The organism is Bacillus siamensis KCTC 13613 (assembly GCF_000262045.1).
Lineage (GTDB): Bacteria > Bacillota > Bacilli > Bacillales > Bacillaceae > Bacillus > Bacillus siamensis.
Genome location: NZ_AJVF01000041.1, coordinates 113,330 through 171,000 on the forward strand (window position 1 = coordinate 113,330; position 57,671 = coordinate 171,000).

Annotated in this window: 55 protein-coding genes (2 of these 55 running past the window's edge); 44 read left to right on the forward strand and 11 right to left on the reverse strand. The window is 46.9% G+C overall.

Features of this window, described 5'->3' with window-relative positions:
- Positions 1-174, reverse strand: the beginning of a protein-coding gene (locus tag Y79_RS0115895; RefSeq protein WP_016938571.1) for a GAF domain-containing protein. The gene continues 309 nt to the left of window position 1, outside the view; only the first 174 of its 483 coding nucleotides appear in the window; its start codon is at positions 172-174; the stop codon falls past the left edge of the window.
- A gap of 126 nt (positions 175-300) precedes the next feature.
- Between Y79_RS0115895 and refZ the strand changes: the two genes are divergently transcribed.
- Positions 301-924, forward strand: a complete 624-nt coding sequence (gene refZ, locus Y79_RS0115900; RefSeq protein WP_016938572.1) for a forespore capture DNA-binding protein RefZ — start codon at positions 301-303, stop codon at positions 922-924.
- Here refZ and hisJ read toward each other — a convergent pair.
- A complete protein-coding gene (gene hisJ / locus Y79_RS0115905; protein WP_016938573.1) occupies positions 914-1,726 on the reverse strand; it encodes a histidinol-phosphatase HisJ in 813 nt (270 codons plus the stop codon). The genes refZ and hisJ overlap by 11 nt on opposite strands.
- 195 nt (positions 1,727-1,921) lie before the next feature.
- Here hisJ and ezrA point away from each other — a divergent pair, with 195 nt between their 5' ends.
- Positions 1,922-3,613 (forward strand): septation ring formation regulator EzrA, encoded by a 1,692-nt coding sequence (gene ezrA / locus Y79_RS0115910; protein ID WP_016938574.1) that lies wholly within the window; start codon positions 1,922-1,924, stop codon positions 3,611-3,613.
- 113 nt (positions 3,614-3,726) lie between these two features.
- Here the strand turns inward: ezrA and brnQ are convergent, their stop codons facing one another.
- On the reverse strand, positions 3,727-5,067 hold the full coding sequence (gene brnQ, locus Y79_RS0115915) for a branched-chain amino acid transport system II carrier protein (RefSeq protein WP_016938575.1): 1,341 nt from the start codon (positions 5,065-5,067) through the stop codon (positions 3,727-3,729).
- Between the two features lie 193 nt (positions 5,068-5,260).
- On the opposite strand from brnQ, the gene Y79_RS0115920 reads away from it, so the two are divergent.
- The 5 genes from Y79_RS0115920 (at position 5,261) to Y79_RS0115940 (ending at position 11,270) form a co-directional block, all read left to right on the forward strand.
- Complete coding sequence (locus tag Y79_RS0115920) at positions 5,261-6,406, forward strand: cysteine desulfurase family protein (protein WP_016938576.1); 1,146 nt, start codon at positions 5,261-5,263, stop codon at positions 6,404-6,406.
- 3 nt (positions 6,407-6,409) lie between these two features.
- Positions 6,410-7,615, forward strand: coding sequence for a tRNA uracil 4-sulfurtransferase ThiI (gene thiI / locus Y79_RS0115925; protein ID WP_016938577.1), 1,206 nt, complete (start codon positions 6,410-6,412; stop codon positions 7,613-7,615).
- A gap of 80 nt (positions 7,616-7,695) precedes the next feature.
- On the forward strand, positions 7,696-7,917 hold the full coding sequence (locus tag Y79_RS0115930) for an alpha/beta-type small acid-soluble spore protein (protein ID WP_007408043.1): 222 nt from the start codon (positions 7,696-7,698) through the stop codon (positions 7,915-7,917).
- A gap of 148 nt (positions 7,918-8,065) precedes the next feature.
- A complete protein-coding gene (gene mbcS, locus Y79_RS0115935) occupies positions 8,066-9,652 on the forward strand; it encodes an acyl-CoA synthetase MbcS (protein ID WP_016938578.1) in 1,587 nt (528 codons plus the stop codon).
- Positions 9,653-9,674: 22 nt separating this feature from the next.
- On the forward strand, positions 9,675-11,270 hold the full coding sequence (locus Y79_RS0115940; protein WP_016938579.1) for an amidohydrolase: 1,596 nt from the start codon (positions 9,675-9,677) through the stop codon (positions 11,268-11,270).
- A 16-nt stretch (positions 11,271-11,286) separates the two neighbouring features.
- Here the strand turns inward: Y79_RS0115940 and Y79_RS0115945 are convergent, their stop codons facing one another.
- Complete coding sequence (locus tag Y79_RS0115945) at positions 11,287-12,093, reverse strand: NAD kinase (RefSeq protein WP_016938580.1); 807 nt, start codon at positions 12,091-12,093, stop codon at positions 11,287-11,289.
- 182 nt (positions 12,094-12,275) lie between these two features.
- On the opposite strand from Y79_RS0115945, the gene sppA reads away from it, so the two are divergent.
- The 14 genes from sppA (at position 12,276) to Y79_RS0116020 (ending at position 24,830) form a co-directional block, all read left to right on the forward strand.
- Complete coding sequence (gene sppA / locus Y79_RS0115950) at positions 12,276-13,283, forward strand: signal peptide peptidase SppA (RefSeq protein ID WP_016938581.1); 1,008 nt, start codon at positions 12,276-12,278, stop codon at positions 13,281-13,283.
- A gap of 13 nt (positions 13,284-13,296) precedes the next feature.
- Complete coding sequence (locus tag Y79_RS0115955) at positions 13,297-13,788, forward strand: RDD family protein (protein WP_016938582.1); 492 nt, start codon at positions 13,297-13,299, stop codon at positions 13,786-13,788.
- A gap of 76 nt (positions 13,789-13,864) precedes the next feature.
- Complete coding sequence (locus Y79_RS0115960) at positions 13,865-14,554, forward strand: DUF2953 domain-containing protein (protein WP_016938583.1); 690 nt, start codon at positions 13,865-13,867, stop codon at positions 14,552-14,554.
- A 12-nt stretch (positions 14,555-14,566) separates the two neighbouring features.
- Entirely contained in the window at positions 14,567-15,007 is a 441-nt protein-coding gene (gene ytfJ, locus Y79_RS0115965; RefSeq protein WP_016938584.1) for a GerW family sporulation protein, read from the forward strand.
- Positions 15,008-15,121: 114 nt separating this feature from the next.
- Positions 15,122-15,625 carry a thiol peroxidase gene (gene tpx, locus Y79_RS0115970; protein WP_007408050.1) on the forward strand — a complete coding sequence of 168 codons (504 nt, stop codon included), beginning with the start codon at positions 15,122-15,124 and terminating at the stop codon, positions 15,623-15,625.
- A gap of 61 nt (positions 15,626-15,686) precedes the next feature.
- Positions 15,687-16,673, forward strand: a complete 987-nt coding sequence (locus Y79_RS0115975) for a class I SAM-dependent methyltransferase (RefSeq protein ID WP_016938585.1) — start codon at positions 15,687-15,689, stop codon at positions 16,671-16,673.
- 312 nt (positions 16,674-16,985) lie between these two features.
- Positions 16,986-18,173, forward strand: coding sequence for an acetate kinase (locus tag Y79_RS0115985; protein WP_016938587.1), 1,188 nt, complete (start codon positions 16,986-16,988; stop codon positions 18,171-18,173).
- Between the two features lie 101 nt (positions 18,174-18,274).
- A complete protein-coding gene (locus Y79_RS0115990) occupies positions 18,275-18,787 on the forward strand; it encodes a MogA/MoaB family molybdenum cofactor biosynthesis protein (protein ID WP_016938588.1) in 513 nt (170 codons plus the stop codon).
- 151 nt (positions 18,788-18,938) lie between these two features.
- Positions 18,939-20,150 carry an argininosuccinate synthase gene (locus Y79_RS0115995; RefSeq protein ID WP_016938589.1) on the forward strand — a complete coding sequence of 404 codons (1,212 nt, stop codon included), beginning with the start codon at positions 18,939-18,941 and terminating at the stop codon, positions 20,148-20,150.
- Entirely contained in the window at positions 20,147-21,523 is a 1,377-nt protein-coding gene (argH, locus tag Y79_RS0116000; protein WP_016938590.1) for an argininosuccinate lyase, read from the forward strand. The genes Y79_RS0115995 and argH overlap by 4 nt, the downstream gene beginning before the upstream one ends.
- Positions 21,524-21,596: 73 nt before the next feature.
- On the forward strand, positions 21,597-21,725 hold the full coding sequence (locus Y79_RS1000000121850) for a hypothetical protein (RefSeq protein WP_014470818.1): 129 nt from the start codon (positions 21,597-21,599) through the stop codon (positions 21,723-21,725).
- A 135-nt stretch (positions 21,726-21,860) separates the two neighbouring features.
- A complete protein-coding gene (locus Y79_RS0116010) occupies positions 21,861-22,628 on the forward strand; it encodes an SDR family oxidoreductase (protein WP_016938591.1) in 768 nt (255 codons plus the stop codon).
- 60 nt (positions 22,629-22,688) lie between these two features.
- Positions 22,689-23,375 carry a metal-dependent hydrolase gene (locus Y79_RS0116015; RefSeq protein WP_016938592.1) on the forward strand — a complete coding sequence of 229 codons (687 nt, stop codon included), beginning with the start codon at positions 22,689-22,691 and terminating at the stop codon, positions 23,373-23,375.
- A gap of 138 nt (positions 23,376-23,513) precedes the next feature.
- Positions 23,514-24,830: a CBS domain-containing protein gene (locus tag Y79_RS0116020; protein WP_016938593.1), complete on the forward strand. Its 1,317-nt coding sequence runs from the start codon at positions 23,514-23,516 to the stop codon at positions 24,828-24,830.
- 28 nt (positions 24,831-24,858) lie between these two features.
- On the opposite strand, the gene Y79_RS0116025 is transcribed toward Y79_RS0116020, so the two are convergent.
- The gene (locus Y79_RS0116025) at positions 24,859-25,161 is read right to left on the reverse strand and encodes a YtpI family protein (protein WP_003152434.1); all 303 of its coding nucleotides are present in this window, start codon (positions 25,159-25,161) and stop codon (positions 24,859-24,861) included.
- Between the two features lie 115 nt (positions 25,162-25,276).
- On the opposite strand from Y79_RS0116025, the gene Y79_RS0116030 reads away from it, so the two are divergent.
- The gene (locus tag Y79_RS0116030; RefSeq protein WP_016938594.1) at positions 25,277-26,218 is read left to right on the forward strand and encodes a DHH family phosphoesterase; all 942 of its coding nucleotides are present in this window, start codon (positions 25,277-25,279) and stop codon (positions 26,216-26,218) included.
- Positions 26,219-26,235: 17 nt separating this feature from the next.
- Here Y79_RS0116030 and Y79_RS0116035 read toward each other — a convergent pair whose 3' ends face one another.
- The 3 genes from Y79_RS0116035 to ytrH form a co-directional block, all read right to left on the reverse strand.
- A complete protein-coding gene (locus tag Y79_RS0116035; RefSeq protein ID WP_013353167.1) occupies positions 26,236-26,427 on the reverse strand; it encodes a YtzJ family protein in 192 nt (63 codons plus the stop codon).
- 105 nt (positions 26,428-26,532) lie between these two features.
- Positions 26,533-27,036 (reverse strand): sporulation membrane protein YtrI, encoded by a 504-nt coding sequence (ytrI, locus tag Y79_RS0116040; RefSeq protein ID WP_016938595.1) that lies wholly within the window; start codon positions 27,034-27,036, stop codon positions 26,533-26,535.
- Positions 27,033-27,374 (reverse strand): sporulation membrane protein YtrH, encoded by a 342-nt coding sequence (ytrH, locus tag Y79_RS0116045; RefSeq protein WP_016938596.1) that lies wholly within the window; start codon positions 27,372-27,374, stop codon positions 27,033-27,035. Before ytrH ends, ytrI begins: the two co-directional genes overlap by 4 nt.
- A 143-nt stretch (positions 27,375-27,517) precedes the next feature.
- Here ytrH and dnaE point away from each other — a divergent pair, with 143 nt between their 5' ends.
- From dnaE to Y79_RS0116080, 7 genes are all read left to right on the forward strand, one after another.
- Positions 27,518-30,856 carry a DNA polymerase III subunit alpha gene (dnaE, locus tag Y79_RS0116050; protein ID WP_016938597.1) on the forward strand — a complete coding sequence of 1,113 codons (3,339 nt, stop codon included), beginning with the start codon at positions 27,518-27,520 and terminating at the stop codon, positions 30,854-30,856.
- 139 nt (positions 30,857-30,995) lie between these two features.
- Positions 30,996-32,228, forward strand: a complete 1,233-nt coding sequence (gene ystJ / locus Y79_RS0116055) for an NADP-dependent malic enzyme (RefSeq protein ID WP_016938598.1) — start codon at positions 30,996-30,998, stop codon at positions 32,226-32,228.
- Between the two features lie 326 nt (positions 32,229-32,554).
- On the forward strand, positions 32,555-33,427 hold the full coding sequence (gene accD / locus Y79_RS0116060) for an acetyl-CoA carboxylase, carboxyltransferase subunit beta (RefSeq protein WP_016938599.1): 873 nt from the start codon (positions 32,555-32,557) through the stop codon (positions 33,425-33,427).
- Entirely contained in the window at positions 33,412-34,389 is a 978-nt protein-coding gene (accA, locus tag Y79_RS0116065; RefSeq protein WP_016938600.1) for an acetyl-CoA carboxylase carboxyl transferase subunit alpha, read from the forward strand. Before accD ends, accA begins: the two co-directional genes overlap by 16 nt.
- A gap of 191 nt (positions 34,390-34,580) precedes the next feature.
- On the forward strand, positions 34,581-35,540 hold the full coding sequence (gene pfkA, locus Y79_RS0116070) for a 6-phosphofructokinase (RefSeq protein ID WP_016938601.1): 960 nt from the start codon (positions 34,581-34,583) through the stop codon (positions 35,538-35,540).
- A gap of 39 nt (positions 35,541-35,579) precedes the next feature.
- Positions 35,580-37,337, forward strand: coding sequence for a pyruvate kinase (gene pyk, locus Y79_RS0116075; RefSeq protein ID WP_016938602.1), 1,758 nt, complete (start codon positions 35,580-35,582; stop codon positions 37,335-37,337).
- A 111-nt stretch (positions 37,338-37,448) separates the two neighbouring features.
- Entirely contained in the window at positions 37,449-37,832 is a 384-nt protein-coding gene (locus Y79_RS0116080; protein ID WP_016938603.1) for an FxsA family protein, read from the forward strand.
- 31 nt (positions 37,833-37,863) lie between these two features.
- Here the strand turns inward: Y79_RS0116080 and ytvI are convergent, their stop codons facing one another.
- Positions 37,864-38,979: a sporulation integral membrane protein YtvI gene (ytvI, locus tag Y79_RS0116085; RefSeq protein ID WP_016938604.1), complete on the reverse strand. Its 1,116-nt coding sequence runs from the start codon at positions 38,977-38,979 to the stop codon at positions 37,864-37,866.
- Positions 38,980-39,076: 97 nt separating this feature from the next.
- Here ytvI and Y79_RS0116090 point away from each other — a divergent pair, with 97 nt between their 5' ends.
- From Y79_RS0116090 to coaE, 10 genes are all read left to right on the forward strand, one after another.
- Entirely contained in the window at positions 39,077-39,541 is a 465-nt protein-coding gene (locus Y79_RS0116090) for a DUF441 domain-containing protein (RefSeq protein ID WP_007408072.1), read from the forward strand.
- A gap of 335 nt (positions 39,542-39,876) precedes the next feature.
- A complete protein-coding gene (citZ, locus tag Y79_RS0116100) occupies positions 39,877-40,995 on the forward strand; it encodes a citrate synthase (protein ID WP_016938606.1) in 1,119 nt (372 codons plus the stop codon).
- Between the two features lie 160 nt (positions 40,996-41,155).
- Positions 41,156-42,427 (forward strand): NADP-dependent isocitrate dehydrogenase, encoded by a 1,272-nt coding sequence (gene icd, locus Y79_RS0116105; protein WP_016938607.1) that lies wholly within the window; start codon positions 41,156-41,158, stop codon positions 42,425-42,427.
- A 45-nt stretch (positions 42,428-42,472) separates the two neighbouring features.
- Positions 42,473-43,411, forward strand: a complete 939-nt coding sequence (gene mdh / locus Y79_RS0116110; RefSeq protein ID WP_003152455.1) for a malate dehydrogenase — start codon at positions 42,473-42,475, stop codon at positions 43,409-43,411.
- A gap of 215 nt (positions 43,412-43,626) precedes the next feature.
- Positions 43,627-44,346, forward strand: a complete 720-nt coding sequence (locus Y79_RS0116120) for a response regulator transcription factor (protein ID WP_016938608.1) — start codon at positions 43,627-43,629, stop codon at positions 44,344-44,346.
- Complete coding sequence (gene pnpS / locus Y79_RS0116125; RefSeq protein WP_016938609.1) at positions 44,339-46,078, forward strand: two-component system histidine kinase PnpS; 1,740 nt, start codon at positions 44,339-44,341, stop codon at positions 46,076-46,078. Before Y79_RS0116120 ends, pnpS begins: the two co-directional genes overlap by 8 nt.
- Before the next feature lie 246 nt (positions 46,079-46,324).
- Positions 46,325-48,964, forward strand: coding sequence for a DNA polymerase I (polA, locus tag Y79_RS0116130; protein ID WP_016938610.1), 2,640 nt, complete (start codon positions 46,325-46,327; stop codon positions 48,962-48,964).
- 28 nt (positions 48,965-48,992) lie between these two features.
- Positions 48,993-49,823 carry a DNA-formamidopyrimidine glycosylase gene (gene mutM, locus Y79_RS0116135; protein ID WP_016938611.1) on the forward strand — a complete coding sequence of 277 codons (831 nt, stop codon included), beginning with the start codon at positions 48,993-48,995 and terminating at the stop codon, positions 49,821-49,823.
- 136 nt (positions 49,824-49,959) lie between these two features.
- The gene (gene ytaF, locus Y79_RS0116140) at positions 49,960-50,592 is read left to right on the forward strand and encodes a sporulation membrane protein YtaF (protein WP_016938612.1); all 633 of its coding nucleotides are present in this window, start codon (positions 49,960-49,962) and stop codon (positions 50,590-50,592) included.
- A gap of 15 nt (positions 50,593-50,607) precedes the next feature.
- The gene (coaE, locus tag Y79_RS0116145) at positions 50,608-51,201 is read left to right on the forward strand and encodes a dephospho-CoA kinase (protein WP_016938613.1); all 594 of its coding nucleotides are present in this window, start codon (positions 50,608-50,610) and stop codon (positions 51,199-51,201) included.
- Positions 51,202-51,239: 38 nt separating this feature from the next.
- Here the strand turns inward: coaE and Y79_RS0116150 are convergent, their stop codons facing one another.
- Both Y79_RS0116150 and Y79_RS0116155 read right to left on the reverse strand, forming a co-directional pair.
- A complete protein-coding gene (locus Y79_RS0116150) occupies positions 51,240-52,082 on the reverse strand; it encodes an aldo/keto reductase (RefSeq protein WP_016938614.1) in 843 nt (280 codons plus the stop codon).
- Between the two features lie 58 nt (positions 52,083-52,140).
- Positions 52,141-53,340 (reverse strand): MFS transporter, encoded by a 1,200-nt coding sequence (locus tag Y79_RS0116155; RefSeq protein WP_016938615.1) that lies wholly within the window; start codon positions 53,338-53,340, stop codon positions 52,141-52,143.
- A gap of 183 nt (positions 53,341-53,523) precedes the next feature.
- Here Y79_RS0116155 and Y79_RS0116160 point away from each other — a divergent pair, with 183 nt between their 5' ends.
- The 5 genes from Y79_RS0116160 to dnaB form a co-directional block, all read left to right on the forward strand.
- On the forward strand, positions 53,524-53,910 hold the full coding sequence (locus Y79_RS0116160; RefSeq protein WP_016938616.1) for a winged helix-turn-helix transcriptional regulator: 387 nt from the start codon (positions 53,524-53,526) through the stop codon (positions 53,908-53,910).
- A gap of 207 nt (positions 53,911-54,117) precedes the next feature.
- Positions 54,118-55,140 carry a glyceraldehyde-3-phosphate dehydrogenase gene (locus Y79_RS0116165; RefSeq protein WP_016938617.1) on the forward strand — a complete coding sequence of 341 codons (1,023 nt, stop codon included), beginning with the start codon at positions 54,118-54,120 and terminating at the stop codon, positions 55,138-55,140.
- Positions 55,141-55,378: 238 nt separating this feature from the next.
- Complete coding sequence (speD, locus tag Y79_RS0116170; RefSeq protein WP_003152471.1) at positions 55,379-55,759, forward strand: adenosylmethionine decarboxylase; 381 nt, start codon at positions 55,379-55,381, stop codon at positions 55,757-55,759.
- Between the two features lie 249 nt (positions 55,760-56,008).
- Entirely contained in the window at positions 56,009-56,467 is a 459-nt protein-coding gene (nrdR, locus tag Y79_RS0116175) for a transcriptional regulator NrdR (RefSeq protein WP_003152473.1), read from the forward strand.
- Between the two features lie 110 nt (positions 56,468-56,577).
- On the forward strand, positions 56,578-57,671 hold the 5' portion of the coding sequence (gene dnaB / locus Y79_RS0116180; RefSeq protein WP_016938618.1) for a replicative helicase loading/DNA remodeling protein DnaB. The gene runs 319 nt beyond the window's last position; the window shows 1,094 of its 1,413 coding nt (coding positions 1-1,094); it begins with the start codon at positions 56,578-56,580; its stop codon lies beyond the right edge, outside the window.

Below are 57,671 nucleotides of genomic sequence, written 5' to 3' on the forward strand. Positions count from 1 at the left end.
AGCGAAGTAAAACCCCGCCCAATTGACCTCATGTAATGAATGGTATAAAAGCGCTGACGCATTCGCGTAATTTGCGATCGCATCCGTTTCATCTTCTGTCATGGCTTCGAGCTGTTTAAGCAGAAGCTGATAACTTTTTTCTTTATCTCCGGACTGTTTTTCGACATGAAACATGGAAAACCCTCACTTTTTCTATAATATCAAACAAAGTTCCGGCCGTTCTGCCGGCATTTGTCGAGAAGTTCTTACAGGAACGGCGCCTTTCTGCTTGAATTGTAAACACATAAAGGGGTGAGCCGTATGAAAGTAAGCACCAAAGACAAAATTATTAACGCCGCTGTCCTGCTGTTTAACCAAAAAGGCTATTCCGGCACGTCCGTCCGTGAAATCGCAAAGTCAGCTGATGTAAATGTTGCGCACATCTCCTACTATTTTAAAGGGAAAGGCGGATTAATGGAACATTTAGTTTCCGAGTTTTACGAAGGCTATACTGAAGCGCTGGAAAAAGCCGCCGGCAGTGTGAACGGTGAAGACGCGCAGGAACGCATCCTGCGGGTGATTTTCGATATTTTATCCTATCAGCACGATCATCGTCAATTAACACGTTTTGTGTATCGGGAAGTGACGATTGATTCCGTGCTTATCAGGGAAATTATGTCTACTTACTTAATGAAAGAAAAATATATTTTCCAGCTGGTGATTGAAGAAGGGCAGTCACGCCACAAACGGCTGACGCTGCCCGTGCCGCATTTTATTCTGCAATTGAAATCCCTCTTGATGATGCCGTATCTCCAGCCTCAATATATTACGGAGGTGCTCTATATGCAGCCTCATGAGCCGTACTTTTATAAAAGGTATTTTGAAGAGGTGAAGATTTGGATCGAAAGCGTGTTCCGCCGTCCCGATGCGGCGCTTATGAAGTGACGATGCTTTTGTACGTTTCATAGGAACTGCCGACATCTTCCGCTTGATGGGCATCCGACCCGAATATGAGCGGGATTTTTTTTTGCTTCGCCGTCTCAGCCATCCAATCCTCTATATATACTTCCCCGGCAAACTTCTTTCTGAGTCCGGATGTATTCACATCCAGCTCCATTCCGTGCTCTTTCACGGCGTCAAGACAGCGGGCCGCAAGCTCTCTTATTTGAGGTGACATGCTGTAAGGGAAAAGGCGCGCGAATTTTTTGACGAGCGTGATATGGCCGACCCGTTTTGGCTTAAATGGTCCGAGCGGTGTTACAATGGAAGAATACACGGTTTTATAGTATTGCTCATATACGGCTTCAACGCTGCCGAAGTGCGCGGCCAGCTGCTGAAACGCATGCTCATCAAAATCAAGGCATATATAAGACGGACCGGCCTTCAAAAAATGAACGGATAAAATGCCGTCATCCAGTGAGGGGCCGTATGTGTTAAGAAACGCCGCGGTTTCTTCTTCATACCCTGTGATAAAATCGGTTTCAAGCCCCGTCAGAATGCTGATCTGCCCCTTGTATTCCTTTTTCAGCTGTGACAGCCGCTCCAAATAAGCCTCCATCTGTCTGAGATCCATTGCGCTGTCTTGAAGCGGTACAGGATCTTGAAAAGACGGGGGAAGGGGGGCATGCTCTGTAAATGTGATCGAGTCAAAGCCTTTTTCCAGGGCTTTTTCGACATATTGTTTCAGCGTGTCTTCCGAGCCGTGAGGGCAAAAAGGCGTGTGGATATGAGCGTCTCGTTTTTCCATTTGTGTCACTCCATTAAAAAATTGCAGAATCCTGCCGAAATTATGCAAAAAGTTTTTGATTTCTGGTCAAAAAATGTTGGTTACATGGTATCATAATAACAATGAAAACGACAGATTTTCTCAATACATATATTGAAATCTTTCTGAATACATAAAACACCCTGACAGATTAAGAGAACAACAAGGGGGCTCATTATGGAGTTAGTCATCGGATTATTGGTTATACTGCTCGCGCTCTTTGCGGCGGGCTACTTTTTCAGGAAAAAAATTTATACGGAAATTGACCGGCTGGAGTCATGGAAGATTGAAATTTTAAACCGTTCGATAGTGGAAGAAATGTCCAAGATCAAACATCTGAAAATGACCGGAGAGACGGAAGAGTTCTTTGAAAGATGGCGTGAAGAGTGGGATGAAATTGTCACAGCCCATCTGCCGAAAGTAGAAGAGCTCCTTTATGATGCCGAAGAGAACGCCGACAAATACCGGTTTAAAAAGGCGAATCAGGTGCTTGTCCACATCGACGACCTCCTCACCGCCGCTGAATCAAATATAGAAGGCATACTGCGTGAGATCAGCGACCTTGTGACGAGTGAGGAAAAAAGCCGCGGAGAGATTGAACAGGTGCGTGAGCGGTATTCAAAAGCGCGGAAAAACCTTCTGGCGTACAGCCATCTCTACGGTGAGCTTTATAACAGCCTGGAGACGGATCTCGATGAAATTTGGAGCGGCATAAAAGAGTTTGAAGAAGAGACGGAAGGCGGCAATTACATCAAAGCGAGAAAAGTGCTGCTTGAACAGGACCGCAGGCTGGATCAGCTTCAAACATACATAAATGACGTTCCGAAACTGCTCGCGGACTGTAAACAGACCGTGCCGAACCAAATTGCCAAGCTGAAAGACGGCTACCGGGAAATGACGGAAAAAGGCTACAAACTGGAGCATATTCAAATCGAAAAAGAGCTGGAAACACTCACAAATCAAGTGAAACGGGCCGAAAATGCGCTTTTGGAAGAATTGGATGTCGACGAAGCGTCCGCCATTCTTCAGCTGATTGATGAAACCATTCAATCGATGTATGAACAGCTGGAAGGCGAAGTGGAAGCCGGTCAGTCCGTCTTAAGCAAAATGCCTGAACTGATCATCGCGTATGAGAAGCTTGAGGACGAAAAAGAGCGCACAAAAGCCGAAACAGAGCTCGTCAAGGAAAGCTATCAGCTGACGGCGGGAGAAATCGGCAGACAGAACGCGTTCGAAAAACAGATGGAAACAATCGGCAGGCTTCTTGAGCAGGCGAGAGAAAAACTCGACGGTGAGCATGTCGCTTACTCACTGCTGATTGAGGAAGTCGAAGCCATCGAAAAACAGATGGAAGAGGCTCAGAAAGAACATGCCGAATACCGTGAAAATCTGCAGGCGCTCAGAAAAGAAGAACTGCAGGCGCGGGAAACGCTGACGTATCTTCGGAAAACCATTTCTGATACGGCCAGAATGCTGCAAAAAAGCAATGTGCCGGGGATTCCCGAGCAGGTCAAGGACAAGCTGGAGACGGCAAATCATCATATAGAAGAAACCGTCAGCCAATTGGAAGAGCTGCCGCTGAACATGGAGGAAGCCGCCAAACACCTTACCGAAGCTGAAAAGATGGTTGAAGAAGTCAGCGAAGAGGCGAAGGAACTTGTCATTCAGGTGAAGCTTATTGAGCGGATCATTCAGTACGGCAATCGCTTCCGAAGCCAGAACCACATTTTATCTGAACAGCTGAAAGAAGCTGAACGGCTGTTTTACGCTTACAGCTATAATGAGGCTTATGAGATGGCAGCAGAAGCTGTTGAAAAAGCAGCTCCCGGCGCCGTAAAAAAAATTAAAGCTGATCAATCCGCTTCATAGCCGTACAGGCAAAAACTGCTCCTCTGATGTACATCAGAGGGGCAGTTTTTTTGTTTCTCACGGAATATAAAAAGCGCCTGCGGCTGATATCGTCAAGCCGCAGACGCTGAATGTTACGATTTCACTTTATTTAATTCGATAGGAGGGCTGGTAAAAAGCGTGATAATGCAGCCGATGAGCGCTCCGGCGATCCCGGGAAGCACCCAGCCGATTCCCATGTTGTAAAGCGGAAGATTTGCGTTTAAGAATGAATCTAATGATCCGAGCGGAATGCCGGCTGCCTTCAAGCCGTCCAGAATGCTGAAGAGCCCGGTTCCGATCAGGCAGGCGATATAAACTTCCCGTCTTTCCTTAAAGATTTTATCAATAAAGGAAAGGACGATAATGACAATCGCCAGCGGATAAATGGCTGATAAAATAGGAACTGAAAATGCAATGATCTCAGCAAGCCCGAAATTTGAAATCGCCAGGCTGAAGAGCGTGACAATCGTAACCACCATTTTGTATGATAAAGCGGGAATCAATTTTGAAAAATATTCGCCGCAAGATGTAACAAGCCCGATGCTTGTCGTTAAACACGCAACGGTGATGGCAGAGCCGAGAACGATGTTGCCCAGTGAACCGAACAGGTAATCAGATGAAGCTGATAAAATCTTTGCGCCTTCGCCGAGCGGCCCTACAGCGTCCGTGCTTGTCGCTCCCAAATAGGCCAAAGATAAATAAATGAATGTCAAACCTGCCGCTGCTATAAGACCCGCTTTAATACAAGCGGCCGCGAGCGCTTTACGCTGGGTGACGCCCCTGCTTTTAACAGCGTTGACGACAACAACACCGAAGACGATCGAAGCGAGCGCATCCATTGTTTTATAGCCTTCCAAAAATCCTTTGAATACCGGTGTTCCGGAATATGCCTGATGTACGGCGCCCAGTCCGCCCATCGGAGTGACAATGGCTTTTACGACAATGATTAAAATAATACCGAATTTAATAGGAGTCAAAATCTTTCCGACTCTGTCCACGATTTTGGAAGGATTAAGAGCTAAATAATACGTAATGGAAAAAAAGATTAGCGTGAAAACAAATAACGACAGTCTTTCGGGAACACCATGCAAAAACGGAACTGCACCGATTTCATATGAAACGGTTCCGGTTCTCGGAATCGCAAAAAGCGGTCCGATTGATAAATAAAGCACAACGGTGAAAATAGTGCCGAATACCGGATGAGCTTTATCGGCAAGCCCTTTTGCATCTTTACCCGTTAATGCGATGGCGATGATACCCAAAAGCGGCAGACCAACGCCGGTCAGTAAGAAACCGCCCATCGCTTTCCAGACATTATGCCCAGCCGCTTGTCCAAGCTCCGGCGGATATATCATATTTCCTGCCCCGAAAAAAAGTGCGAAAAGCATGAAACCGATAATAACGGTATCTTTGACAGGTAGTGAGTGTTTCATAAAAGTCCTCCTAAATACTATGTTGAAATATTCTGTCAATTAATTGTCAGACAATATAACAAAACGAACATTACTTATTATATGGCAATGTACAGAGAAGTCAATACTCGATTTATTGCGAATTTATATTTACTTTTGTTATGGTAGCATAAATATCATACGATGTACCGTTTTCATAAAAGGAGTAAAAAAAATGATATATTTAGACAACAGCTCAACGACCGAGCCGTATGAAGAGGTATTGGATGTGTACAAACAGACGAGCAGCCGGTATTTCGGCAATCCTTCGTCCCTGCACCGATTAGGAACTGAGACGGAACAGCTCCTTGAAGCTGCCGCTCAGCAAATAAAAAAAACCTTGCGTTTGAAAAATTATGATATTGTATTTACATCAGGCGCGACTGAAGCGAACAACGCTGCGTTAAAGGGAGCTGCCTGGGCAAACATGAGTAAAGGAAAACATATCATTGCTTCAGCGATTGAGCATCCTTCCGTGACGGAAACGCTTGATCAGCTGACAGATCTGTTTGGCTTTGAGGTCACATATCTTCCGGCCGACCAAGACGGCATCGTTTCTTTAGAAGATGTAAAAGCGGCCATCAGGCCGGACACAATACTCGTCAGTGTTATGCATGTTAATAATGAAGTCGGCTCCATTCAGCCCGTAAAAGAAATCGGAGGGCTGTTAAAACAGCACCGGAATATTCTGTTTCATGTTGATCATGTACAGGGCATTCATAAAGTCCCGCTGTCTATAGAAGAAGCGGGTATCGACCTTTGCACCATTTCAGGGCATAAATTTCACGGCTTAAAAGGAACCGGGGCGCTTATCGTCAAAAAGGGAACGCGGCTCATTCCGCTTATGACGGGCGGCTCCCAGCAAAAAGGCATCCGTGCCGGGACAGAACATACATCAGGCGCCGTTTCCCTTGCGAAAGCGGTCAATCTTTCTGCACGTGACATGAATGAGCGGCTTTCTTCTATGGAGGCGGCTAAGAATGCGCTGATGGAAAGGCTGAACGGGACGGAGGGGATCGTCATCAACACTCCCGTAAAAAACAGCGCCCCGCATATCATTAATTTTTCCGTTCCGGGCGTCAAGGCGGAAGTGCTGCTGCACATGCTGGAGGAAAAAGGAATATATGTCTCAACGACCGCGGCATGTTCGGCAAGAGAGCACAAGCCGAGCCGTGTTCTTCTGCAAATGAATAAAGGCGAACAGATTGCATCAAGCAGCATCAGAGTCAGCCTGAACTTCAGCCATACGGCTGATATTACAGAACCGTTTATGGCCGCGCTGGCGCCGGCTGTTCAAAAACTAAAAAAAATGATGAGGTAGCAAATGAATTACGATCATATTTTAATCCGTTTTGGTGAAATATCCACAAAAGGAAAAAACAGACGCAGTTTTATTGAGAGATTAAAACAGAATATCCGCCTGGTATTAAAGGATTATAAAAAGGTAAAATACTTTTCAAACCGGGATCGGATGTCAATTACACTTAATGGAGAAAACCCGGAGGAAATTTGTTCCTTATTAAAGAATATATTCGGCATTCAAAGCTTCAGTCTCGCCATTAAATGCGAAAGCAAGCTTGAAGAGATTAAAAAAACGGCATTAGCCGCGATGGAAGGCCAATATAAACCGGGGAATACGTTTAAGGTCGAGACCAAACGGGCTTACAAGCAGTTTGAATTAGATACGAACGCAATGAACGCTGAGATCGGCGGCCATATTTTGAAAAACACGGATGGATTAACCGTCGATGTGAAAAATCCTGATATTCCGCTTCGGATTGAAATCAGGGAGGAAGCCACATTCCTGACCATTCGTAATGAAAAAGGCGCAGGAGGCCTTCCCGTCGGTTCTGCGGGTAAAGCGATGCTGATGCTTTCCGGCGGTTTTGACAGTCCGGTCGCCGGATTTTACGCGATGAAACGGGGATTATCAGTGGAGGCCGTGCACTTCTTCAGTCCGCCGTATACGAGCGAACGGGCAAAGCAAAAGGTTATGGACCTCGCGGGATGCCTCGCAAAGTTCGGAGGCAGTATGACGCTTCATATCGTACCGTTTACAAAGACGCAGGAGCTCATCCAAAAACAAATTCCGGAAAACTATACGATGACGGCGACGCGGCGTCTCATGCTGCAAATCGCGGACAGAATCAGAGAAGAACGAAAAGCTCTCGCGATCATTACGGGGGAAAGCCTCGGCCAAGTGGCAAGCCAGACGCTTGAGAGCATGTATGCGATCAATGCCGTTACGGCAACGCCGATTTTGCGTCCTTTGATCGGAATGGACAAAACAGAAATCATCGAGAAATCAAAAGAAATCGGCACTTATGAAACAAGCATTCAGCCGTTTGAGGACTGCTGCACCATCTTTACGCCGCCAAGTCCGAAAACACGCCCGAAAAAAGAAAAAATCGAGCATTTCGAAAGCTTTGTTGATTTTGAACCGCTGATTGCAGAGGCGGCAGCCGGTATTGAAACTATTACTGTTTACTCGGAACAAGAAGCTCACGATAAATTTGCCGGCCTGTTTTAGAACTGTATACAATTACCAAAGTTTTTTTGAATGAGGACATGTGTTTTATCACATTCTATACTCACAAGGAGGTGATACACATGTCACAACAATCAAACAGCGGAAACAGCAACCAGCTTTTAGTGCCAGGAGCTGCACAAGCTATCGACCAAATGAAGTATGAAATCGCTTCTGAATTCGGTGTAAACCTTGGACCGGAAACAACTTCTCGCGCCAACGGTTCTGTCGGTGGAGAAATCACAAAACGTCTTGTTTCTTTTGCTCAGCAAAGCATGGGCGGAAGCAGCCAGCAGCAGTTTTAATCACAACTTCACATAATGGCTAAGAGAGCGGGGAATTCCCCGCTCTTTTTTCATGAATAAAGCTAGAAGGCATGAAGCAATTTATGCATATCTTTATTGTTACGTCCTATGTTTATGTATAATAGGGAAAGAAAGTGAGGAGTTGTTCGTGTTAAAACGAGAAGATTTAATCGCCCCAAAGAACTATAACCTAGTAAATGAAATCGAAAAGTTCAGCCGTTCCAAAGAGAAGAACGCGCTTATTTGGGAAGATCAAACAGGCAGCAAGAAAGTCTGGACATATGAAAAACTGATGGAAGAAACGAATAAAATCGGAGCCCGCCTGAAAGGTCTCGGATTTGAAAAAGGCGATAAGCTGATTGTCATGGTTCCGAGAGTGCTTGAAGCGTATGCTGTGTATTTAGCGATCTTAAAAGCGGGGATGGTCGTCATTCCTTGCTCGGAGATGCTTCGCGCCAAAGATTTGGACTACCGCATTAAACACGCCGAAGTGAAAGGCGTTATCGTTTATCCTTCATTTATAAACGCGTTTGATGAGGTGAAAACCGATCAGCTCGTGACATTGGCCATTGGTGAAAATGATGCCGGCTGGAAAAACCTCTTAACGATTGAAGCGGACGGAGACAGTTTTCAAACCGCTGATACAACTAGAGAGGACATGGCGTTTTTATCCTATACTTCAGGAACGACCGGCCAGCCTAAAGGCGTTGTACATACACATGGCTGGGCTTTTGCCCATTTAAAAACATCCGCCGGTGCATGGCTGGATATTTCTGAAGACGATACAGTCTGGGCCACCGCGGCGCCCGGCTGGCAGAAATGGGTATGGAGCCCGCTGCTTGCCGTTCTGGGAAGCGGCGCAACAGGATTTATTTATCACGGCAGATTCGACGCCAAGACGTATCTGGAGATGCTTGAGCGCCATCAGATCAATGTCTTCTGCTGTACGCCGACTGAATACCGCCTGATGGCCAAGGTGGAGGAATTGGACAAGTATGACCTTTCTGCCCTTCACAGCGCAGTTTCTGCGGGTGAACCTTTAAACCGGGAAGTCATTGACATCTTCCAGAAACATTTCGGCATTAAAGTGAGAGACGGCTACGGCCAAACGGAGAGCACTCTGTTAGTCGGCGTCCTGAAGAATATGGACATTAAGCCCGGAAGCATGGGGAAACCGACACCGGGAAATCAAGTAGAAATTATAAACGATGAAGGCGAAATATGTGAAATAGGCGAAACGGGCGATATCGCCGTGCACTTGAGCACACCGGCCTTATTCAAGGAATATTATAAAGACCCTGAAAGAACGAAGAAGCAGATTCGCGGAGATTACTTTTTGACAGGCGACCGCGCGAAAAAAGACGAGGACGGCTACTTTTGGTTTGAAAGCCGCAATGATGACATTATCGTCAGCTCCGGATATACAATCGGGCCTTTTGAAGTGGAAGATGCGCTCGTGAAGCATCCGGAAGTGAAAGAATGCGCCGTCGTGGCGAGCCCGGATGAAATCAGAGGTTCAATCGTAAAAGCTTATGTCGTTTTACAAAACGATGAGAAGCGCAGTGACGAACTTGTTAAAGAACTGCAAAACCACGTAAAAACGATTACGGCGCCTTATAAATATCCGAGAGAAATTGAATTTGTCGAAAGCCTGCCGAAAACGGCATCCGCAAAAATCAGACGGGTGGAGCTGAGACAGCGTGAAGAACGGCTGAAGGCGGATAAAAAAGCTTAATACAGAAAAAGGGTGAGCGGGGATGAAAGCGATTTGGCACGGCGGCACCATCTATACAATGCTTGACGAGAACCATGTCACTGAAGCCGTCTATACCGAAGACGGCATCATCAGACAGACGGGCAGCTTTCAGGAGCTCCGCGAGACATACGGTTCGCCTGATACGGAGGAAATCGACTTACATGGGGCTGTCATGTTTCCTGGTTTTACAGACAGTCATATGCATTTGATCGGACACGGTGAGAAACAGCTCCGCCTTGATTTGTCACAGCTGAAGTCAAAAGAAGCGATACTGCAGGCTGCAAAAGAAGCAGAGCGTGAATTGGAAGATGGCGAATGGCTGATCGGCGAAGGCTGGGATGAAAATCTGTTTGAACAGCCGGTTTATGTAACGAAGCATGACCTTGACCCGCTCTTTCCCGATCGCCCCGTCCTGCTGAAGCGGGTATGCAGGCACGCCGCTGCAGTCAATTCGGCCGCATTGCGCGCGGCGGGGATTACAAACGATACACCTGATCCAAACGGCGGGATTATCGTCCGGGACAGCGTCGGTCCGACAGGCCTTCTGCTGGATAAAGCCCAAGAGCTTGTGACTCAGGCTCTTCCGCCCGTCTCGCTTTACTATGTCAAACGCGCTCTTCAAACGGCAATCACGGACTGCTGGTCAAAAGGCCTGACCGGCGGGCATTCCGAGGATCTGGCATACTACGGAGACGCGTCCGTTCCCGTTGCCGCGTACGAGTCGTTAACAGGCAGCGGCCTGTTCCCTTTTCGGGCACATCTGCTTGTTCATCACGAAGCCGTCGACAGGTGGAGCGCTCTGGACAAAAGGACAGGGCCTTATCTGGAATACGGAGCGATGAAAATCTTCGCAGACGGCGCGCTCGGCGGCAGAACGGCCCTGTTGAAAAAGCCTTATCATGATGATCCGTCTGTTTCCGGCGTTCAGGTGCACGATGACGAAACCCTTGCCGCTCTTGTTTATAAAGCGAGAGAGAAAGGGATGGAGATCGCCGTGCACGCGATTGGCGACCTTGCATTTGAAAAGGTGCTCGATGTGATCGAAAGATACCCGGCAAAGCCCGGTCAGCTAGACAGGCTCATTCATGCGCAAGTATTAGATCACGGTTTGATGGAAAGAGCCGCCCGGCTTCCGATCGGCCTTGATCTTCAGCCGCATTTTGTGGCCAGTGATTTTCCGTGGGTGATTGACAGGCTCGGAGAAGAGCGGATGAAAACCGCTTTTGCCTGGAAAACCCTGCTGTCGAAAGGGCTGCTGTGCGCCGGAGGTTCAGATGCCCCGATAGAACCGGCAGATCCCATTCTGGGCATTCAATCGGCTGTGCTCCGTACAAGCAAGCAGCACCCGGAAGGTCCGGCCTATTATGAAAAAGAGTGCCTGACCGTGTACGAAGCCATTCAGCTTTACACGGAGGGAAGCGCGGCAATCATCCATAAAGAACATAGCCGCGGACGGATAGCTTCCGGCTATGATGCCGACTTTACCGTTCTCAGCGGCGATCCGTTTAAAACGGACCCGAAAAAGCTTCATGAATTGGAAGCTGTCAAAACCGCCGTCGGCGGCCGTATCGTATATGAAAAAGAGGACAGGCGTTAATGCCCGTCCTCTTTTTTTATGATAAAAATGAGCGCTTTACTTTTTCCCAGAAAGAGTTGTCCTTCAGTTTGACCGTTTTGATTTTTTTATCGGATAGTGTAATCTCAACCTTTTTGACATTTCTCGTGCTGAGCGCTTCATTATCAAGTCCGATAATCGGATGCTCATTGCCGTCCTGCACCACCTGCAGTGTCAGCTTCCGGTCCGCGCTTAAAATAAACGAAGATCCGAGGGTGCGGTATGTGTTGTTATTCAAAGAGGCCAGTTCGGATACCTGCATGCAGGAAATCAAAGGGTCAACAACAGCGCCTGAAACGGATTTATTGTAGGCGGTGCTGCCTGTCGGGGTGGAAATGATCATGCCGTCGCCCCTGAAGGTCTCAAAGTGCAGATCATCAATTAACACATCCATCACAAACGTTTTAATAATGCTTGAACGGATGGAAACCTCGTTTAAACAGTGAAAATGATTGCTGCCGTCCACTGTTACGTGAATGAGCGGGTATTTTCTGACCTCAAGCTGTTCCGCGGTCATGCTGTCCGCCATTTTTTCAGGCTCATCGCTGTGAAAATCACAGTACAAATGGGCTTTTCCTTTTTTAGCGATGCCGACATACAGGCAGTCATCACGGAATCCGGTTTTTCTGACGGCCTGCAGAAATGAGCCGTCGCTGCCGATGCTGGCGATAATCCCGGCATCCTCCGGTTGGGCCGCAACTGTAAAACCGTGCGATTTGGCAAGCTGCTTCAGAGAGCTGACTTGTTCTTTTGTTTCGTTGTCTTGTTTGTGAAAAAAATAAACATTGCGGCGAAGATCGGTCATATCTCCATTCCCCTTTGCTGTCATATTTACGTTTTTCTCCCATCAGATATTGTGTTAAAATACCTGTGGCAATAGTGTAACATGTTTCCTGTTTATCCGTTAAGTGAAAGCGCTTCATGAAAAAAGTGAATCTTTTTTTCCAGGAAAACGTACGAATAGTGACAGAAAAGGAGGCAGAACAAATGAATGCAAAAAGATGGATTGCGCTCGTCATCGCCATCGGCATTTTCGGCGTATCAGTCATTGCAAGTGTGACTGTCGGGGTGCTGAAAAATGTCGGAGATACAGGGTCTGACTTTGCATCCCTGACAGATGACACAGAGGAAGTGACGCTTGATAAGGGAAGTCCCGGCAGTAAAATCGCCGTGCTTGAAGTGGACGGCACGATTGAGGATAACGGGGAGTCCGCAGGCCTGCTCAGCTCAGGCGGGTATGATCACAGATCATTTTTAAAACAAATAGAGCGTGCGAAAGAAGATAAAAGCGTCAAAGGAATTGTCCTGAAAATCAATTCCCCAGGCGGAGGCGTGTACGAAAGCGCGGAAATACATAAAAAACTGGAAGAACTAAAGAAAGAAACGAAGAAACCGATTTATGTATCCATGGGCTCCATGGCGGCATCGGGAGGCTACTACATCTCAACGGCCGCTGATAAAATCTATGCTTCACCGGAAACGCTCACCGGCTCACTCGGCGTCATCATGGAAAGCGTCAATTATTCTAAGCTCGCTGATGAACTCGGCATCAAGTTTGAAACCATCAAAAGCGGCGCGCATAAAGACATCATGTCACCGACCCGCGACATGACGAAAGAAGAAAGAAAGATCATGCAGACGATGGTCAATGATTCTTATGAAGGATTTGTCAATGTCATTTCAAAAGGCCGGCACATGTCAAAAGCGGATGTGAAAAAAATTGCCGACGGCCGTGTTTACGACGGCAGACAAGCGAAAAAAATCGGCCTCGTTGATGATCTCGGTTTTTACGATGATACGATCAGCGCGATGAAAAAGGACCATAAAAATATGAAAAACGCTTCAGTCATCACGTACGAGGAAGGATTCGGATTAGGCTCGCTCTTTTCCATGAGCGCAGCGAAAATGTTTAAAAGCGAAATTGATTTTCTGAATATGAAAGAGCTCATTTCGCAATCCGGTTCGCCGCGGATGATGTATCTCTATGCAAAGTAGGGGGGAAGAAAGAATGGACGCAACTTACGAAGGCTTTCACGGCAAAGAAGAGGAAGCCGAGCAACACGGGACGCTCGACCCGGCTTACGCGGGCTTTTGGATCCGGTTTTGGGCGTTTCTTCTCGATTGGCTGGTGATCTGGGGGCTTAACCATATCATCGTTTCACCGGTGTTCACACTGATGAATTTACCGAAAACAAGCGGAATGTTTACAATCTCAGCCTATTCCGTCACAACTTTGATCGTCTACCTCGCCTATTTTGTGTTCATGACAAAATGGTTTCATCAGACACTCGGCAAAATGGTCTTCGGGTTAAAAGTCACTTCTTTGACGCCCGGAAAACCGCTGACATGGGGCACCGTCATTTTCAGGGAAGCAGTGGGGCGTTATATCGATAAAATCTGGATTCTTTATATTGTCATTGCGTTTACGCCTAAGAAGCAGGGAATTCATGATCTTATTGCCGACACAACGGTGATTCACGAAGCACTGTACCGCAAATAAAAGCAATAAACCCGGATAAACATCCGGGTTTATTTTTTTTTGTTTTGGCGATAATGCAGCTAAGGAAGTGAAGCTTATGGGATATGCCGCAGCAGCTGTTATTCTCATTCTCATTTTGTTCTGGCTGCTCATGAGGATGAAAATCCATCTGACTTTCGAATATCTGCATGATAAAGATAACGACAAAATGACGTTTAAACTCTCTGCCTTATACGGGCTGATCCGTTTTAAAAAAACGCTGCCCGTTATTAAAGTAAACAGCGAAGATGCGTCAATTGATGTCAAGCAAGACACAAAATCTAAAATAAAGGGTCAGCAAAAAGAGAAGAAAAAAATCACATATGAAGATGTCAAACAGACCATTCACAGAATAGAAATGATTCTGCAGCAGGTCGTCAGAATGCGTCAAATCGGCGCCTCATTTCTTGCGGGAGTCCGCGTGACGAAGTTCGAATGGGTGACGGTTATCGGAATAAAGGACGCCGCCGTTACGGGAATCGCCGCCGGCGGCTTGTGGGCCGTAAAGGGAGGCATTACGGCGTTGCTGTATGACCATCTGCGTTTTATACATAAACCGGTGTGCGAAGTCATTCCGTCTTTTCAAGTGCCTGCATCCAAGACGCATTTGCAGTGTATATTCTTTTTTCGTTTTGGACATCTTATAGGTGCAGCTTTCAAATTGCTCAAATACGGGCGGAACGGACTTTCTATCATACGAAAGAAACAGCCGGTTCCGGCTGCTTCAAAGAATGATTCATCAGTTTAAGGAGGAGCGCACATGGCAGACCATCCCATTCAAGGTTTAATGAAAACCGCTATGGAAAATTTGAAAGAAATGATCGACGTGAATACAATCATCGGTGATCCGGTTGAAACGCCTGACGGCAGCGTAATCTTAACGGTTTCAAAGGTCGGCTTCGGATTTGCGGCGGGCGGAAGCGAGTTTGGAGCAAAACCGGCTGAAAAAAGAACCGAGGACGACGAAAGAAAAGAGCAGAAGCTCCCGTTCGGCGGCGGAAGCGGCGGCGGAGTATCCATTACGCCGATTGCGTTTCTGATTGTCGGAACAAACGGCGTGCGTATGCTTCATTTAGACGAGAACACCCATTTGATTGATAAACTGTTAGACTCCGCGCCTCAAACGATTGAACGCATCCAGCATATGTTTAAAAAAAATGAAAAAGGCCGGAACCAAAAAAGAACGGATATTGATTTATAACAGAAAAGTTAACTGCCGCCCGCAGTTAGCTTTTTTTACGATGCGGCATAACCTTTGCAGTTTGCATAAAACTCGACTATGATAGAGCTATACATAGATAAGGGAGGAATCAGAATGGCTGAGATTACATTTAAAGGCGGAGCCGTGACGCTGATCGGACAAGAAGTGAAACCGGGTGACCAAGCTCCTGACTTCACGGTTTTGACAAACGGATTAGAAGAGAAGACATTAGCAGATATGAAAGGGAAAGTAACGATCATATCCGTTATTCCTTCCATTGACACGGGCGTATGTGACGCGCAGACGCGCCGCTTCAACGAAGAAGCAGCAAAACTCGGCGATGTGAACGTTTATACAATCAGCGCCGATCTCCCGTTTGCACAAGCGCGCTGGTGCGGAGCGAACGGAATCGACAAAGTTGAAACATTATCGGATCATAAAGAGATGTCATTTGGTGAAGCATTCGGTGTTTACATCAAAGAACTTCGTCTTTTGGCGCGTTCCGTATTCGTTCTTGATCAGGACGGAAAAGTCGTTTATGCGGAATACGTAAGCGAAGCGACAAACCACCCGAATTATGAAAAGCCTATCGAAGCTGCAAAAGCGTTAATCAAGTAAAGAGAGAAAAAGAGCTCCGGGTGCTGCCGCGGAGCTCTTTTCATGGCAAGGAGGAAACAGCATGCAACACGACCATGTCGGTCAGATTTATGAACTTTTAGATGAAGCCGCCCAAATAATAGCAGAAGGCCTTCAGCTGTCTTATATTGAGGGGCTTGCGGAAGCGGGAGAGATGTATTTTCTCGAAACGGCCGAACAGCTTCGGCTTCATGAAAAACAAACCGAACAGCTTAAAAGCCTGCTTGCGAAAGCAGACTTCAAACAATGGGAGCCTGAATGGATCCGCAAGGCGTTCCAGCTCGCCATTTTAAAAGGATTGAAAGATAAATCCCATCCGAACAGACAGATGACGCCTGATACGATCGGCCTTTTCATCAGTTACCTCGTGAATAAATTTACGGGCGGCCAAAAAGGCCTGACATTGCTGGACCCCGCCTGCGGCACCGGAAACCTTCTATTGACCGCGGCAAACCAGCTTTCTGACAAAGCGGCAAAAAGCTTCGGCATTGAAATTGATGATGTCCTTCTGAAGATCGCTTATGCCCAGGCGAATCTGCAGGAAAAAGAAATGGAGCTGTTCTGCCAGGACAGTCTTCAGCCGTTATTTATCGAACCGGCTGATGCGGTCCTCTGCGATTTGCCGGTCGGCTATTATCCGAATGACGAAGGCGCAGAAGCGTTTGAGCTGAAAGCGGATGAAGGCCACTCATTTGCCCACCACTTATTCATTGAGCAGAGCGTCAAGCATACAAAACCGGGAGGATACTTATTTTTTATGATTCCGAACCATCTATTTGACAGCGCCCAAAGCGATAAACTGAAGCGGTTTTTTGCGGAAAAAGTGTATATCAACGCCCTTCTTCAGCTGCCGGCTACTCTGTTTAAAGACGAAGCGCAGGCAAAGAGCATTTTAATTTTGCAGAAAAAAGGCGAAGGCGCAAAGCCGCCGAAACAAACGCTTCTGGCCAATCTTCCTTCCTTCGCGAACCAGCAGGCGATGCGGGAGATGATGGCAAAATTGGATCAATGGATTCAAAAAGAAAAATAATGGCGAAAAAGCAGGGGGGGACGCAAAATCCCGCACTGCTTTTTGCTTTTGAAAATGAATGGATATCAGGCTGCTGACACAACTTAAGGAAAGAACATAACATTCCGTAAGACCGAGCCGTCCATTTGGCACAGTGCGGATTTATCAGAAAATAACGACTTCATTTTGTAAGCGGTACCAATATGGATGTTGACTTGAAATGCTGAGTTGACAATGTTTAAATGGAAAAGTCAGATATTTTTTGGACTGCAGTTACGGTCTGGGAAAAAAGAACGAAACAAACGAAGAAGAATTTTGATAGGAGCGTCATTTATGTCTAAAATTATTGCAATTAACGCAGGAAGCTCATCTTTAAAATTTCAGCTATTCGAAATGCCTTCAGAAAAGGTGCTAACAAAAGGTTTAGTAGAACGAATCGGTATCGCCGACAGCGTTTTCACAATCTCTGTTAACGGCGAAAAAAATACAGAAGTGACAGATATTCCGGATCATGCGGTCGCGGTGAAGATGCTGCTTCACAAGCTGACTGAATTCGGTATTATAAAGGATTTAAATGAAATTGACGGAATCGGCCACCGTGTTGTTCACGGCGGAGAAAAATTCAGCGATTCTGTTTTGCTTACGGATGAAACAATCCGTGAGATTGAAGAGATTTCAGAACTTGCGCCGCTTCACAACCCGGCTCACATCGTCGGCATTAAAGCCTTTAAAGAAGTGCTTCCGGATGTACCTGCGGTTGCAGTATTTGATTCGGCGTTCCACCAAACGATGCCTGAGCAATCTTACTTGTACAGCCTTCCGTATGAATACTACGAGAAATACGGCATCCGCAAATACGGTTTCCACGGCACATCTCATAAATACGTGACACAGCGCGCAGCTGAGCTTCTCGGCCGTCCGCTTGAAGACTTGCGCCTGATTTCCTGCCACCTGGGTAACGGAGCAAGTATCGCAGCCGTCGAAGGCGGAAAATCAATTGATACGTCAATGGGCTTCACACCGCTTGCGGGTGTTGCGATGGGAACGCGTTCAGGGAACATCGACCCTGCCTTGATTCCGTACATTATGGAAAAAACGAATCAGACGGCTGATGAAGTATTAAATACATTAAATAAAAAGAGCGGACTGCTTGGCATATCCGGTTTCTCAAGTGACCTTCGCGATATCGTGGAAGCTTCAAAAGAAGGCAACGAAAGAGCGGAAACGGCGCTTGAAGTGTTCGCAAGCAGAATCCATAAATACATCGGTTCTTACGCTGCGAGAATGAGCGGCGTTGACGCGATTATTTTCACTGCCGGTATCGGTGAAAACAGCGTTGAAGTCAGAGAACGCGTGCTTCGCGGCTTAGAATTCATGGGCGTTTATTGGGATCCTGCACTGAACAACGTGCGCGGCGAGGAAGCGTTTATCAGCTACCCGCACTCTCCTGTCAAAGTCATCATCATTCCGACTGATGAAGAGGTCATGATCGCGCGCGACGTTGTCCGCCTTGCACAATAATGATCGACAAAAAGCACATCCTTTAGGGATGTGCTTTTCTATTGAATGCCGAAGCGCCAAACGTTACGATATGCTTAGTACATAAATGATGAGGTGAAACAATGAGTGTGCATGAACATAAACAGGAGGCCCCGTCAGCGGTGCGCTGCAAAGTGATCACAGTCAGCGACACGAGAACGAAAGAAACCGATAAAAGCGGGCGCGTCATGATGGATTTCATCAGGGAAGCGGGATTTGAGACGATCGCTTATGACATCGTAAAAGATGAGAAAGGTGAATTGCAGAAAGCCGTTTTATCCGGCTGTATGGATGAATATACGGATGCGGTGCTGTTAAACGGAGGGACGGGCATTGCCGAAAGGGATGTCACCATTGAAGCGGTCACGCCGCTGTTTTCAAAAGAGCTCCCGGGATTCGGCGAGCTGTTCCGCATGCTGAGCTATACGGAGGACATCGGTTCCGCCGCCATTTTGTCCAGAGCAGCAGCGGGCGTGATCCAAAATACCGCAGTCTTCTGCACACCGGGTTCCTCAGGCGCCGTCAAGCTTGCCATGAAGAAACTGATTATTCCTGAACTGCCCCATGTGCTCCGGGAGATCCGAAAAGACTTATAAATGTATAAAAAGGCTTTGCTCCGCTCAAAAAATTGGGTGGAGTTTTTTTTATAAAAAGCTTGAAAAAACAGAATTTACTTGTTACAGTGTATACATACAAAATGCATTTTTATTAATTAAAACTAATTTTTATACAAGGGGAGCTTTTAACATGGCAGAACAGAAAAAAGTTGTATTGGCATACTCAGGAGGTCTTGATACTTCTGTAGCGATAAAATGGCTGCAAGAACAGGGATACGATGTTATTGCATGCTGCTTAGACGTAGGGGAAGGAAAGGATTTGGCATTCGTTCAGCAAAAAGCGCTGGAAGTAGGCGCCGTAAATTCGTACGTGATTGATGCAAAAGAAGAATTCGCCCAAGAGTACGCGCTTATTTCTATGCAGGCTCATACAATGTATGAAGGCAAGTATCCGCTCGTATCTGCACTGTCCCGTCCGTTAATCGCGAAAAAACTCGTTGAAGTTGCAGAAAAGGAAAACGCAGTGGCCGTGGCGCACGGCTGTACAGGAAAAGGCAATGATCAGGTTCGTTTTGAAGTATCCATTAAATCATTAAACCCTGATCTGGAGGTCATCGCTCCGGTCCGTGAGTGGCAATGGTCGCGTGAAGAAGAAATTGAATACGCTGCAAGCCGCGGCATACCGATTCCGATCAATCTTGACAGCCCTTATTCCATCGACCAGAATCTGTGGGGCCGCGCCAATGAATGCGGTATATTAGAAGACCCGTGGGCGGCGCCGCCTGAAGGGGCATATGACTTGACAGCATCTCTTGAAAATACGCCGGACGTTCCTGAAATCATCGAAATCGCATTTGAAGCCGGTGTGCCGGTTTCAATCGACGGTGTATCCTACCCGCTTGCTGATTTAATTCTCAAGCTGAACGAGACTGCCGGAAAACACGGCATCGGCCGGATTGACCATGTCGAAAACCGCCTGGTCGGCATTAAGTCCCGTGAAGTTTATGAATGCCCGGGCGCAATGACTTTGATTACGGCTCACAAAGAGCTTGAGGATCTGACTTTAGTGAAAGAAGTGGCTCACTTCAAGCCGGCAATTGAACAAAAACTGTCTGAAATCATCTATAACGGTTTATGGTTCTCACCGTTAAAAGACGCGCTGCTTGCATTCCTGAAAGAAACCCAAAAGCACGTCACCGGCGTTGTGCGCGTCAAGCTGTTTAAAGGCCATGCCATTGTAGAAGGACGCAAGTCGGAATATTCTCTCTACGATGAAAAACTGGCGACATATACAAAAGACGATGCGTTTGACCATCATGCGGCAATCGGCTTTATCGAGCTTTGGGGACTGCCGACAAAAGTAAACAGCATTGTGAAAAAGAAGGAGCAGATTGAAGCATGAAGAAGCTTTGGGGAGGCCGTTTTCAAAAAACACCGGAAAAGTGGGTCGATGAGTTCGGCGCATCCATCACATTCGACCAAAACTTAGTCAAAGAGGATATTACAGGGTCTCTCGCTCATGCGGCAATGCTGAAAAAATGCGGCATTCTGACGGAGGAAGAAGAAGGCGCCATCCGTCAAGGACTGCAGACCCTCCTGCAAAAAGCAGAGGAAGGAACGCTTGAATTCTCTGTTGATTATGAAGATATTCATTTGAACATTGAAAAAATGCTGATTGAAGAAATCGGACCGCTCGGCGGAAAGCTCCATACAGGCAGAAGCCGGAACGACCAAGTGGCGACAGACATGCATCTATATTTGAAAGATCATGTCTCCCATATCATCGGGCTGATTGAACAGTTCCAAAAAGCGCTGATCGAAAAAGCAGAGGCCAATGTCGAGACCATTCTGCCGGGGTACACCCATTTGCAGCGGGCCCAGCCGATTTCTTTCGCCCACCATCTGCTCGCCTATTTTTGGATGCTTGAACGGGATAAAGAGCGTTTCCGTGACGCGCTGAAGCGGATTAACATATCGCCTCTCGGATGCGGGGCGCTTGCCGGAACGACGTTTCCGATAGACCGCAGCTATTCGGCGGAGCTGCTCGGTTTTGACTCCATTTATGAGAACAGTCTTGACGGGGTCAGCGACAGAGATTTTATTCTCGAGTTTTTAAGCAGCAGCAGTATGCTGATGATGCACCTTTCACGCTTCTCGGAAGAAATCATTCTATGGTGCTCGCAGGAATTCAGATTCATTGAATTGGATGATACGTACGCAACGGGAAGCAGCATGATGCCGCAGAAGAAAAACCCGGACATGGCGGAGCTGATCCGCGGAAAAACCGGACGCGTATACGGTGATATGATGGGGCTTTTCACGATTATGAAAGGGCTCCCGCTCGCATACAACAAAGACCTTCAGGAAGATAAAGAAGGTATGTTTGACACGGTGAAAACCGTTGAAGGAAGCCTTCAGATTTTTACGGGCATGATTGAAACAATGACCGTAAACAAAGACATCATGAAACAGGCGACAAAACAAGATTTTTCAAACGCGACGGAACTTGCCGATTATTTAGCCAAAAAAGGCATGCCGTTCAGAGAAGCGCACGAAGTGGTCGGCAAGCTTGTGTACAGCTGCATTGAAAAAGGAATCTATTTAAGTGATATGGCATTTGAAGAATTCCTTCAAGCCAGCAGTCTCTTTGAAGAAGATATTTATACCGTGCTTGATCCGCACCATGCGGTTGAAAAAAGAATGAGCGCCGGCGGAACGGGCTTTCAGCAGGTAAAACAGGCGCTCATAAAAGCAAAAGCCTGCGCCGGCGTTTAATTTGCTAAAATTTCCTTCATATTTTCCCGTCATATCAGACACGCTACATCTATAATGATGGGAGGTAGAAGGAATGCGCAAAGAACAAGACCGTTACATCTATGATGAAAAAGAAAGTGAAGAAACGGCCCGGCTCATCTCAGAGGCATACCAAAGCGGTTATGTCGGTCTGGAGGAAGCCTCAGCCCCTTCAGAAAATTAAGCTGTCTGTAAAGACGGCTTTTTTCGTGCGGATGAAGTGCAAAAAAGTGATATTGCCGCTTGTTTATAGTAAAGTAGAGGGAGAAACGACTTTATTTTATTGAAGCGGCAACGTTGCTTGGGGAGGGTATTCAATGTGCGACATGCTCTAATCACTGCCGGAACGAAGGGATTGGGCCGAAAAGTGACTGAAATGCTGCTGGAAAAAGGTTTTTCGGTCACAGTGAATTACAGACAGGACGAAGAAGCCGTCGCTTGTCTGAAGGCTGATTATCCCCGGTGCCATGACAGATTGCAATTCGTTAAGGGCGATGTAACCCGAAAAGAAGATCTCATGCGGATCGCCGATGCAGCCCTTCAGCGGTTTGGAAGAATTGACATACTGATTAACAACGCCGGGCCGTACATATTTGAGCGCAAAAAGCTTGCCGATTACTCCGATGACGAATGGTATGGCATGCTTGAAGGGAATTTAAGCGCCGTTTTCCATCTGTTTAAAGCGGTTATCCCGGTAATGAGACAGCAGCGCTTCGGCAGGATTATTACATACGGCTTCCAAGGCGCAGATCATGCCCCCGGCTGGCTTCACCGTTCCGCTTTCGGGGCGGCTAAAGTCGGATTGGCTTCGTTAACGAAAACCATTGCAATTGAAGAAGCCGAATCAGGCATTACGGCCAACATGGTCTGCCCGGGTGATATTGTAGGAGATATGAAAGAAGCGTCTATAGAAGAAGCAAGACGGAAAATCGGGAAAGAAAACACGCCGATCGGGAGGTCCGGAACCGGAGAAGACATTGCAAGAATCATCGCCTTCTTATGTGAAGAGGATTCCGATCTTGTCACTGGAACGGTCATAGAAGCAACAGGCGGGCTGAATGTGATTAACAGGCATCAATCCCTGTAAGTTTTTTCGTTTGTCAAAAAGGGAACTTGATAAATATTAATTTTTTATGAGGTGAAAACGATGAAAGTGACTTATCACGGACATTCTGTTATTCAAGTGGAAACGAAAACCCATAACATTATTTTCGATCCGTTCCTAACCGGAAACAGTCTGACCAATCTGAAGCCGGAAGAAGTGAAAGCGGACGTCATTCTGCTTACTCACGGACACAATGACCATGTCGGAGATACAGAGCAGATCGCCAAACAAAACGACGCACTCGTTATTGCGCCGAACGAGCTGGCCGTTTATCTCGGCTTTAAAGGGTTAAACGTCCACCCGATGCATATCGGCGGGGCGCGCCAATTTGATTTCGGCAAAGTGAAACTGACACAGGCGTTCCACGGATCGGCGGTCACTGATGAAGAAAACAAAACCATCACATACACGGGGATGCCGGCCGGGATTTTATTAACGATTGACGGCAAAACGATTTTCCACGCCGGCGACACGGCGCTGTTCTCAGATATGAAACTGATCGGGGAACTGAATCACATTGACCTGGCGTTTCTGCCGATCGGTGATAACTTCACCATGGGGCCTGAAGATGCAAAACTCGCGGCTGAATGGCTGAGAGCGAAACAGGTCGTTCCCGTTCATTACAATACATTCCCTGTCATTGAACAGGACCCTGACGCTTTCGCTGAAAGTCTGCCCGGAGGCGTCGGTAAAGTCATGGCGGTCGGCGAGACCATTGAGCTTGCCTGACATATGTGTCAAAGACCTTCTGAACCAAACGTTCAGAAGGTCTTTTTGTGATGACGCCTTTTTTCGGGCGTCTCATTGCGAATGAATCCCCCGTGCCCTTATAATAAAAGCAGAAGACTGTCCTTAGAGGTGAAACGTTTGGCAACAAAGCATGAACAAATCCTATCGTACATAGATTCGCTTCCTGTCGGTGAAAAAATTTCGGTCAGAAGAATTGCGAAAGAAATGAAAGTCAGTGAGGGAACGGCTTACAGAGCCATTAAGGAAGCCGAAAATAAAGGGTTCGTTTCCACTATTGAACGTGTGGGGACCATCCGGATTGAACAGAAGAAAAAGGAAAATATTGAAAAGCTGACATATGCCGAGGTTGTCAATGTGATAGATGGCCAGGTGCTCGGCGGAAAAGCCGGTCTGCATAAAACGCTGAATAAGTTTGTGATCGGCGCGATGGAGCTTGACGCGATGATGCGTTATACGGCGGCTGGGAACCTGTTAATCGTCGGAAACAGAATCAATGCCCACCGCCAGGCGCTTGAAGCGGGCGCGGCTGTTTTGGTAACCGGAGGATTTAATACCGACGACAGCATTATCGAGCTGGCCGATATGCTTGAGCTTCCGATTCTCTCCACAAGCTATGATACCTTTACGGTAGCCGCGATGATCAACCGGGCGATCTATGATCAGCTCATAAAAAAAGAGATTGTGCTCGTGGAGGACATTTTGACTCCCGCCGATCGGACAGTGACCCTGTCTCCTAAAGATAAGCTGGAGAAATGGTACGAAAAAAACGATGAAACCGGACACGGCCGCTTTCCGGTTATCGACCGGCAGATGAAAATCCACGGGATTCTCACACCGAAAGATATCGCTGGACATGACCGGTCAGTCCCGATTGAAAAAGTAATGACCAAAAACCCTGTCACGGTCATCGGGAAAACGTCTGTCGCCTCAGCGGCTCAAATGATGGTTTGGGAAGGAATCGAAGTGCTCCCGGTGACAGACGGGAACCACAGACTGATCGGCATGATCAGCCGTCAGGACGTCTTAAAAGCGCTGCAAATGATTCAAAAGCAGCCTCAGGTCGGGGAAAAGCTGGATGATATCGTTTCAAGGGGATTTAAAGAAGAGGAAGATGACAAAACGCCGGCCGTCTATCAATATGAAGTCACGCCGCAGATGACCAATCAGCTCGGGACGATTTCTTACGGGGTGTTTACGACGATTTTAACTCAGGCCGCCAGCCGATTTTTACGGTCCCGCAAACGCGGCGAGCTGGTCATTGAAAGCATTACGATTTTCTTCTTAAAGCCCGTTCAGATGGAATCGGTCATTGAAGTGAAGCCGCGCATTTTAGAAGCGGGCCGGAAATTCGGGAAAATGGAAGTGGAAGTGTCAAGCCAAAGCGGCATCGTTTCAAAAGCGATGCTCATGGTGCAGCTGATGGAGAGAAGTTAAGGGACGCATCTCGGTCCCTTGACATTCATTATGCGTGGTCTCTCTCCGCTTCTTTTGCATGGATGGGTTCATAATGCTTATAGGCTTTATACCCGGCCCATGCGCTGCCTGCTCCGATTAAAATGAAGACGCCGCCGATGACGAGGGTCAGGACGGAGTGAAACAGAATCATTTGGTTTACTCCATACAAAAGCACCAGCGCGCCTAACGCCATACTTGATTTAGCCGAAAAACATTCCTTCTCCAGCGCCCGTTTCGTCTGGATGCCTTTTACTTTGTAATACACGTAAAAGCAGGCAGAAAGCCCGATGAGAAAAACAAAAACCAGCATAAATGAAATCCTCCATTATATGAGTTTGCAAAACCGTTTATACCGTTGCTGAAAGATTTTCCTTTTCCATGGATAAAGAGTATGATTAAATGAATAAAAACAAAAGGAGAAAACGATGAAATCCGAATTGATCAGAACCATATCATTATATGACACCATTATCTTACATAGACATGTGAGGCCTGACCCGGACGCTTACGGATCACAGTGCGGCCTTACGGAAATCCTGCGGGAAACGTATCCCGAAAAAAATATTTTTGCCGTCGGACAGCCTGAGCCGTCCCTGTCTTTCTTATATTCCCTCGATGAGGTGGGTGACGAAACCTACAAAGATGCTCTTGTCATCGTGTGCGACACCGCAAACCAAGCACGGATCGACGATCAGCGCTACCATTCCGGCGCAAAGCTCATGAAAATAGACCACCATCCAAATGAAGATCCGTATGGCGATCTGTTATGGGTCGATACGAATGCAAGCTCCGTAAGCGAAATGATCTATGAGCTGTACCTGGAAGGAAAGCAGCACGGCTGGAAGCTGAATACGAAAGCAGCTGAGCTGATCTACGCGGGTATCGTCGGTGATACGGGACGCTTCTTATTCCCGAACACCACAAAAAAGACATTAAAATACGCGGGAGAGCTCATTGAGTTCCCATTTTCATCGTCAGAGCTGTTTAATCAATTGTATGAAACGAAATTAAATGTGGTGAAGCTGAATGGCTTTATTTATCAAAATGTGTCATTGTCTGAAAACGGCGTCGCTTCCGTTTTCATTAAAAAAGACATTTTGGAGACATATGGAACCACCGCTTCTGAAGCGTCGCAGCTCGTCGGAACACTCGGAAATATTTCCGGTATTCGCGCTTGGGTGTTTTTCGTAGAAGAAGACGACCAAATCAGAGTCCGGTTCCGTTCAAAAGGCCCGGTCATCAACGGAATTGCCCGGAAATACAATGGCGGCGGACATCCGCTTGCAGCCGGCGCATCCATCTTCAGCTGGGATGAAACCGGTCCGATTCTTGCTGATCTTGAAGAGATATGTAACGAACACAAGTAGAGGGGAGACCCTCTTTCTTAGTGTTCATCTGTCACGGGGATGAACCAGCAGCCGAATTCAGTCAGGTCTTCGTAGACGCGGAGATTACAGATTTGGAGTTCTTTTTTTATGAGGGAAGCGAGTGTGTCTGTTTCTGCATATGCGGAATAGCCTTTTCTGATTCGGTCTGCATGATCTTTTGCCAGGCGGCGTTCACTAAAAACCTCCATTTTCCCTTCCTCCCTTCAGAATCATTGAAAATGTCTCATTTACAGTTTATAAAAAAGCGGAGAAAAAAGCGACAGATCTATGGAAATTTTTTAAAAATGACATAATTACGTCGCAAAAGAAATATGAATTTCGACAGACAATCTCGTATAAATCGTCAGTTCCTTTACTTGAGCTTTATATTCCTTTTCATTTATGGTGTACACCTTGTTTTCAATCGTCCGTTTTAAAAGCTCCTTTGTTTTATACACGCTCTCAATATCCTTTGTGATGACTTCAGAAATATCATCTTTCACCTGTTCTTCAAATTTCATCTTATCAGGCTGGGCGATTCTGTATTTTTCCCCATTGATCAGCTTCACATCAACACTTTGGATAAGCAGTCTTTGTTTATTATCCTCATTTAATTTATGAAGATCTTTCTGATAGATGGAGATCTGGTTTTTCAAATCCCGTGCGTGCTCCCGCTGTTTTTCAATTAACGTCACCTGTTCTTCCTGAAACGTTCCGTATGTAAACAGAAAGAACAGCCAGCTGACGATTGCTCCGCACATCATTCCCGCAAAAAAACGCTGCCATCCCGGTTTTTTATAATACTCGGGAATTCTCATGAAGGCATATTCTCCTGAGCCAGCCATGACACAATCAGCCAGCCGGTCTGCGCGCCGCCCATCGCTGAAATAATTAATAGAAGCTGTTTGAAGATGTCGCGCGTGTTGCCTTCAAACAGCCCCCGCTCAAAACTGTATACGGCGTCAAATGTTCCTCCGATAGCCGCGACAAGCGCCCAGATCTTCAGCCTGTTCGCCAATTTTGTAATCGCCGTAAGCGGAGGCTCGCCTGATAAATAAGCTCCGACGCCGCCGATGAGCGCTCCGCCGAGCAAAACGCCGAGGGCAATAAAATAACTGCTGATAAAATTCGCCATAAAACCGGCTTCCTGATCCATATATACACCACCTCACTTTTCTATCATATTGAGCGAAGCGGACAAGTATGATGATGAGTCAAAAAAGAACATTTGTTTCTTAAGAAAACCCGTCTTATAATGTAGAAAGGCAAAATGAACGTATACGGAAAGGAGTGGCGGCATTGTCTTTTGTTCATCTGCAAGTGCATAGCGGCTACAGCCTGTTAAACAGCGCCGCTTCTGTAAAAGATCTTGTTACACAAGCGAAGGAGCTCGGTTATTCTTCATTGGCGCTGACGGACGAAAATGTGCTGTACGGCGCCATTGAGTTTTATAAAGCATGCAAGTCAAACGGAATAAAGCCGATTATCGGTCTGACGGCTTCTATATACACGGACGAAACGGAACTTGAAGCACGCCCGCTTGTTCTTTTGGCGGAGACAAATACCGGTTATCAGAACCTGCTGAAAATCTCAAGTGCGCTGCAATCCATAGCAAAGGGCGGCATGAAGCGAAAATGGATGAAGAGCTATCATGAGGGGCTGATCGCCATTACACCCGGTGAAAACGGGTACATTGAAAGTCTGCTGCAAGCCGGGAAATTTGAAGAAGCGGTCAAAGCTGCCGAAGGATTCCGGGAACTGTTCGGAGAAGACCGTTTTTATTTAGGATACCAGCCGTTCAAAGGTCATGAGACGTTATCGGAAGATATTCTCCGCCTGTCAGCCGAGACGGAAATCCCAGTCTGCGCTGCGGGGGATGTCCGTTATATCAAGAAAGAAGATCAAGATGCGTACCGCTGTCTGTGCGCCATTAAAGCCGGTGAGAAATGGGAGGATCAGAGCGGGAATCTGCCGGATTTACACTTGAGGCCGCCTGAAGAGATGGCGGAGCTTTACACGCAGCATCCGGAAGCGATTGAAGCATCCGCGCGTATCGCCGGGCAATGCCGGGTCGATGTCAGCCTCGGACAGACACGCCTTCCGTCTTTTCCGGCGCCGGACGGCAAATCAGCCGATGATTATTTGGCGGAAGTCTGTCACGAGGGGCTGCGTCTCCGTTTCGGCACTCCTGATGAGCGCGCCGTCCGCCGGCTTGAATATGAGCTGGACGTCATCAGGCGCATGAAATTCAGTGATTATTTTCTCATCGTATGGGACTTTATGAAGTACGCGCATGAAAAGGGCATTGTGACAGGCCCGGGAAGAGGATCTGCGGCAGGCTCGCTTGTCGCTTACTCTCTTTTCATTACAGACGTGGATCCGCTGAAACATTCTCTGCTGTTTGAAAGGTTTCTTAATCCGGAGAGGATCAGCATGCCCGATATTGATATCGATTTCCCAGATACGAGAAGGGATGAGGTCATTCAGTATGTACAAAATAAGTACGGGGCCATGCACGTCGCTCAGATTATCACCTTCGGAACATTGGCCGCAAAGGCGGCGTTAAGAGACACCGGGAGAGTGTTCGGAATCAGTCCGAAAGAAGCTGACCAGCTTGCCCGCCTGATTCCGTCAAAGCCGGGAATGACGCTTGAGGAAGCGAGGCGGCAGTCCGCTCAGCTGAACAGGCGGCTGTCTGAATCCGCCGTTCTTCATAAAGTGTTTCAGGTCGCCAGAAAAATTGAAGGTCTTCCGAGGCATACGTCAACACACGCGGCCGGCGTTGTTCTCAGTAAAGATCCGCTTTCTGAAGTTGTCCCTCTTCAAGAAGGGCATGACGGCGTGTATTTAACGCAGTATGCGATGGATCACTTGGAAGATCTGGGTCTTTTGAAAATGGACTTTTTAGGTTTGCGCAACCTGACGCTTATTGAATCCATTAAAACGATGATTGAAAAAGAGACGAATACGAAAATTGATTTTTCTGAGATTTCTTACCAGGATGAAAAAACGTTCTCCCTATTGTCAGACGGCGATACGACGGGCATTTTTCAGCTGGAATCATCAGGAATGAGAAGCGTGCTGAAGCGTTTGAAGCCGTCGAGGCTTGAAGACATTGTCGCGGTGAATGCGCTTTACAGACCGGGACCGATGGAAAATATTCCATTATTTATTGATCGGAAGCATGGGCGGGCGCGTGTGGAAGTGCCGCATGAGGATGTAAGAAATATTCTCAGTGACACGTATGGCGTCATCGTCTATCAGGAGCAGATTATGATGATCGCTTCGCGGATGGCAGGGTTTTCATTAGGTGAAGCGGATCTGCTCAGACGGGCTGTCAGTAAAAAGCAAAAGGACATTCTGGACAGAGAGCGAAGCCATTTTGTTGAAGGGTGCTTAAAAAAGGAGTATTCTGTAGTCACTGCAAACGAGGTCTACGATCTGATTGTCAAATTCGCCAACTACGGATTTAACAGAAGCCATGCTGTCGCATACAGCATGATCGGCTATCAGCTCGCCTATTTAAAAGCGCACTATCCTTTATATTTTATGTGCGGTCTTTTGACGAGCGTCATCGGCAATGAGGACAAAATATCGCAATATCTGCATGAAGCGAAGGGGAGCGGGATCCAAGTTCTTCCGCCGTCAATAAACAAGAGCGGTTTTCCGTTTGCGCCGGAAAACGGAGCCGTCAGATACAGTTTGCGGGCCGTGAAAAACGTAGGCGTCTCGGCAGTGAAAGATATTTATAAAGCAAGAACACATAAACCGTTCGAGGATCTTTTCGATTTCTGCTTTCGCGTACCTGCAAAAAGCGTGAATCGGAAAACAATCGAAGCCCTTATATTTTCTGGCGCCATGGACGAATTCAATCAAAACCGCGCCTCCTTGCTGGCCTCCGTTGATGTCGCTTTAGAGCACGCTGAACTTTTTCGTGCAGACGATGACCAAATGGGATTGTTTTTGGAAGAATCGTTTTCCATTAAGCCAAAATATGTCGAGGCTGAGGAATTTCCGCTCGTGGACAAGCTTCGGTTTGAAAAAGAAGCTCTCGGTGTTTATTTCTCAAGCCATCCTTTGTCCGCTTTCAGGGATCTCTTGAAAAAACGGGGTGCGCAAGCGATCGCAAAAGCGCGTCAGGCGCCTAAGGGGCAGCTGTCGATCGGCGCTTTGCTCGCAGGCATCAAAACGATTCGGACAAAGACAGGTCAGCATATGGCGTTTCTCACATTAAGCGACGAAACGGGAGAAATGGAAGCCGTCGTGTTTCCTGACCAATACAGAAGGCTGTCTCCGCTGTTAAAAGAAGGCGCGCTTTTATTCGCCGCCGGAAAAATGGAAGAGCGGCAGGAGAAGACCCAATTCATCATGTCATCCGCCTCTCTCCTTGAGGAGACGGAGACAGACAGAGCGCCGTCTGTTTACATCAAAATCGAAGGCAGCCGGCACAATCAGGAGTTTTTGGAAAAGATGAAGCGTATTTTACTGGAGCATAAAGGGGAAACCGGCGTTTATCTGTATTATGAAAAAGACAAGCAGACCATCAGGCTGCCCGACACCTTTCATATTCAGGCGGACCATCAGGCGTTGTACCGTTTAAAAGAGCTGCTGGGCCGCGAAAACGTCGTGTTAAAATAGTGGTAACAACAATGGTTTTGTTATACAATTGAAACAATTGTGCTATCTTATTTAAAGATTCTGAAATTTTCCACCTCCAGAGATTGTACCAGTCTATGCGGCAGAATATGTAACAAAGTACTTAAAAGGAGTGTTTAGCATGTCATTAAGAGAAGAAGCGTTACATTTACACAAAGTAAACCAAGGAAAGCTTGAATCAAAAGCAAAGGTGGAAGTCAGAAATGCGGACGATTTAAGCCTTGCCTACTCTCCGGGGGTAGCTGAGCCTTGTAAAGAGATTTATGACGATAAAAATAAAGTATATGATTATACAATGAAGGGGAACATGGTAGCAGTCGTAACAGACGGATCAGCGGTTCTCGGTCTCGGAAATATCGGGCCTGAAGCTTCACTTCCGGTCATGGAAGGAAAAGCGGTTCTGTTCAAAAGCTTCGCGGGCGTGGATGCATTCCCGATCGCGCTCAACACAAACGACGTGGACAAAATCATCGACACGGTGAAGCTGCTTGAACCGACATTCGGCGGTGTCAATCTTGAAGATATTGCAGCGCCGAACTGTTTTATCATTGAAGAGCGCCTGAAAAAAGAAACAAACATTCCGGTTTTCCACGATGATCAGCATGGTACTGCCATCGTAACCGTAGCCGGACTTGTAAACGCGCTGAAATTATCAGGAAAATCCATGTCATCCATTAAAGTTGTGGCAAACGGAGCGGGAGCGGCAGGCATCGCGATCATCAAGCTTCTTTACCATTTCGGCGTTCGCGATATCGTGATGTGCGACTCTAAAGGAGCCATTTACGAAGGGCGTCCTGCCGGCATGAATGCGGTGAAAAACGAAGTGGCCAAGTTTACAAACCAAGACCGCAATGACGGTTCGCTGCAGGATGTCATTAAAGATGCAGACGTCTTTATCGGCGTATCAGTCGAAGGCGCTTTGACAAAAGAAATGGTGGAAAGCATGGCGAAAGATCCGATTATTTTCGCAATGGCCAACCCGAATCCGGAAATCATGCCTGAAGACGCGCGCGCAGCCGGCGCAAGCGTAATCGGAACAGGCCGTTCTGACTTCCCGAACCAGGTCAACAACGTACTTGCATTCCCTGGAATCTTCCGCGGAGCGCTTGACGTTCGCGCGACTCATATCAACGAAGAAATGAAAATAGCTGCGGTTGAAGCGATTGCTTCTCTCGTTTCAGAGGATGAATTAAGCGCGGAGTATGTCATCCCGGCTCCATTTGACAAACGCGTGGCTCCTGCCGTTGCGAAAGCCGTTGCGAAAGCGGCGATGGAAACGGGCGTCGCCAGAATTACGGTCGACCCTGAGGAAGTGGCTGAAAAAACAAGACAGCTTACGGTCATCGGCGAATAATAACACAAAAAGAATTGGCAGCGCGTTGGGAAAAACAACGCGCTGCTGTTCAATATACGGACTGCTGGCATTTTTTTAAGGGCAGGTCTTAAAAAAATTTCAGCAGAATCCTTATTTCTTTTGAAAACGCTGACAGATAAGGCTGAGCAACGCTTTTAAAGGTCTGTCATCCGTCCGTTTCCGCCTGCTTTTCAGCAAAAAATGTCGAATGGAGGATGACACCGTTTGACAAAAAAAGTACAATAGTTTCGGTAAAGTTATTATTAAGTCTATCTAATCGGAAGACATGCAGTGAAGAGAACCCTTCACAAAAGGGAGGTAATCATTTGTTAAAGGATATATTCACAAAAAAGAAAAAATATGCTTCCGTGCCGTCTGAGCAGGCAAAACATGATGTTCCGGAAGGCATTATGACAAAGTGCCCCAAATGTAAAAAAATCATGCTCACAAAAGAGTTAGATAAAAACCTGCGCGTCTGCATGAACTGCGGGCATCATTTCCCGATGAATGCAAAGCAGCGCATTGAAATCCTCCTGGATGAAAATTCATTCGAAGAATTCAACCAGGGAATGATATCTGAAAACCCGCTCGGTTTCCCGGGATACTTAGAAAAAATCGAAAAAGACCGTGAGAAAACATCGCAGAATGAAGCGGTTGTTACCGGAAAAGGGACCATCAGCGGATTCCCTGCCGTGATCGCGATCATGGATTCGACATTCCGCATGGGCAGCATGGGCTCGGTTGTCGGCGAAAAAATCACGCTGGCAATTGAAAAAGCGAAAGAGGAAAAAGTCCCGTTCATCATCTTTACCGCTTCCGGCGGCGCACGTATGCAGGAAGGGGTCTTAAGCCTTATGCAGATGGCGAAGACAAGCTCTGCATTGAAACTGTTCAGTGAAGAGCAGGGGCTGATTATTTCGGTTATGACCCACCCTACGACTGGCGGCGTATCGGCCAGTTTCGCGTCTCTCGGTGATTATAATTTCGCTGAACCGGGCGCCTTGATCGGATTTGCCGGAAGACGTATTATTGAACAGACGATCGGAGAAAAACTGCCGGAAGATTTCCAGACGGCGGAATTTTTATTAAAGCACGGCCAGCTTGATGCGGTGATTCACAGAAACGACATGAAAGACAAACTCGCATTTCTGCTGGACATGCACCAAACAGGAGGTGAGCATGAGTGGCTGCAAGATTAGAATTTGAAAAACCGGTGATTGAACTGCAGACAAAAATCGCCGAACTGAAAAAATTCACCCAAGATTCGGAGATGGATTTAAGCGCTGAAATCGCAAGGCTTGAAGACCGGCTCAGCAAGCTCCAGGATGAAATTTATAAAAACCTGAAGCCTTGGGACAGAGTGCAGATCGCACGCCTTCCCGAACGGCCGACGACCCTTGATTACATTCAATACCTGTTTACCGACTTTTTTGAGTGCCACGGAGACAGAACATACGGAGACGATGCTGCGATTGTCGGCGGAGTTGCCAAATATCACGGCATGCCGGTCACCGTCATCGGTCATCAGCGCGGAAAAGACACGAAAGAAAACCTTGTCCGCAATTTCGGAATGCCTCACCCTGAAGGCTACCGTAAAGCGCTTCGCCTCATGAAGCAGGCGGATAAGTTTAACCGCCCGATTATCTGCTTCATCGACACGAAGGGAGCGTATCCGGGCAAAGCGGCGGAGGAACGAGGACAAAGTGAAGCCATTGCTAAGAACCTGTTCGAAATGGCCGGCCTGACAGTGCCTGTCGTTTGTATCGTCATCGGCGAAGGCGGCAGCGGAGGGGCGCTTGCATTAGGTGTGGGCAACCGCATGCTGATGCTGGAGAACTCGACGTATTCCGTTATTTCTCCTGAAGGAGCCGCGTCCATTTTGTGGAAAGATTCCAGCCTTGCCAAAAAAGCGGCTGAAACCATGAAGATTACTGCGCCCGATTTATTAGAATTAGGAATTATAGATAATATGATTAAAGAAGTGAAGGGCGGAGCTCACCATGACATCAAGCAGCAGGCGGGCTACATTGACGGCATCCTAAAAGAAACATTAAAATCTCTTCTCCCATTGAACGCCGAAGAATTGATCTCACAGCGCTACGAAAAATACAAAGCCATCGGAAAAGTTTCGGTTGAGGATCAATATATCGGGGCAAACTGAATAGACGTGAAGCCTATGGCTCACGTTTATTTTTTGTGTTTTTTGTGATATTCCTTAAATTTTATTTAAAAACAGTTTATTTAATTGTATAATAGGTAAGGTTTCATGGGAGCTCAGGCGTCCCTTTTCATTGTTTTAGGGCAATGATCATGATATGTTTAACATATATATGTTGCTGAGGTGAATAGGAAATGAAGCGTATAGGAGTATTAACGAGCGGCGGGGATTCCCCGGGGATGAACGCAGCGGTGCGAGCGGTTGTGCGTAAAGCTATCTATCACGATGTAGAAGTTTACGGAATTTATAACGGTTATTCAGGATTAATCAGCGGAAAAATAGAGAAACTGGAACTGGGTTCGGTCGGTGACATCATCCACCGCGGAGGGACAAAGCTGTATACAGCCAGATGTCCTGAATTCAAAACAGTTGAAGGCCGTGAAAAAGGAATCGAAAATTTAAAGAGACTCGGTATTGAAGGTCTTGTCGTTATCGGCGGAGACGGTTCATACATGGGTGCGAAAAAATTAACAGAACACGGGTTTCCGTGTGTAGGTGTACCGGGTACGATAGATAATGACATCCCGGGAACTGATTTTACGATCGGATTTGATACGGCGTTAAACACCGTAATTGATGCGATTGATAAAATCCGCGATACAGCTACGTCGCATGAGCGTACATACGTTATTGAAGTGATGGGACGCCATGCAGGCGACATTGCTTTATGGGCAGGTCTTGCAGGCGGAGCGGAATCCATTTTAATCCCTGAAGCGGACTACGATATGGAAGAAATTATCGGCCGTTTGAAGAGAGGGCATGACCGCGGCAAAAAACACAGTATCATCATCGTTGCTGAGGGGGTAGGCAGCGGGGTTGAATTCGGAAAACGCATCGAAGAAGAAACAAACCTTGAAACACGGGTATCCGTTTTAGGGCACATCCAGCGCGGCGGATCTCCAAGCGCTTCTGACCGGGTTCTTGCAAGCCGCCTCGGCGCTTACGCGGTTGAGCTTCTGCTTAAAGGAAAAGGCGGACGCTGCGTAGGTATACAAAACAACAAGCTTGTAGACCATGATATTATAGAAATTTTAGAATCAAAACATACTGTTGAACCAAACATGTATCAGCTTTCAAAAGAACTGTCTATTTAAGACGGACGAAGCTGAAGATTTCAGAAGGAAGTGAACGAGTTGAAAAAAACAAAAATCGTTTGTACAATCGGTCCGGCCAGTGAAAGTGTAGAAATGCTGACAAAATTGATGGAAGCGGGTATGAACGTTGCCCGTCTGAATTTTTCACACGGTGATTTCGAAGAGCACGGCGCAAGAATCAAAAACATCAGAGAAGCAAGCAAAAAGCTCGGCAAAAACGTGGGGATTCTCCTCGATACGAAAGGCCCGGAAATCCGCACGCACGATATGGAAAACGGCGCGCTTGAGCTTCAGGCGGGAAATGAAATTATCGTTTCTACAAAACAGGTGCTGGGAACGCTTGAAAAATTCTCAGTTTCTTATGAAGGCCTGGCAGACGACGTGTCAGCAGGGTCTATCATCCTGCTGGATGACGGTTTAATCGGATTGGAAGTGATTGAATCAAATCCGGAAAAACAAGAAATCAAAACAAAAATCTTAAACAGCGGCACGCTGAAAAATAAAAAAGGCGTAAACGTTCCCGGCGTCAGCGTCAACCTTCCGGGAATTACTGAAAAAGACGCTAAAGACATCGTCTTCGGTATCGAGCAAGGCGTTGATTTCATCGCTGCGTCATTTGTACGCCGCTCTACGGATGTTCTGGAAATCCGCGAATTGCTTGAAGAGCATAACGCGTCTGACATTCAAATCATCCCTAAAATTGAGAACCAGGAAGGCGTAGACAATCTGGATGCGATCCTGGAAGTATCTGACGGCTTAATGGTAGCGCGCGGAGACCTCGGCGTAGAGATTCCGGCTGAAGAAGTGCCGCTCGTGCAAAAAGAAATGATCAAAAAATGCAACGCGCTCGGCAAACCGGTTATTACCGCGACTCAAATGCTCGACAGCATGCAGCGCAACCCACGTCCGACACGCGCTGAAGCAAGTGACGTTGCCAACGCTATTTTCGACGGCACAGATGCGATCATGCTTTCCGGTGAAACGGCTGCGGGACAATATCCTGTTGAGGCGGTTCAAACAATGTTTAACATCGCCACACGCACGGAAGAATCTCTGAACTACAAAGAAATTCTGTCTAAACGCAGAGATCAGGTCGGCATGACAATTACCGATGCAATCGGCCAATCCGTTGCACACACGGCGATCAATCTGAACGCGGCAGCTATCGTTACGCCTACAGAAAGCGGCCATACGGCGCGTATGATCGCGAAATACCGTCCGCAGGCTCCGATTGTAGCCGTTACAGTGAATGAGTCTGTATCACGCAAACTCGGCCTTGTATTCGGTGTCTTCCCGGCAAGCGGCCAAAACGCGAATTCTACAGATGAAATGCTTGAAGATGCAGTTCAAAAATCACTTGACAGCGGACTCGTGAAACACGGTGATCTGATTGTCATTACAGCCGGTTCTGTCGGTGAATCAGGCACGACGAATCTGATGAAAGTCCACACTGTCGGCAGCGTAATCGCAAAAGGACAAGGCATCGGACGCAAATCAGCATTCGGTCCGGTTGTTGTTGCAAAAAATGCGAAGGAAGCTGAACAAAAAATGACAGACGGCGCAGTATTGGTTGCTTCAAGCACTGACCGTGACATGATCGCTTCGCTTGAAAAAGCATCAGCACTCATCACGGAAGAAGGCGGTCTGACAAGCCATGCCGCAGTAGTCGGTTTAAGCTTGGGCATTCCGGTTATCGTTGGTCTGGAGAACGCAACTTCAGTTTTAACAGACGGACAGGTTATCACAGTTGACGCTGCCCGCGGCGCTGTGTATGAAGGCCGCGCAAGCGTTCTTTAAACAGCTTTAAAAAAGAGAGGGGGGGTTCTCCCTTCTCTTTTGTCTTTAGGTTGATTTTCCTATTCCCATGCGGACGGTGACGCGCTTTTAGAAGGACAGGAGGGCAGAAAAATGAGAGTTTTATTCTTACTGTTTATCGTGTGTCCGGCAATTGAAATCGGCTTGTTTCTGCTGGCGGGAAAATGGCTCGGCGTTTTTCCGACCGTCCTTCTCATCATTTTGACAGGCGTGCTGGGCGCCTTGGTGGCAAAAAGACAGGGAATTGATGTATATCATCGGGTGATGCGCGACCTGCAGCACGGCAGCATGCCGGGGGACGCGCTTCTTGACGGAATATGCGTCTTTATCGGAGGCCTGCTTTTGATGCTTCCGGGTTTTTTGTCCGATATTGCAGGGGCCTGTCTTCTGATTCCGTTCACTCGGAACCGCATGAAGCCGCTTTTGTTCAAATGGCTGAGAGGAATGTCAAAAAACAAGCGGATCATTATCAAATAAAAACGGCAGCCTTTTTGCAGGGCTGCCGTTTTTATTTGGACTGAACAGTAATATAGGCCCATATTTCTTTTAAAGCGCCCGTTGTGATAAAGGCCTGAATGAAAACGAGCAGCGCAGGCCCCGCAGCCAGTCCTAAAATTCCGAACAGCTTAAAGCCGGCAAACAGGGCGATTAAGGTCGCAAGCGGATCAAGCCCGATTGACTTGCTTAAAATCTTCGGCTCCGTCAGCTGGCGCTGAATGAGAACCACAATATATAAAATACCGAGACCGATCGCTTGGGGAAGCTGACCGGCAATGGCCAAATACATAATCCAAGGAACAAATACCGATCCGGCGCCGAGATACGGGAGAAGATCCACCAGGCCGATAAAAAAGGCAATGGTCGCCGCATGCTCAATTCCTAAAAGAAACAGTCCGATAAAGACAATGATCATCGTAAAAAGGATGAGCACGGCCTGCGCCTTAATGAAACCGGCCATCGCTTTTTTCAGTTCTCCCGACACAGCCTTGGCGTTTGCCGAAACGCGTTCCGGAAGAATGGAATAAAGCATCGCTTTCAGCTTGTGCCAGTCCTTAGTCATAAAAAAAGTCGCCAGCATTGCGAATACGAAGACAGCAGCCGTATTGGGAAGGAAGGCAATCCATTTCGGCACCAGCTCTAAAAGATGTGAAAGCATCAGCCCCGCATTTTTAGCGGCTGTATCACCGAGGGTCTGGATATGCGTCACGATGGATGCCTGCTGATTGGTTTCCAGCCCGTTAAATAAGACAGTCAGCTCGTGGTACAATGGCTGAATGCGGGAAGTGAAGAACTCCTCGCAATACGTTATAAAGGCGCTGATATGGGGAGGGAGCGTTTTGGCCAGATAGGCGGTTCCCGAGATGATTTCCGCAACGAGAAAAGTCGCCGCGCCAAGAAGAATCAGCAAAAAGAAGGCCAGGACAATGACTGTATTGACTGATCGGGGCAGCCCCGTCAGTTTGTCCAGCCAGTCAACCACGGGAATGATCGCCGACGACAGAATAAGGGCGATCAGAAACGGATAAGTTAACGAAAATGAGGCGTAACCGGCCGCTAAAGCGCCGCCGGCCGCAGCTAGTACAAACAGCGCGCGGAAAAAAACAGTTGCATAGTGCGGATTCACATCGATCCTCCTCTCGGTCGGCACGTCCTATTACATTAGTTTATTCGTCAAAAAAAAGGATATGAATACAGTTATGATGAAGGATGGTGCTTTCAGGATGTTTACACAGGCGAATTTATTTTTACTATTATTGCTGGCCATCGCATTGATAGCCAAAAACCAGTCATTGCTTTTTGCCGTCGGCTTTCTTATTGTGATAAAAGCTGTCGGTCTTGACCAGAAATTGTTCCCGGTGATTCAGTCAAAAGGAATCAACTGGGGGGTCACCGTCATTACAATCGCCGTTTTAGTGCCGATTGCCACAGGTGATATCGGTTTTAAACAGCTCGGAGAAGCGATGAAATCATATTATGCGTGGATCGCTCTCGGCGCCGGAATCGCCGTAGCCTTAATCGCCAAAAACGGTCTCACCTTATTGGAAAACGATCCTCATATTACAACGGCGCTGGTGATCGGCACGATACTTGCCGTCGCGCTTTTCGGAGGCGTCGCCGTCGGCCCGTTAATCGGCGCCGGAATTGCCTATCTGGCCATGCAGATCGTTAAAATATTCACTTCGTAAAGTAAAAAAGCGGCTTAAAGCCGCTTTTTTTTTGCGGAAAAAGAGGAAAAAACCGCGTAAAATCAAGAAAATGTGCGAGAAAGAAAAAAAAATTATAGGTAAACATTTAACAAATGTCTGATTATTGTTTATAATAAGAATAGGCTTAAACTTAAATAAGCTTATAAGAATTTGTTATGTTCCTCTATAAGCATATCGGTTATGTAACCGCAATCAGTGAAATGTAAGCATTTTCTTAAAGGGGAAAGGGAGTGTTTACATGATTCATTTTAAGTAAGCCGTATGTTTTATGTACTCTTTAAAGGGGAATTTTGATTGAAAAGGAGAGGTTGAATATGACAGCAACACGCGGTCTTGAAGGGGTTGTAGCAACAACATCATCTGTAAGCTCTATTATCGACGATACCCTTACATATGTAGGGTACGATATTGACGACTTGACAGAGAATGCAAGTTTTGAAGAAATCATTTATTTGCTGTGGCATCTGCGCCTGCCGAATAAAACAGAGCTTGCTGAACTGAAAAAACAGCTTGCGAAAGAAGCTGCCGTTCCACAAGAAATCATTGAGCACTTCAAATCCTATCCCCTCAATAACGTACATCCAATGGCTGCGCTCCGGACGGCAATTTCATTACTCGGTCTGACTGACAGTGAAGCCGATGTCATGAATCCGGAAGCGAACTACAGAAAAGCCATCCGTCTGCAGGCGAAGGTGCCGGGCATTGTCGCCGCTTTCTCAAGAATCCGCAAAGGACTTGATCCTGTTGAACCGAAGGAAGAGTACGGTATTGCGGAGAACTTCCTTTATACCTTAAACGGTGAAGATCCTTCTCCGATCGAAGTGGAAGCGTTTAACAAAGCGCTCATTCTTCATGCGGATCATGAGCTGAATGCATCAACATTTACGGCGAGAGTATGTGTCGCCACCTTATCCGATATTTACTCAGGCATCACGGCAGCCATCGGCGCATTAAAAGGGCCGCTTCACGGCGGAGCCAATGAAGCCGTCATGAAAATGCTGACAGAAATCGGAGAAGTGGAAAATGCCGAGCCTTATATCCGCAGCAAAATGGAGAAAAAGGAAAAAGTGATGGGCTTCGGACACCGCGTGTATAAGCATGGGGATCCGCGCGCCAAACATTTAAAAGAAATGAGCAAACGCCTGACGAATCTGACGGGTGAAAGCAAATGGTACGACATGTCAATCCGTGTCGAAGAAATTGTGACATCTGAGAAAAAACTTCCGCCTAACGTTGATTTCTATTCCGCATCTGTGTACCACAGTCTCGGCATTGACCACGATCTGTTTACGCCGATCTTTGCGGTCAGCAGAATGTCCGGATGGATCGCGCACATTCTTGAGCAATACGATAACAACCGCCTCATCCGTCCGCGCGCTGAATACACGGGTCCGGATAAGCAGACTTTTGTTCCGATTGACGAAAGAGCCTGATCAAACGGGAGGCTGGTGATTTTCATGTCGTTAGCCTCTTGTTAATCAAGCCCAAGTTGGTTTACAATTTTGATAGAATCTTGAGAAAAATCATTTTATTTTCTATACAAGAAAAATAAAATGTTTTCTAAATATGAATTACATACTGGGAGGTAATATTGTGTCACAAGGTGAAAAAATTACAGTCTCTAATGGAGTATTAAACGTACCAAATAATCCGATTATCCCGTTTATTGAAGGTGACGGTACAGGCCCTGATATTTGGAACGCCGCTTCTAAAGTATTGGAAGCCGCTGTTGAAAAAGCATATAAAGGCGAGAAAAAAATCACGTGGAAAGAAGTTTATGCCGGTGAAAAGGCTTATAATAAAACAGGTGAGTGGCTTCCTGCCGAAACGCTGGAAGACATCAGAGAGTACTTCATCGCTATCAAAGGACCTCTGACGACACCGGTCGGCGGCGGTATCCGTTCTCTGAACGTGGCGCTGAGACAGGAACTTGATTTGTTCACGTGCCTGCGCCCTGTCAGATATTTCACTGGAGTGCCTTCTCCGGTCAAACGTCCTGAAGATACGGATATGGTCATTTTCCGTGAAAACACGGAAGATATTTATGCCGGAATTGAGTATGCGAAAGGTTCTGAAGAAGTTGAAAAGCTGATCAGCTTCCTGCAAAATGAAATGGGTGTTAACAAAATCCGTTTCCCTGAAACATCAGGAATCGGCATCAAGCCTGTTTCTGAAGAAGGAACAAGCCGCTTAGTCAGAGCTGCCATTGAGTATGCGATCGAAAACGGCCGCAAGTCTGTCACGCTTGTCCACAAAGGAAACATCATGAAGTTCACTGAAGGGGCATTTAAAAACTGGGGCTACGAGCTTGCCGAAAGAGAATACGGAGATAAAGTATTCACTTGGGCCGAATATGACCGCATCGTCGAAAAAGACGGAAAAGAAGCGGCTGATAAAGCGCAGAGCGAAGCGGAAGCAGCAGGAAAAATCATCGTCAAAGACAGCATCGCTGATATTTTCCTTCAGCAGATCTTAACCCGTCCGAGCGAATTCGACGTCGTGGCGACGATGAACTTAAACGGAGACTATATCTCTGATGCGCTTGCCGCTCAGGTAGGCGGAATCGGAATCGCACCGGGAGCGAACATCAACTATGAAACAGGGCATGCGATTTTTGAAGCGACTCACGGAACGGCTCCTAAATATGCCGGCCTTGACAAAGTCAACCCGTCATCCGTTATCCTTTCAGGAGTGCTTCTTCTTGAACACCTGAACTGGAATGAGGCGGCTGACCTAGTCATTAAAGCTATGGAAAAAACGATTGCTTCAAAAGTAGTAACTTACGATTTTGCAAGATTAATGGACGGTGCAACTGAAGTGAAATGTTCAGAGTTCGGTGAAGAGCTTATCAAAAACATGGACTGAACCTAAAGCAGACTTCTAATGAAGCCAAAAAAGGAGAAGAGAATCATGGGAAAAACACGCAGTAAAGTTTCTGTTATCGGAGCAGGATTTACGGGAGCGACAACAGCCTTCCTTACAGCTCAAAAAGAGCTTGCGGATGTTGTGCTCGTTGATATTCCTCAATTAGAAAACCCGACTAAAGGAAAAGCGCTTGACATGCTCGAAGCAAGTCCGGTTCAAGGATTTGACGCGAAAATCACAGGCACGTCCAACTACGAGGACACAGCCGGTTCTGATATCGTCGTCATCACGGCCGGAATTGCGAGAAAACCAGGCATGAGCCGTGATGATCTCGTATCTACAAACGAAAAAATCATGAGAAGCGTCACACGTGAGATCGTGAAATATTCTCCTGACTGCATTATCGTCGTGTTAACAAACCCTGTTGATGCGATGACATATGCGGTGTACAAAGAATCAGGCTTCCCGAAAGAACGCGTTATCGGACAATCCGGAGTGCTTGACACTGCGCGGTTCAGAACATTCGTCGCTGAAGAATTAAACCTGTCAGTAAAAGACGTGACCGGTTTTGTTCTTGGCGGACACGGTGACGACATGGTTCCTCTCGTCCGTTATTCCTATGCGGGCGGCATTCCGCTCGAAACACTTATCCCGAAAGACCGTCTTGATGCGATTGTAGAGCGCACAAGAAAAGGCGGCGGGGAAATCGTCAACCTTCTCGGCAACGGAAGCGCCTACTATGCGCCTGCTGCATCACTGACAGAAATGGTAGAAGCCATTTTGAAAGATCAGCGCCGCGTGCTTCCGACTATCGCTTATTTAGAAGGCGAATACGGTCATGAAGGCATTTACTTAGGCGTGCCGACGATTATCGGAGGAAACGGCCTAGAGCAAATCATTGAGCTTGAACTGACAGACTATGAAAAAGCACAGCTGAGTAAATCAGTTGAATCTGTCAAAAACGTGATGAAAGTATTGTCATAAGAAAAAAGGGAAGGCTTCCGAATCAGAAGCCTTCCTCTTTTTACAATTAATGAAAGCGTTTTCTTTTTCCCTGAACGATCCTTTCTCTGAAAATGATCAAAAAGGCGAATTGTCTGAACGGGCAGTATTGGATAAAATGAAATCATAAAGTGATATGCAGCACATAAAATAGAGAAAATTGGATGTCGGGGAAAATAGACAGCGGAGGGCGCAGCATGAACAAAAAAATTTTAGTTGTAGATGATGAACAATCTATCGTTACTCTTTTACAGTACAATCTGGAACGGTCCGGCTATGATGTCATTACCGCATCAGACGGCGAAGAGGCTCTGGAGCAGGCAGAGAAGGAAAATCCGGATTTAATCGTACTGGATGTCATGCTGCCGAAAGTGGACGGAATCGACGTCTGTAAACAGCTCAGACAGCAGAAAATGATGGTTCCGATCTTGATGCTGACAGCAAAAGATGAAGAGTTTGATAAGGTGCTGGGACTGGAGCTCGGAGCGGATGATTACATGACAAAGCCGTTCAGTCCGAGGGAAGTGACTGCGCGGGTGAAAGCCATTTTAAGAAGGGCTGACATTTCTTCGCTGTCACAAAGCAGAGAAGAGGAAAAGGACGGGCAGATCCTTATCGGCGAGCTGAAAATTCTTCCGGAGCATTACGAAGCGTACTTCAAGTCGGAACAGCTGGAATTGACGCCTAAAGAATTTGAACTGCTTCTCTATTTGGGAAAACACAAGGGAAGAGTGCTGACGAGAGATCTTCTGCTGAGCGCGGTCTGGAACTATGATTTTGCCGGGGACACCCGGATTGTTGACGTTCATATCAGCCACCTGCGCGACAAAATCGAATCAAATACCAAAAAACCCATCTATATTAAAACAATCAGAGGTTTGGGGTATAAACTGGAGGAGCCAAAAATGAATGAATAAAGTCCGTGTGCGTCTGTTCGCTTTACTCGTTGTATGTATCATATTGGTTTTCAGTGTTCTCGGCCTTTTTTTACAGCAGCTTATTTCTTCAGCCGCTAAAGACAGAACGGCGGATCAGCTGAAAAAGGAATCGGTATACATAGCGGGCCTTCTTGACGCCGGCCGAATCGGCAATAAAAGCAATGAAACGGTGGTCCGCGACGCCGGCCGCACCCTCGGTATAAACGTCTCTGTTCTCAATGAGAAGGGTGACGCCGTTTATCATTCCGGCAGGCATGCTGATGATGCAGCCGTAAAGGAGTTCATTTCTCACAATAAAAATGAGGCAGCCATACAAGCGGGAAGCAAAGTGATCCGCGGCGCCGCCGTAAAAAATGACACCGGCCGAACGGCGGGATATGTGCTCGTTTCCTCGGAAATCAGCGGCGGTTCAAGTATTACCGGAGAAATGTGGGGCATGCTGGCAGCAAGTCTTTGTACCGCTTTTATCATTATTGTTTTCTTTTATACAAACATGACGTCCCGTTACAAAAAATCAATCGACGCCGCGACGAAGGTGGCGACGGAGCTGTCCAAAGGCAATTATGACGCCCGCTCCTACAGCGGTTACGCAAGGCGGTCTGACCGTCTCGGGCGTGCGATGAACAGTCTGGCGGTCGATTTGATGGAAATGACGAGAACGCAGGATATGCAGCGCGACCGTCTGTTAACCGTCATTGAAAATATCGGTTCAGGTTTGATTTTAATAGACGGGAGAGGTTTTATTAATCTCGTGAACCGATCGTACACGAAGCAGTTTCATACAAAGCCTGAACGTCTGCTTCGCCGCCTTTACCATGATGCGTTTGAGCATGAGGAAATCATTCGGCTCGTCGAAGATATTTTTATGACGGAGACGAAAAAATGCCAGCTGCTGAGACTTCCCATCAACATTGAGCGGCGCTACTTTGAAGTTGACGGCGTTCCGATCATGGGTCCTGATGATGAATGGAAGGGCATTGTTCTCGTTTTTCACGATATAACGGAAATTAAAAAATTGGAGCAGATGAGGAAGGACTTCGTAGCCAATGTTTCCCACGAACTGAAAACGCCGATCACTTCGATTAAAGGCTTTACGGAAACGCTGTTAGACGGGGCGATGAAAGATGAAAAGGCGCTTTCAGACTTTCTGTCTATCATTCTGAAAGAAAGTGAGCGGCTCCAATCCCTCGTACAGGACTTATTGGATTTATCCAAAATGGAGCAGCAAAACTTTACGATGCGAGTAGAATCCTTTGACGCCGCAAAAATCCTCCATGAAATCGAAGCCCTTTTACAGCATAAGGCTGAGGAAAAAGGCATCAGTTTTCAGCTCGATCTTCCGGAGGAGCCGATTTTTGTGACGGGTGATGTGCACAGGCTGAAGCAGGTATTCCTGAATCTGGCGAACAACGCTTTAACCTACACGCCTGAAAAAGGGACGGTGGCGATTTCGGTAAATGTGAAAGAAACCGCTGTTGATATCAAAGTGTCCGATACGGGAATCGGTATTCAGAAGGAAGAGATTCCGCGGATATTTGAGAGATTTTACCGCGTGGATAAAGACAGAAGCCGCAACTCGGGAGGAACCGGGCTCGGTCTTGCCATCGTAAAGCACTTAATAGAAGCCCATGAAGGCAAAATCGAAGTCACAAGCGAGCCGGGACAGGGAACTGTGTTCACTGTGACGCTGAAGCGGCCGCCGGCAGCGTGATCAGCTTTACAAAGGATTAACAATTTCTTCATGACCTGTTAAACCTATCTTGTTAGGATGTAACAGAACCCCTTCATCCAAGGAGCCAATTTTGACGGCGGGAACGTGTTTTCTTGTTCCCGTCCTTTTTTGCGTTTTGACGGGGTCCGCTCATTTTCCTTTCAAATTGAACTTTGTTAAAATAAGAGAAGCTGTGAGATTAAAAAACAGAGGAATGACGAGCTTTTGCTCTTAGGAGGATATTGAATGACGGAACGAAAAAAATTAGTGCTTGTCGACGGAAACAGTCTGGCGTACCGGGCGTTTTTTGCATTACCGCTTCTAAGCAATGAAAAAGGCATTCATACAAACGCCGTATACGGGTTTGCGATGATTTTAATGAAAATGCTGGAGGATGAAAAACCGACCCACATGCTGGTGGCTTTTGATGCGGGAAAAACGACTTTCCGCCACAGCACGTTTAAAGAATATAAAGGCGGAAGGCAAAAAACGCCGCCGGAGCTTTCTGAACAGATGCCGTTCATCCGTGAGCTCCTCGATGCTTATAACATCAGCCGCTATGAGCTTCCTGAATACGAAGCGGATGATATTATCGGCACACTTGCCGTATCTGCTGAGAAAGACGGCTTTGAAGTAAAGGTATTTTCCGGAGACAAAGACTTAACGCAGCTTGCAACCGGGAAAACGACCGTTGCTATTACGAGAAAAGGCATTACCGACGTGGAAGATTACACGCCGGAACACGTCGAAGAAAAGTACGGTCTGACCCCTTTGCAAATCATTGATATGAAGGGATTAATGGGGGATTCCTCCGATAACATCCCGGGCGTTCCCGGCGTCGGCGAAAAAACGGCAATTAAACTCTTGAAGCAGTTCCATTCGGTTGAGAAACTGCTTGATTCAATTGATGAAGTCAGCGGGAAAAAATTAAAAGAAAAGCTCGAAGAATATAAAGAACAAGCCCTGATGAGCAAAGAGCTGGCGACGATTATGACAAATGCGCCGATTGAAGTCAAGCTTGACGATTTAGATTATCAAGGGTTCGACCGTGAACAAGTCGTTGCCATTTTTAAAGACCTCGGTTTTAACACGCTGCTGGAGCGGCTCGGTGAAGATAGCGGAGAAACGGCGGAAGAAGATTTTGAGGACATCAATGTTGAAACGGCCGAAGAAATCACCGAAGCTATGCTCGTTTCGCCGTCCGCTTTAGTCGTCGAACAAATCGGGGATAACTATCACGAAGAACCGATACTCGGCTTTTCCATCGTGAATGAAACAGGCCTTTATTATATTCCGAAAGAAACCGCCATCCAGTCCGAAGCGTTTAAATCCTGGGCTGAAGATGAGTCGAAGAAAAAGTGGGTGTTTGACAGCAAACGCTCCGTTGTCGCTTTGCGCTGGCAGGGAATTGAGCTGAAGGGAACGGAATTTGATGCGCTTCTTGCTGCCTACATTATAAACCCGGGCAATTCGTACGACGATGTCGCGAGCGTAGCGAAAGAATACGGCCTGAATATCGTTTCAAAAGATGAAGCGGTTTACGGAAAAGGCGCAAAGCGCGCCGTTCCGGCTGAAAAAGAGCTTGCCGATCATCTCGCGCGAAAAGCGTCTGCCGTTAACAGCCTCCGGGACAAACTGCTGCACGCGCTGGAAGAAAATAATCAGCTTGAATTATATGAAGATCTCGAACTCCCGCTTGCGCTTATTCTCGGAGAAATGGAATCAATGGGCGTCAAAGTGGATGTTGATAGACTGAAGCGAATGGGCGAAGAGCTCGGCGCGAAGCTGAAAGAATATGAAGAAAAAATCCATGACATCGCCGGTGAACCGTTTAACATCAATTCACCAAAACAGCTCGGCGTCATTCTGTTTGAAAAGCTCGGCCTGCCGCCAGTAAAGAAAACAAAAACAGGCTATTCCACTTCAGCCGATGTGCTGGAGAAGCTCGCAGACAAACATGATATCGTCGCCTACATTCTGCAATATAGACAAATCGGCAAACTCCAATCAACTTATATTGAAGGGCTGCTGAAAGTCACACGCAAGGATTCTCATAAGGTGCATACGCGATTCAATCAGGCATTGACTCAAACCGGGCGCCTCAGTTCAACTGATCCGAACCTGCAAAACATTCCGATCAGGCTGGAGGAAGGACGGAAAATCCGTCAGGCTTTCGTTCCGTCAGAACCGGACTGGCTAATTTTCGCCGCTGATTATTCACAAATTGAGTTAAGGGTGCTTGCGCATATTTCAAAAGATGAAAATCTGATTGAGGCGTTTACGAATGATATGGACATTCACACAAAAACCGCAATGGATGTGTTTCATGTCAGCGAGGATGAAGTGACACAGGCGATGCGCCGTCAGGCAAAGGCCGTCAATTTCGGGATCGTTTACGGCATCAGTGATTACGGGCTGTCGCAAAACCTCGGCATCACCCGGAAAGAAGCGGGCGCTTTTATTGACCGCTACTTGGAAAGCTTTCCGGGCGTCAAGGCGTATATGGAAGAATCGGTGCAGGAAGCGAAACAAAAAGGATATGTGACGACTCTTATGCAGCGCCGCCGCTACATCCCTGAGCTGACAAGCCGCAACTTCAACCTGCGGAGCTTTGCGGAACGGACGGCCATGAATACGCCGATTCAGGGCAGCGCCGCTGATATTATTAAAAAAGCCATGATTGATATGGCAGCTGAGCTGAAGGAGAAAAAACTGAAGGCAAGACTGCTGCTTCAGGTGCACGATGAATTGATTTTTGAAGCGCCTAAGGAAGAAATTGAAATATTAGAGAAGCTGGTTCCTGAAGTGATGGAGCATGCTTTGGCATTAGACGTGCCGTTAAAGGCGGATTATGCTTCAGGACCGTCTTGGTACGATGCAAAATAAATAAACAGAGAAAAAGGAAGTGATGATTGTGCCGGAATTACCAGAAGTTGAAACGGTCCGGCGCACTCTGACCGGTCTTGTGAAGGGGAAAACGATTGAATCGGCGGACATCAGATGGCCGAATATCATCAAAAAACCCGCCGAGCCGGAGGAATTCGCGCGGCAGATTGCAGGAGAAACCATCCGATCCATCGGAAGAAGGGGAAAGTTTTTGCTTTTCCATCTGGATCATTATGTCATGGTGTCCCATCTCCGGATGGAGGGGAAATACGGTCTTTATCAGGCCGATGAGCCTGACGACAAACATGTTCACGTCGTGTTTCGCATGACGGACGGAACAGAGCTCCGCTACCGGGATGTCCGGAAATTCGGCACGATGCATTTATTTGCGCCGGGAGAGGAACTGAATGCATTACCGCTTTCACAGCTCGGACCCGAACCAGATGATGAAGCCTTTACCGCCGCCTATTTAAAAGAGCGGCTGGCAAAAACGAACCGCGCGGTGAAAACCGCCCTGCTCGATCAAAAAGCAGTCGTCGGCCTCGGCAACATTTATGTCGATGAAGCTTTATTCCGGGCGCGGATTCACCCTGAGACAAAAGCGAACAGCCTGTCTGACGGACAGATAAAAACGCTTCATACAGAAATTAAAGACACCCTTCAGGAAGCGATTGACGCGGGCGGGAGCACCGTCCGGTCTTATATCAATTCTCAAGGGGAAATCGGAATGTTTCAGCTCAAACATTACGTATACGGCAAAAAGGATGAGCCGTGCAAAACGTGCGGCACGATGATTTCTAAAATCGTAGTCGGCGGAAGGGGTACGCATTTCTGCGCCCGATGCCAAAAAAAATCATAAACTGAAGCTGTTCAAGCAGGCGGCAGCAGAATGACTTTTTTCTAACACAGTTGATGACCTTTCTCCATATATATATTGTGATTCACCCAATAGGCATATGTCACAATTGCCGATCAAGAGAAAGGGAGAAACGGATATGGAGATTGTTTCTTTGCTGCTTTTGGCTTTTGCTGTCAGCTTGGACAGTTTTTCAGTCGGGTTTACGTATGGATTGAGAAAAATGAAAATCCCGTTCAAAGCGATTGCCGTGATCGCTTGCTGTTCAGCCTCTGTGATGTTTATATCCATGCTGATCGGCCATTTTCTGACAAAGATTTTCCCTGTATCCGTCACGGAGAAACTGGGCGGGCTGATCTTAATCGGAATCGGGGCATGGGTCATCTATCAATTTTTTAAACCGGCGAAAGAGCCGGATTACTTATTACACGAAAAAACGCTGCTAAACCTTGAAGTGAAATCGCTCGGCATCGTGATTCACATTTTGAAAAAGCCGACCAGCGCCGATATTGATCAATCCGGAACCATTAATGGAGTCGAAGCGCTTCTGCTCGGTATCGCCTTATCTATTGACGCCTTTGGCGCAGGCATGGGAGCGGCCATTCTCGGTTTTTCTCCGGTTATGATGAGCGTGACCGTCGGGGTGATGAGCTCGCTGTTTGTGTCATTCGGCATCAACGCCGGGCATTTTCTTTCAAGGTGGAATTGGATAGATAAAATGACATTTTTGCCGGGGATCCTGCTGATTATCATCGGGATTTGGAAAATGTAAGAAGGAGTGGGCTTTTTGAGCTTGGTCATCGGTTTAACGGGAGGCATCGCCAGCGGCAAAAGCACGGTAGCGCGCATGCTGATCGACAAAAAAATAACAGTCATTGATGCGGATGTCATCGCTAAGCAGGCGGTGGAAAAAGGAATGCCGGCTTACGGACAGATCGTTGAAGCGTTCGGAAAAGACATCCTGCAGGAAAACGGCGGCATTGACAGAAAAAAACTCGGTTCTATCGTTTTTACGGACGAACAGAAGCGTCTTATCCTGAATCAGATCGTTCATCCGGCAGTGCGTGCGGAAATGATGAAACAGCGGGATGAAGCCGTTGCGAGAAAAGAGCGGTTCGTCGTTTTGGATATCCCGCTTTTGTATGAAAGCGGGCTTGACTATCTGGTCGGCAAAGTGCTCGTCGTCACCGTACCGGCAGACATTCAGCTCAAACGGCTGATGAAGCGGAATTCACTTACAGAAGAAGAAGCGATGAGCCGGATAACGTCGCAAATGCCTTTAGCAGACAAAACAAAAAAAGCTGACGCCGTCATTGATAACAGCGGCAGTCTTGACTATACGAAGCATCAGCTGGAGGAAATATTGAGCAGCTGGACATAAATAAACACCGTTCGGAAAACCGAACGGTGTTTTTCTGGTTAAAAATCAAAATTGTCAGGGTCCGGGCCGACACGGAGATTTTCGTTCAGATCATCAATCCGCTTCATATCGTCAGCTGACAGTTCGAAATCAAAGACATTTGCATTTTCTTCAATACGGTGTTTTTTAGTTGATTTCGGAATGGTGATGACGCCGTTTTGCAAATCCCAGCGCAAAATCACTTGAGCGGCTGATTTGCCGTATTTCTCAGCGATTTCCTGTAAGACGGGATGATCAAGCAGCTGGCCTTGCATCAATGGCGACCATGCTTCAAGCTGAATATCTTGTTCGGCGCAGAAAGCGTGCAGTTCTTTCTGTGTCAGACGGGGGTGGTACTCCACCTGGTTAATCATCGGCTTGATTTCCGTTTCTTTCATGAGATGTTTCAGATGGTGAATTTGGAAATTGCTGACCCCGATCGCCTTAATGCGTCCATCCCGGTAGAGGGTTTCGAGCGCCCGCCACGCATCGATGTACTTTCCTTCGACAGGCCAATGGATCAAATATAAATCTAAATAGTCTAAACCGAGTTTTTCTAAACTTGTGTCAAACGCTTTTAACGTTTCTTCATACCCTAAATCGGCATTCCACACTTTTGACGTGACAAAAATGTCTTCACGCTTTAATCCCGCTTCTTGCAATCCTTGGCGGATGCCTTCGCCGACACCTTCTTCATTTCCGTAAATCGCGGCGGTATCAACACTGCGATAGCCGTGCACCAGTGCCGTTTTCACCGCATTGACGAGCTCCGCGCCTTCCTCTACTTTAAATACTCCGATACCGAACCAAGGCATCTTTACGCCGTTATGCAATGTCGCTTTTGCTTGTAAATGTGTTGTCATGTATATGTTCCTCCTATTGTTTGTTTGTTAAAAAAATCAAAATGCGCTGAAGAAAAACTCACCTCCTTTCAAGGACAGTGCGATCCCGCTTTTCAAGCTTTCTGCTCCATCCGGTTAACACGACCGCGCTGAGCACCATTAACGCCCCGATCCAAGCGGTATGAATAATCCCGATTGAATCTGTTATAATCCCGCCGGCAAAAGAACCGATTGCGATTCCGGCATTAAATGCCGCGATGTTTAAGGCTGATGCTGTATCAACGGCGCTTGGCGCAAAACGTTCACTCAGCATCACGACATATACCTGAAGCCCCGGCACATTCATAAACGCCAACAGCCCCATAAAAATAATGGTGATCAGTCCGGCTGTTTTAAACGGCGCGGTAAAAGTCAAGACAAACAGCACAGCCGCCTGGACAATGAACATGTAAAACAATGCTCTCAGCGGATTCCGATTTGATAACCGGCCGCCGATCATGTTTCCGATCGCAATCGCAATTCCGTAAACAAGCAGGATGGCCGCGACGGTTTCTTTCTGAAAACCGGTTACTTCCTGAAGAAGCGGAGATAAATACGTAAACACGACAAACGTTCCGCCGTAGCCTAACGCTGTAATAATAAATAAAAGCAGCAGCCGGCCGTTTTTGACGAGTTTTATCTGTTCGGAAAATGCGGTTTTCGTTCCTTTGCGCAAATTTGACGGAACGAGAAGCGCATTTGTGAGAAATGCAATGATTCCTACCGCGACGATGACGGCAAATGCGATTCTCCATCCGAATTGCTGGCCGAGATAAGTCCCGAACGGAACACCGGTCACTGTAGCTACCGTCAGCCCTGTGAACATGATGGAAATCGCGCTTGCTCTTTTATGCTCAGGCACGATATTGGCGGCGATTGTTGCCCCGATTGACATGAAAATGCCGTGGGAAAAAGCAGAAATGACCCGCGCTGCCAGTAAGACGCCGATTGAGGAAGCGCTCGCTGCAAGTGTATTTCCGGCGATAAAAATCAGCATTACCCAGAGCAGCAGCGTTTTCCGCGACATGCCTGATGTAAGAGAAGTTAAAACTGGGGCGCCGAATGTTACGCCCAGAGCATACATGGAAACGGTAAGTCCCGCCGTTGTCACAGGTATATGCAGATCATGAGATATAAGCGGCAGCAATCCGACGCTGATAAATTCGGTTGTGCCGATCGCAAAAGCACTGACGGCTAATGCCAGCAGTGCTGGTAAATAGCTTTGGCGATGTGAAGACATCTGTTTTCCTCCTTGAACGAAAATGTATGGTTGAAATGATGCCGGGTAAACGATATAAGTATAAGAGTACATTCCTTTTCAGCCGGCAAATGTCATTATGATCGATAGATGAGTCATTGAAAAGAACGTACTTTTAAGTGCCATAGGCACTTTTTAGTTCCTATAGATGAGGAGGAATTACCGTTGCTGAAGAAAAAATACAATATATCTGTAGAGGCGACGCTAGAAGTGATCGGCGGAAAATGGAAGTGTGTGATCCTCTGCCACCTGATGCGCGGAAAAAAGCGGACAAGCGAATTGAAGCGGCTTATGCCGGACATTACCCAAAAGATGCTGACACAGCAATTGCGGGAATTGGAAGCTGACGGCGTCATCAACCGGATCGTGTACAATCAGGTGCCGCCGAAAGTGGAATACGTATTGAGTGAATACGGCCACAGCCTGGAAAGAATTTTAAACGCGCTGTGCGACTGGGGCGCGATGCATATTTCTAAACGGTACGGCGAGGTGTCATCCGTATTAGAGGACAGCATTTTAAATGACAGGTTTAAAGATCCGGAACAAATATAATAAAAAAGCAGGCAGCCAGAGATGCTGATCCTGCTTTTTTTATGGAAAAAAGATCATTTTATATGCAAAAAAACCGATTGAACAACATATTGATCGGTATAAGGGCGGATTTTTATTAAGTTGTACTGGCGGATTTCTTTTAATGTGTTATACTATATATAATTAAAATTAAATTAGAGTGGCATATTAAAAAGGGGTGACCTGGGCATGAAGGTAAAAGTAGCAATCAACGGGTTTGGAAGAATCGGAAGAATGGTGTTCAGAAAAGCGATGGAAGATGATCAAATTCAAATAACAGCCATTAATGCAAGCTATCCCCCGGAAACGCTTGCTCATTTGATAAAGTATGACACAATTCACGGCAAATACGGTCAAGAAGTCGAAGCCGCCGAAGACAGTCTGATCGTCAACGGGAAACATATTATGCTGTTCAATCGGCGGGATCCGAGAGAGCTTCCGTGGAAAGAGTGCGGAATAGACATCGTTATAGAGGCAACGGGAAAATTTAATTCAAAAGAAAAAGCGATGAGCCATATTGAAGCAGGGGCGAAAAAGGTTATTTTAACGGCTCCGGGTAAAAATGAAGACGTTACCATTGTCATGGGAGTGAATGAAGAAAAGTTCAATCCGGATGAACATGTAATTATTTCAAATGCATCCTGCACGACAAACTGTCTTGCACCGGTCGTCAAAGTGCTTGATCAGGAATTCGGGATTGAGAGCGGCCTGATGACGACCGTTCACGCTTACACGAATGACCAAAAAAATATCGACAATCCGCATAAAGATCTGCGGAGGGCGAGAGCGTGCGGAGAATCCATCATTCCGACTTCTACAGGCGCGGCTAAAGCGCTGTCGCTCGTGCTGCCTCATCTGAAAGGAAAACTTCACGGCCTGGCTCTGCGGGTTCCCGTTCCTAACGTGTCCTTAGTGGACCTTGTCTGTGACCTGAAAACAGATGTGTCGGCCGAGCAAGTGAACGCCGCATTCCAACGAGCCGCAAAGACGTCAATGTACGGCATTCTTGATTATTCGGATGAACCGCTCGTTTCTTCGGATTATAATACGAATTCACACTCGGCGATCATTGACGGGCTGACGACAATTGTGATGGAAGACCGGAAAGTAAAGGTGCTCGCCTGGTATGACAATGAATGGGGATATTCCTGCCGGGTCGTTGATCTTATCCGCCACGTCGCCGCGCGAATGAAACACCCGTCAGCTGTGTAGAATAAAGATCATGGACATTTGTTAGAAAAAACCCTTAACGGCATATTTGCAAAAAAACACTCCTTGCAAAATAAACTTAAACACAGTATACTATCTTTCGTGAACTTCTTGCTCGTGACTGCTTCGGAATTACTTAAAGGGTTAGGACCTCTCCGGACTAACTTTCCCCCGTGGTAAATGGCCGGGTCAGTTCTCGGAAATTCACTTTTTTAATTCTTGTTAAGGGGGGTCCATGATTATGGAAACAATGGGGCGTCACGTCATCTCCGAGCTGTGGGGATGCGATTTTGATAAGCTCAATGACATGGATTTTATTGAAAAAACGTTTGTAAATGCTGCTTTGAAATCAGGAGCTGAAGTGCGCGAGGTCGCATTTCACAAATTTGCACCGCAAGGCGTAAGCGGAGTCGTTATTATTTCTGAGTCACATTTAACGATTCACAGTTTTCCTGAACACGGATATGCAAGCATTGATGTTTATACTTGTGGAGACCTGGATCCTAATGTGGCTGCTGATTACATTGCGGACGCATTACATGCAGATACAAGAGAAAACATTGAAATACCGAGAGGAATGGGGCCTGTACAGATTAAACAGGCACAAGCGAAAGTACTGTAATTTTCAAAACGCAAACACAAGGGAGCTAAGCTGAAAAAGCCATTACGCGCTTTGAAGCTGATGCTCCTTTTCTTATGTAAAAAAACAGCATTGCTTTTTCTTTAAGCAATTTTTTTGTAAAATAGAAGAAGATAAGGCCGGTCTATCGGCTCTCCCAACACAATAGGCTCATCCTAGATACGTTGGCGGGCATTTACCGGAAGCTTGCGAACCGCATTACAGCAATGAAACAGATGGGAGCTGATCCAATTGAAATGTCCTTCATGCCAGCATAACGGTTCCCGCGTACTTGATTCACGGCCTGCGGACGAAGGGAAATCAATCCGCAGAAGGCGGGAGTGCGAAGCCTGCCATTACCGCTTCACTACATTTGAGAAGTTTGAAGAGATGCCTCTGATCGTCGTGAAAAAAGAAGGCGTCCGGGAAGAATTCAGCCGTGAAAAAATGCTGCGCGGATTAATTAAAGCCTGTGAAAAAAGGCCCGTTCCTTTAAAAACACTTGAAGACATGTGCTTTGACATTGAAAAAGAGCTGCGAAATCAAGGCGTATCTGAAGTCAAAAGCGAACTTGTCGGAGAAATGGTGATGGACCGGCTGGCGAAAATAGATGAGGTGTCTTATGTCCGCTTTGCCTCGGTCTACCGGCAGTTTAAAGATATAAACGTGTTTATTGATGAATTGAAAGATTTAATAAAGAAAGAGCGCTAAAGAGCTAAGAGATGATGTCTGGCTCTTTTCTCATGAGCAAAATTGGCATTTGATAGATGACGGAAACGGTGTAAAATGAGAGTAGAAACATATCGGAAGGTTTGAGAATCATGGCTGACTATTGGAATGACGTATTGCCTGTAGATCCTTATACGGTCAAAAGCCGTTCGCTTCTTCAGGATGTCGACAGACAGGTTTTGACACATCTGTACCAGCCGCTGATCGGTTCATTTGCATTCTCTCTGTATATGACTTTATGGGGGGAGCTTGAGCAGAACCGTTTGTGGGGAGCTGAATCCACGCACAGACAGCTGATGGGCATGATGCAGGCAAATTTAAAAAAGATTCATCATGAACAGGGAAAGCTTGAAGGAATCGGGCTGCTGAAAGTGTATATCCGGGAGTCCGAGCAAAAGGAACGGATGTTTATTTATGAGCTGCTGCCCCCGCTCAGACCGAATGATTTTTTTGAAGACGGCATGCTGAATGTCTTTCTTTATAACAGAGTCGGTAAAACGAAATACCAGCAGCTGAGACAATTTTACACGCATCCTTCCGTCGGCGCGGACGCAAGGGAAATTACGCGTCCGTTTAATCACGCCTTTGCCTCTTTTCAGCCGAGCGAATGGAAAATGACGCCGGATATGGAAGAAGCGATGAAGCTCCCCGAGGACTATGAGACGGCGTCTGTCGGACAAGCGCCTTCCTATACGGTGACGGAGGAAGTGTTTGATTTTGAGCTTTTCATGGCGGGACTGTCAGAAACGATGATACCGCGCAAATCAATCACGCAGGACGTGCGGGAGAGCATTAAAAAGCTTTCATATTTATACGGAATAGATCCTATCTCCATGCAGCACGTCGTCATGACCGCTATTAATGAACAGGATACGATAACGGCCGAAGCGCTGAGGAAAGCGGCCAGCGACTGGTACCAAATTGAAAGAAGCGGGAAGCTTCCGGAACTGATTGATAAAACACAGCCTGTCCGCCTGCGGGAAAACAAGACGGAAAAGGACGATTCATTGAATGCCGAACTCATTGCACAGCTTGAGACCATATCACCGAGAAAGCTTCTTCAGGACATTGCGGACGGGACCGAGCCGTCCAAAGCAGACTTGCAGATTATCGCTGATATTATGTTCGAACAGAAGCTTGAGCCCGGTGTCACCAATGTGCTGATTTATTATGTCATGCTGAAAAC

What these genes read in the sequence shown, in the direction of transcription:
- refZ (WP_016938572.1), top strand. Translation starts at nt 301, where the DNA reads ATGAAAGTAAGCACCAAAGACAAAATTATTAACGCCGCTGTCCTGCTG.
- hisJ (WP_016938573.1), bottom strand. Translation starts at nt 1,726, where the DNA reads ATGGAAAAACGAGACGCTCATATCCACACGCCTTTTTGCCCTCACGGC.
- ezrA (WP_016938574.1), top strand. Translation starts at nt 1,922, where the DNA reads ATGGAGTTAGTCATCGGATTATTGGTTATACTGCTCGCGCTCTTTGCG.
- brnQ (WP_016938575.1), bottom strand. Translation starts at nt 5,067, where the DNA reads ATGAAACACTCACTACCTGTCAAAGATACCGTTATTATCGGTTTCATG.
- Y79_RS0115920 (WP_016938576.1), top strand. Translation starts at nt 5,261, where the DNA reads ATGATATATTTAGACAACAGCTCAACGACCGAGCCGTATGAAGAGGTA.
- thiI (WP_016938577.1), top strand. Translation starts at nt 6,410, where the DNA reads ATGAATTACGATCATATTTTAATCCGTTTTGGTGAAATATCCACAAAA.
- Y79_RS0115930 (WP_007408043.1), top strand. Translation starts at nt 7,696, where the DNA reads ATGTCACAACAATCAAACAGCGGAAACAGCAACCAGCTTTTAGTGCCA.
- Y79_RS0115940 (WP_016938579.1), top strand. Translation starts at nt 9,675, where the DNA reads ATGAAAGCGATTTGGCACGGCGGCACCATCTATACAATGCTTGACGAG.
- Y79_RS0115945 (WP_016938580.1), bottom strand. Translation starts at nt 12,093, where the DNA reads ATGACCGATCTTCGCCGCAATGTTTATTTTTTTCACAAACAAGACAAC.
- sppA (WP_016938581.1), top strand. Translation starts at nt 12,276, where the DNA reads ATGAATGCAAAAAGATGGATTGCGCTCGTCATCGCCATCGGCATTTTC.
- Y79_RS0115955 (WP_016938582.1), top strand. Translation starts at nt 13,297, where the DNA reads ATGGACGCAACTTACGAAGGCTTTCACGGCAAAGAAGAGGAAGCCGAG.
- Y79_RS0115960 (WP_016938583.1), top strand. Translation starts at nt 13,865, where the DNA reads ATGGGATATGCCGCAGCAGCTGTTATTCTCATTCTCATTTTGTTCTGG.
- ytfJ (WP_016938584.1), top strand. Translation starts at nt 14,567, where the DNA reads ATGGCAGACCATCCCATTCAAGGTTTAATGAAAACCGCTATGGAAAAT.
- tpx (WP_007408050.1), top strand. Translation starts at nt 15,122, where the DNA reads ATGGCTGAGATTACATTTAAAGGCGGAGCCGTGACGCTGATCGGACAA.
- Y79_RS0115975 (WP_016938585.1), top strand. Translation starts at nt 15,687, where the DNA reads ATGCAACACGACCATGTCGGTCAGATTTATGAACTTTTAGATGAAGCC.
- Y79_RS0115985 (WP_016938587.1), top strand. Translation starts at nt 16,986, where the DNA reads ATGTCTAAAATTATTGCAATTAACGCAGGAAGCTCATCTTTAAAATTT.
- Y79_RS0115990 (WP_016938588.1), top strand. Translation starts at nt 18,275, where the DNA reads ATGAGTGTGCATGAACATAAACAGGAGGCCCCGTCAGCGGTGCGCTGC.
- Y79_RS0115995 (WP_016938589.1), top strand. Translation starts at nt 18,939, where the DNA reads ATGGCAGAACAGAAAAAAGTTGTATTGGCATACTCAGGAGGTCTTGAT.
- argH (WP_016938590.1), top strand. Translation starts at nt 20,147, where the DNA reads ATGAAGAAGCTTTGGGGAGGCCGTTTTCAAAAAACACCGGAAAAGTGG.
- Y79_RS1000000121850 (WP_014470818.1), top strand. Translation starts at nt 21,597, where the DNA reads ATGCGCAAAGAACAAGACCGTTACATCTATGATGAAAAAGAAAGTGAA.
- Y79_RS0116015 (WP_016938592.1), top strand. Translation starts at nt 22,689, where the DNA reads ATGAAAGTGACTTATCACGGACATTCTGTTATTCAAGTGGAAACGAAA.
- Y79_RS0116025 (WP_003152434.1), bottom strand. Translation starts at nt 25,161, where the DNA reads ATGCTGGTTTTTGTTTTTCTCATCGGGCTTTCTGCCTGCTTTTACGTG.
- Y79_RS0116030 (WP_016938594.1), top strand. Translation starts at nt 25,277, where the DNA reads ATGAAATCCGAATTGATCAGAACCATATCATTATATGACACCATTATC.
- Y79_RS0116035 (WP_013353167.1), bottom strand. Translation starts at nt 26,427, where the DNA reads ATGGAGGTTTTTAGTGAACGCCGCCTGGCAAAAGATCATGCAGACCGA.
- ytrI (WP_016938595.1), bottom strand. Translation starts at nt 27,036, where the DNA reads ATGAGAATTCCCGAGTATTATAAAAAACCGGGATGGCAGCGTTTTTTT.
- ytrH (WP_016938596.1), bottom strand. Translation starts at nt 27,374, where the DNA reads ATGGATCAGGAAGCCGGTTTTATGGCGAATTTTATCAGCAGTTATTTT.
- ystJ (WP_016938598.1), top strand. Translation starts at nt 30,996, where the DNA reads ATGTCATTAAGAGAAGAAGCGTTACATTTACACAAAGTAAACCAAGGA.
- pfkA (WP_016938601.1), top strand. Translation starts at nt 34,581, where the DNA reads ATGAAGCGTATAGGAGTATTAACGAGCGGCGGGGATTCCCCGGGGATG.
- Y79_RS0116080 (WP_016938603.1), top strand. Translation starts at nt 37,449, where the DNA reads ATGAGAGTTTTATTCTTACTGTTTATCGTGTGTCCGGCAATTGAAATC.
- Y79_RS0116090 (WP_007408072.1), top strand. Translation starts at nt 39,077, where the DNA reads ATGTTTACACAGGCGAATTTATTTTTACTATTATTGCTGGCCATCGCA.
- citZ (WP_016938606.1), top strand. Translation starts at nt 39,877, where the DNA reads ATGACAGCAACACGCGGTCTTGAAGGGGTTGTAGCAACAACATCATCT.
- mdh (WP_003152455.1), top strand. Translation starts at nt 42,473, where the DNA reads ATGGGAAAAACACGCAGTAAAGTTTCTGTTATCGGAGCAGGATTTACG.
- Y79_RS0116120 (WP_016938608.1), top strand. Translation starts at nt 43,627, where the DNA reads ATGAACAAAAAAATTTTAGTTGTAGATGATGAACAATCTATCGTTACT.
- pnpS (WP_016938609.1), top strand. Translation starts at nt 44,339, where the DNA reads ATGAATAAAGTCCGTGTGCGTCTGTTCGCTTTACTCGTTGTATGTATC.
- polA (WP_016938610.1), top strand. Translation starts at nt 46,325, where the DNA reads ATGACGGAACGAAAAAAATTAGTGCTTGTCGACGGAAACAGTCTGGCG.
- ytaF (WP_016938612.1), top strand. Translation starts at nt 49,960, where the DNA reads ATGGAGATTGTTTCTTTGCTGCTTTTGGCTTTTGCTGTCAGCTTGGAC.
- Y79_RS0116150 (WP_016938614.1), bottom strand. Translation starts at nt 52,082, where the DNA reads ATGACAACACATTTACAAGCAAAAGCGACATTGCATAACGGCGTAAAG.
- Y79_RS0116155 (WP_016938615.1), bottom strand. Translation starts at nt 53,340, where the DNA reads ATGTCTTCACATCGCCAAAGCTATTTACCAGCACTGCTGGCATTAGCC.
- Y79_RS0116165 (WP_016938617.1), top strand. Translation starts at nt 54,118, where the DNA reads ATGAAGGTAAAAGTAGCAATCAACGGGTTTGGAAGAATCGGAAGAATG.
- speD (WP_003152471.1), top strand. Translation starts at nt 55,379, where the DNA reads ATGGAAACAATGGGGCGTCACGTCATCTCCGAGCTGTGGGGATGCGAT.